Origin of the sequence: Trinickia sp. EG282A (genome assembly GCF_040965455.1) — a bacterium.
GTDB lineage: Bacteria > Pseudomonadota > Gammaproteobacteria > Burkholderiales > Burkholderiaceae > Trinickia > Trinickia symbiotica.
Genome location: NZ_JBFRCC010000007.1, coordinates 111,220 through 167,552, shown reverse-complemented (window position 1 = coordinate 167,552; position 56,333 = coordinate 111,220). Strand labels below are relative to the sequence as shown.

General features: G+C 63.9%; 54 protein-coding genes and 1 tRNA gene (2 of these 55 only partly in view). 25 read left to right on the top strand and 30 right to left on the bottom strand.

The window, feature by feature from the left end; translation table 11 throughout:
- Together AB4Y31_RS28525 and AB4Y31_RS28520 are read right to left on the bottom strand one after the other, a co-directional pair.
- Window positions 1-1,288 carry the 5' portion of an aminopeptidase P family protein gene (locus tag AB4Y31_RS28525; protein WP_368676918.1) on the bottom strand. 560 nt of this gene lie to the left of the window's left edge, so 1,288 of the gene's 1,848 nt are visible here — the first part of the coding sequence; it begins with the start codon at window positions 1,286-1,288; the stop codon falls past the left edge of the window.
- Between the two features lie 16 nt (window positions 1,289-1,304).
- Entirely contained in the window at window positions 1,305-1,559 is a 255-nt protein-coding gene (locus AB4Y31_RS28520; RefSeq protein ID WP_368676917.1) for a hypothetical protein, read from the bottom strand.
- A gap of 302 nt (window positions 1,560-1,861) precedes the next feature.
- Here AB4Y31_RS28520 and hemA point away from each other — a divergent pair, with 302 nt between their 5' ends.
- The 6 genes from hemA to AB4Y31_RS28490 all read left to right on the top strand — a co-directional run bounded on the left by hemA (window position 1,862) and on the right by AB4Y31_RS28490 (window position 7,318).
- The gene (gene hemA / locus AB4Y31_RS28515; RefSeq protein ID WP_368676916.1) at window positions 1,862-3,151 is read left to right on the top strand and encodes a glutamyl-tRNA reductase; all 1,290 of its coding nucleotides are present in this window, start codon (window positions 1,862-1,864) and stop codon (window positions 3,149-3,151) included.
- A 93-nt stretch (window positions 3,152-3,244) separates the two neighbouring features.
- Window positions 3,245-4,327, top strand: coding sequence for a peptide chain release factor 1 (gene prfA, locus AB4Y31_RS28510; RefSeq protein ID WP_368676915.1), 1,083 nt, complete (start codon window positions 3,245-3,247; stop codon window positions 4,325-4,327).
- Between the two features lie 50 nt (window positions 4,328-4,377).
- Complete coding sequence (gene prmC, locus AB4Y31_RS28505) at window positions 4,378-5,262, top strand: peptide chain release factor N(5)-glutamine methyltransferase (protein ID WP_368676914.1); 885 nt, start codon at window positions 4,378-4,380, stop codon at window positions 5,260-5,262.
- A gap of 168 nt (window positions 5,263-5,430) precedes the next feature.
- Window positions 5,431-5,742: a Grx4 family monothiol glutaredoxin gene (grxD, locus tag AB4Y31_RS28500; protein WP_107153142.1), complete on the top strand. Its 312-nt coding sequence runs from the start codon at window positions 5,431-5,433 to the stop codon at window positions 5,740-5,742.
- Window positions 5,743-5,788: 46 nt separating this feature from the next.
- Window positions 5,789-6,400, top strand: a complete 612-nt coding sequence (locus AB4Y31_RS28495) for a UbiX family flavin prenyltransferase (protein ID WP_368676913.1) — start codon at window positions 5,789-5,791, stop codon at window positions 6,398-6,400.
- Between the two features lie 126 nt (window positions 6,401-6,526).
- Window positions 6,527-7,318 (top strand): class III extradiol ring-cleavage dioxygenase, encoded by a 792-nt coding sequence (locus tag AB4Y31_RS28490; protein ID WP_368676912.1) that lies wholly within the window; start codon window positions 6,527-6,529, stop codon window positions 7,316-7,318.
- Window positions 7,319-7,447: 129 nt separating this feature from the next.
- Here the strand turns inward: AB4Y31_RS28490 and AB4Y31_RS28485 are convergent, their stop codons facing one another.
- Window positions 7,448-9,040, bottom strand: coding sequence for an APC family permease (locus AB4Y31_RS28485; RefSeq protein WP_368676911.1), 1,593 nt, complete (start codon window positions 9,038-9,040; stop codon window positions 7,448-7,450).
- A 443-nt stretch (window positions 9,041-9,483) separates the two neighbouring features.
- Between AB4Y31_RS28485 and AB4Y31_RS28480 the strand changes: the two genes are divergently transcribed.
- A complete protein-coding gene (locus AB4Y31_RS28480) occupies window positions 9,484-9,687 on the top strand; it encodes a cold-shock protein (RefSeq protein ID WP_018440349.1) in 204 nt (67 codons plus the stop codon).
- A 47-nt stretch (window positions 9,688-9,734) separates the two neighbouring features.
- On the opposite strand, the gene AB4Y31_RS28475 is transcribed toward AB4Y31_RS28480, so the two are convergent.
- Window positions 9,735-10,991 (bottom strand): Hsp70 family protein, encoded by a 1,257-nt coding sequence (locus AB4Y31_RS28475; protein ID WP_368676944.1) that lies wholly within the window; start codon window positions 10,989-10,991, stop codon window positions 9,735-9,737.
- A gap of 227 nt (window positions 10,992-11,218) precedes the next feature.
- On the opposite strand from AB4Y31_RS28475, the gene AB4Y31_RS28470 reads away from it, so the two are divergent.
- The gene (locus AB4Y31_RS28470) at window positions 11,219-12,688 is read left to right on the top strand and encodes an MFS transporter (RefSeq protein ID WP_368676910.1); all 1,470 of its coding nucleotides are present in this window, start codon (window positions 11,219-11,221) and stop codon (window positions 12,686-12,688) included.
- A 52-nt stretch (window positions 12,689-12,740) separates the two neighbouring features.
- Here AB4Y31_RS28470 and AB4Y31_RS28465 read toward each other — a convergent pair whose 3' ends face one another.
- On the bottom strand, window positions 12,741-14,036 hold the full coding sequence (locus tag AB4Y31_RS28465; RefSeq protein WP_368676909.1) for an MFS transporter: 1,296 nt from the start codon (window positions 14,034-14,036) through the stop codon (window positions 12,741-12,743).
- 172 nt (window positions 14,037-14,208) lie between these two features.
- Between AB4Y31_RS28465 and AB4Y31_RS28460 the strand changes: the two genes are divergently transcribed.
- Both AB4Y31_RS28460 and AB4Y31_RS28455 read left to right on the top strand, forming a co-directional pair.
- A complete protein-coding gene (locus AB4Y31_RS28460; protein WP_368676908.1) occupies window positions 14,209-14,856 on the top strand; it encodes a TetR/AcrR family transcriptional regulator in 648 nt (215 codons plus the stop codon).
- 10 nt (window positions 14,857-14,866) lie between these two features.
- Entirely contained in the window at window positions 14,867-15,469 is a 603-nt protein-coding gene (locus AB4Y31_RS28455) for a DUF1415 domain-containing protein (RefSeq protein ID WP_368676907.1), read from the top strand.
- A 9-nt stretch (window positions 15,470-15,478) separates the two neighbouring features.
- On the opposite strand, the gene AB4Y31_RS28450 is transcribed toward AB4Y31_RS28455, so the two are convergent.
- On the bottom strand, window positions 15,479-16,372 hold the full coding sequence (locus tag AB4Y31_RS28450; protein ID WP_368676906.1) for an SAM-dependent methyltransferase: 894 nt from the start codon (window positions 16,370-16,372) through the stop codon (window positions 15,479-15,481).
- 430 nt (window positions 16,373-16,802) lie between these two features.
- Between AB4Y31_RS28450 and AB4Y31_RS28445 the strand changes: the two genes are divergently transcribed.
- Entirely contained in the window at window positions 16,803-17,129 is a 327-nt protein-coding gene (locus AB4Y31_RS28445) for a hypothetical protein (protein ID WP_018440357.1), read from the top strand.
- On the opposite strand, the gene AB4Y31_RS28440 is transcribed toward AB4Y31_RS28445, so the two are convergent.
- The 5 genes from AB4Y31_RS28440 to AB4Y31_RS28420 form a co-directional block, all read right to left on the bottom strand.
- Window positions 17,117-18,253, bottom strand: a complete 1,137-nt coding sequence (locus tag AB4Y31_RS28440) for a methyltransferase (protein WP_368676905.1) — start codon at window positions 18,251-18,253, stop codon at window positions 17,117-17,119. The two genes, AB4Y31_RS28445 and AB4Y31_RS28440, sit on opposite strands and share 13 nt — an antisense overlap.
- Window positions 18,254-18,310: 57 nt before the next feature.
- Window positions 18,311-20,200, bottom strand: coding sequence for an EAL domain-containing protein (locus AB4Y31_RS28435; RefSeq protein ID WP_368676904.1), 1,890 nt, complete (start codon window positions 20,198-20,200; stop codon window positions 18,311-18,313).
- Window positions 20,201-20,344: 144 nt separating this feature from the next.
- Window positions 20,345-21,850: an efflux transporter outer membrane subunit gene (locus AB4Y31_RS28430; RefSeq protein WP_368676903.1), complete on the bottom strand. Its 1,506-nt coding sequence runs from the start codon at window positions 21,848-21,850 to the stop codon at window positions 20,345-20,347.
- Between the two features lie 23 nt (window positions 21,851-21,873).
- Entirely contained in the window at window positions 21,874-23,481 is a 1,608-nt protein-coding gene (locus tag AB4Y31_RS28425) for an MDR family MFS transporter (protein WP_368676902.1), read from the bottom strand.
- Window positions 23,474-24,649 (bottom strand): HlyD family secretion protein, encoded by a 1,176-nt coding sequence (locus tag AB4Y31_RS28420; protein ID WP_368676901.1) that lies wholly within the window; start codon window positions 24,647-24,649, stop codon window positions 23,474-23,476. The genes AB4Y31_RS28425 and AB4Y31_RS28420 overlap by 8 nt, the downstream gene beginning before the upstream one ends.
- A 99-nt stretch (window positions 24,650-24,748) precedes the next feature.
- Here AB4Y31_RS28420 and AB4Y31_RS28415 point away from each other — a divergent pair, with 99 nt between their 5' ends.
- On the top strand, window positions 24,749-25,537 hold the full coding sequence (locus AB4Y31_RS28415; RefSeq protein ID WP_368676900.1) for a CerR family C-terminal domain-containing protein: 789 nt from the start codon (window positions 24,749-24,751) through the stop codon (window positions 25,535-25,537).
- A gap of 27 nt (window positions 25,538-25,564) precedes the next feature.
- Here AB4Y31_RS28415 and AB4Y31_RS28410 read toward each other — a convergent pair whose 3' ends face one another.
- Window positions 25,565-26,875, bottom strand: a complete 1,311-nt coding sequence (locus tag AB4Y31_RS28410; protein WP_368676899.1) for an MFS transporter — start codon at window positions 26,873-26,875, stop codon at window positions 25,565-25,567.
- Between the two features lie 59 nt (window positions 26,876-26,934).
- Window positions 26,935-27,957, bottom strand: a complete 1,023-nt coding sequence (locus AB4Y31_RS28405) for an ABC transporter substrate-binding protein (RefSeq protein WP_368676898.1) — start codon at window positions 27,955-27,957, stop codon at window positions 26,935-26,937.
- A 192-nt stretch (window positions 27,958-28,149) separates the two neighbouring features.
- On the opposite strand from AB4Y31_RS28405, the gene AB4Y31_RS28400 reads away from it, so the two are divergent.
- Window positions 28,150-28,815, top strand: coding sequence for a response regulator transcription factor (locus AB4Y31_RS28400; RefSeq protein WP_368676897.1), 666 nt, complete (start codon window positions 28,150-28,152; stop codon window positions 28,813-28,815).
- Window positions 28,802-30,199, top strand: a complete 1,398-nt coding sequence (locus AB4Y31_RS28395) for a sensor histidine kinase (RefSeq protein ID WP_368676896.1) — start codon at window positions 28,802-28,804, stop codon at window positions 30,197-30,199. The genes AB4Y31_RS28400 and AB4Y31_RS28395 overlap by 14 nt, the downstream gene beginning before the upstream one ends.
- Here the strand turns inward: AB4Y31_RS28395 and AB4Y31_RS28390 are convergent.
- On the bottom strand, window positions 30,183-31,079 hold the full coding sequence (locus AB4Y31_RS28390; RefSeq protein ID WP_368676895.1) for a LysR family transcriptional regulator: 897 nt from the start codon (window positions 31,077-31,079) through the stop codon (window positions 30,183-30,185). The two genes, AB4Y31_RS28395 and AB4Y31_RS28390, sit on opposite strands and share 17 nt — an antisense overlap.
- 99 nt (window positions 31,080-31,178) lie before the next feature.
- Here AB4Y31_RS28390 and AB4Y31_RS28385 point away from each other — a divergent pair, with 99 nt between their 5' ends.
- The 3 genes from AB4Y31_RS28385 to AB4Y31_RS28375 are packed head-to-tail and all read left to right on the top strand — an operon-like array spanning window position 31,179 to window position 34,174.
- Entirely contained in the window at window positions 31,179-32,486 is a 1,308-nt protein-coding gene (locus AB4Y31_RS28385; RefSeq protein ID WP_368676894.1) for a CitMHS family transporter, read from the top strand.
- A 14-nt stretch (window positions 32,487-32,500) separates the two neighbouring features.
- Complete coding sequence (locus AB4Y31_RS28380) at window positions 32,501-33,865, top strand: acyclic terpene utilization AtuA family protein (RefSeq protein WP_368676893.1); 1,365 nt, start codon at window positions 32,501-32,503, stop codon at window positions 33,863-33,865.
- Window positions 33,866-34,174 carry a hypothetical protein gene (locus AB4Y31_RS28375; RefSeq protein ID WP_368676892.1) on the top strand — a complete coding sequence of 103 codons (309 nt, stop codon included), beginning with the start codon at window positions 33,866-33,868 and terminating at the stop codon, window positions 34,172-34,174.
- Window positions 34,175-34,316: 142 nt separating this feature from the next.
- Here AB4Y31_RS28375 and AB4Y31_RS28370 read toward each other — a convergent pair whose 3' ends face one another.
- Both AB4Y31_RS28370 and AB4Y31_RS28365 read right to left on the bottom strand, forming a co-directional pair.
- Window positions 34,317-35,333: a hypothetical protein gene (locus AB4Y31_RS28370; protein ID WP_368676891.1), complete on the bottom strand. Its 1,017-nt coding sequence runs from the start codon at window positions 35,331-35,333 to the stop codon at window positions 34,317-34,319.
- Window positions 35,334-36,015: 682 nt separating this feature from the next.
- Complete coding sequence (locus AB4Y31_RS28365; RefSeq protein WP_368676890.1) at window positions 36,016-36,972, bottom strand: aldo/keto reductase; 957 nt, start codon at window positions 36,970-36,972, stop codon at window positions 36,016-36,018.
- A 396-nt stretch (window positions 36,973-37,368) separates the two neighbouring features.
- Here AB4Y31_RS28365 and AB4Y31_RS28360 point away from each other — a divergent pair, with 396 nt between their 5' ends.
- From AB4Y31_RS28360 to AB4Y31_RS28335, 6 genes are all read left to right on the top strand, one after another.
- Window positions 37,369-37,872 carry a spore coat U domain-containing protein gene (locus tag AB4Y31_RS28360; RefSeq protein WP_368676889.1) on the top strand — a complete coding sequence of 168 codons (504 nt, stop codon included), beginning with the start codon at window positions 37,369-37,371 and terminating at the stop codon, window positions 37,870-37,872.
- A gap of 74 nt (window positions 37,873-37,946) precedes the next feature.
- Window positions 37,947-38,690, top strand: coding sequence for a molecular chaperone (locus tag AB4Y31_RS28355; protein WP_368676888.1), 744 nt, complete (start codon window positions 37,947-37,949; stop codon window positions 38,688-38,690).
- 49 nt (window positions 38,691-38,739) lie between these two features.
- Window positions 38,740-41,013, top strand: a complete 2,274-nt coding sequence (locus AB4Y31_RS28350) for a fimbria/pilus outer membrane usher protein (RefSeq protein WP_368676887.1) — start codon at window positions 38,740-38,742, stop codon at window positions 41,011-41,013.
- Window positions 41,010-41,525, top strand: coding sequence for a spore coat protein U domain-containing protein (locus AB4Y31_RS28345; protein WP_368676886.1), 516 nt, complete (start codon window positions 41,010-41,012; stop codon window positions 41,523-41,525). The genes AB4Y31_RS28350 and AB4Y31_RS28345 overlap by 4 nt, the downstream gene beginning before the upstream one ends.
- Window positions 41,526-41,600: 75 nt before the next feature.
- On the top strand, window positions 41,601-42,134 hold the full coding sequence (locus AB4Y31_RS28340) for a hypothetical protein (protein WP_368676885.1): 534 nt from the start codon (window positions 41,601-41,603) through the stop codon (window positions 42,132-42,134).
- Between the two features lie 281 nt (window positions 42,135-42,415).
- Entirely contained in the window at window positions 42,416-43,459 is a 1,044-nt protein-coding gene (locus tag AB4Y31_RS28335) for an alpha/beta fold hydrolase (RefSeq protein WP_368676884.1), read from the top strand.
- A 77-nt stretch (window positions 43,460-43,536) separates the two neighbouring features.
- Here the strand turns inward: AB4Y31_RS28335 and AB4Y31_RS28330 are convergent, their stop codons facing one another.
- The 5 genes from AB4Y31_RS28330 to AB4Y31_RS28310 all read right to left on the bottom strand — a co-directional run bounded on the left by AB4Y31_RS28330 (window position 43,537) and on the right by AB4Y31_RS28310 (window position 48,734).
- Entirely contained in the window at window positions 43,537-44,571 is a 1,035-nt protein-coding gene (locus AB4Y31_RS28330) for a diguanylate cyclase (protein WP_368676883.1), read from the bottom strand.
- Between the two features lie 70 nt (window positions 44,572-44,641).
- The gene (locus tag AB4Y31_RS28325) at window positions 44,642-45,208 is read right to left on the bottom strand and encodes a hypothetical protein (RefSeq protein WP_368676882.1); all 567 of its coding nucleotides are present in this window, start codon (window positions 45,206-45,208) and stop codon (window positions 44,642-44,644) included.
- Window positions 45,209-45,490: 282 nt separating this feature from the next.
- Window positions 45,491-46,987, bottom strand: a complete 1,497-nt coding sequence (mctP, locus tag AB4Y31_RS28320) for a monocarboxylate uptake permease MctP (protein ID WP_368676881.1) — start codon at window positions 46,985-46,987, stop codon at window positions 45,491-45,493.
- Window positions 46,984-47,184 carry a DUF3311 domain-containing protein gene (locus AB4Y31_RS28315; RefSeq protein WP_018440375.1) on the bottom strand — a complete coding sequence of 67 codons (201 nt, stop codon included), beginning with the start codon at window positions 47,182-47,184 and terminating at the stop codon, window positions 46,984-46,986. Before AB4Y31_RS28315 ends, mctP begins: the two co-directional genes overlap by 4 nt.
- A 356-nt stretch (window positions 47,185-47,540) precedes the next feature.
- Entirely contained in the window at window positions 47,541-48,734 is a 1,194-nt protein-coding gene (locus AB4Y31_RS28310) for an AAA family ATPase (RefSeq protein WP_368676880.1), read from the bottom strand.
- A gap of 258 nt (window positions 48,735-48,992) precedes the next feature.
- On the opposite strand from AB4Y31_RS28310, the gene AB4Y31_RS28305 reads away from it, so the two are divergent.
- Complete coding sequence (locus AB4Y31_RS28305; protein WP_368676879.1) at window positions 48,993-49,994, top strand: alpha/beta hydrolase family protein; 1,002 nt, start codon at window positions 48,993-48,995, stop codon at window positions 49,992-49,994.
- A gap of 121 nt (window positions 49,995-50,115) precedes the next feature.
- On the opposite strand, the gene AB4Y31_RS28300 is transcribed toward AB4Y31_RS28305, so the two are convergent.
- The 9 genes from AB4Y31_RS28300 to AB4Y31_RS28260 all read right to left on the bottom strand — a co-directional run bounded on the left by AB4Y31_RS28300 (window position 50,116) and on the right by AB4Y31_RS28260 (window position 56,305).
- Window positions 50,116-50,502 carry a type II toxin-antitoxin system death-on-curing family toxin gene (locus AB4Y31_RS28300; protein WP_368676878.1) on the bottom strand — a complete coding sequence of 129 codons (387 nt, stop codon included), beginning with the start codon at window positions 50,500-50,502 and terminating at the stop codon, window positions 50,116-50,118.
- Window positions 50,499-50,726: an AbrB/MazE/SpoVT family DNA-binding domain-containing protein gene (locus AB4Y31_RS28295; RefSeq protein WP_018440379.1), complete on the bottom strand. Its 228-nt coding sequence runs from the start codon at window positions 50,724-50,726 to the stop codon at window positions 50,499-50,501. The genes AB4Y31_RS28300 and AB4Y31_RS28295 overlap by 4 nt, the downstream gene beginning before the upstream one ends.
- A gap of 383 nt (window positions 50,727-51,109) precedes the next feature.
- Window positions 51,110-51,185 (bottom strand) — tRNA-Thr (locus AB4Y31_RS28290).
- A gap of 19 nt (window positions 51,186-51,204) precedes the next feature.
- Window positions 51,205-51,687, bottom strand: a complete 483-nt coding sequence (locus AB4Y31_RS28285; protein ID WP_018440380.1) for a ClpXP protease specificity-enhancing factor — start codon at window positions 51,685-51,687, stop codon at window positions 51,205-51,207.
- A gap of 129 nt (window positions 51,688-51,816) precedes the next feature.
- The gene (locus AB4Y31_RS28280) at window positions 51,817-52,428 is read right to left on the bottom strand and encodes a glutathione S-transferase N-terminal domain-containing protein (RefSeq protein ID WP_026229613.1); all 612 of its coding nucleotides are present in this window, start codon (window positions 52,426-52,428) and stop codon (window positions 51,817-51,819) included.
- A 99-nt stretch (window positions 52,429-52,527) separates the two neighbouring features.
- Window positions 52,528-53,298, bottom strand: coding sequence for a cytochrome c1 (locus AB4Y31_RS28275; RefSeq protein WP_107153092.1), 771 nt, complete (start codon window positions 53,296-53,298; stop codon window positions 52,528-52,530).
- A gap of 22 nt (window positions 53,299-53,320) precedes the next feature.
- Window positions 53,321-54,712, bottom strand: a complete 1,392-nt coding sequence (locus AB4Y31_RS28270) for a cytochrome bc complex cytochrome b subunit (RefSeq protein ID WP_018440383.1) — start codon at window positions 54,710-54,712, stop codon at window positions 53,321-53,323.
- Window positions 54,712-55,332 (bottom strand): ubiquinol-cytochrome c reductase iron-sulfur subunit, encoded by a 621-nt coding sequence (gene petA, locus AB4Y31_RS28265; protein WP_107153090.1) that lies wholly within the window; start codon window positions 55,330-55,332, stop codon window positions 54,712-54,714. Before petA ends, AB4Y31_RS28270 begins: the two co-directional genes overlap by 1 nt.
- A 226-nt stretch (window positions 55,333-55,558) precedes the next feature.
- On the bottom strand, window positions 55,559-56,305 hold the full coding sequence (locus AB4Y31_RS28260) for a Nif3-like dinuclear metal center hexameric protein (RefSeq protein WP_368676877.1): 747 nt from the start codon (window positions 56,303-56,305) through the stop codon (window positions 55,559-55,561).
- Window positions 56,306-56,324: 19 nt separating this feature from the next.
- On the opposite strand from AB4Y31_RS28260, the gene AB4Y31_RS28255 reads away from it, so the two are divergent.
- Window positions 56,325-56,333, top strand: partial view of a Do family serine endopeptidase gene (locus AB4Y31_RS28255; protein ID WP_018440386.1) — the start only. 1,197 nt of this gene lie beyond the right edge of the window; the window shows 9 of its 1,206 coding nt (coding positions 1-9); it begins with the start codon at window positions 56,325-56,327; the stop codon falls past the right edge of the window.

Sequence of the window (56,333 nt, the reverse complement as noted above, 5' to 3'; positions counted from 1 at the left end):
GCGTGATATCGGTCGTGCCGCCGACATACTGCCCGCCCGAGTCGATGAGCAGCAATCCGTCGCCGGTGACGGTGGCATGCGAGGCCTCCGTCGCGCGGTAATGCGGCATCGCACCGTTCGCATTGAAGCCGGCGATCGTCGCGAAACTGCGGCAGACGAAGCCTGGCCGGCGCGCCCGCGCCGCGGTGAGCTTTTCATCGATCATGAGCTCCGTGACCGTCTCGCGGCCAAGCGCCCCCTCGAACCATGCAAAAAATTCGGCAAGCGCCGCGCCGTCCTGCTCCATCGTCGCGCGTACGTGCGCGGCCTCGCCGGACGTTTTGCGCGATTTTGCGAACGTCGACGGATTGACGGCCTCGACGACTTTCACGGTGGAGGGCACTGCCTGCCTCGCGCCATATGTGATGCGGCGCGGATCGACGAGCAGCGTCGACCCTTCCGGCAGCGCCGCGAGCGCCGCGGGCGCTCGCTCATAGTCTTCGACCCGGAAACCGTCGCGCAGTAGCGCGTTCGCCACGTCATTCGGCACTTTGCCGGCGGCAATGAAAAGCGTCGCCGAGTCGAGCCCGATCAGCGCATGCCCGACGAAAACGGGATTGAAATTGACGTCCGCGCCGCGCAGGTTCGCGAGCCACGCGAGATCGTCGAGCGTCGAGACGAAATGCCATTGGGCGCCCTGCTCACGCATCGTTCGGCGGATCGCCTCTAGTTTCTCCGCGCGCGTCACGCTGGCGTAAGGCATCGCATGCTCGAAGACGGCATCCCTTGGCAGGGCGGGCCGGCCGCTCCAGACCGAATCGAGCAGATCGAGATCCGTGCGCAGCGACATGCCGCGTGCGTCCAGGGCGTCGCTGAGCGTACGCGCAGCGGCGAGCGCGAGCACGGCGCCGTCGACGCCGACACAAGCGCCGGCCGTCAGATGTGCGGTGAGCCATTCGACATGCTGGGCCTGTTGTACTCCCAGGATCTTCATCAGTGCAATGCCGCTGCCGGCGAGCTGAACTTCCGCCTGCGACCAATAGCGGCTGTCGGTCCACAGGCCCGCGAAATCGGCCGTTACGACGAGCGTGCCGGCCGATCCCGTGAAACCCGACAGCCACCGCCGTCCTTCCCACCGCTCGGGCGGATATTCGGACAAGTGCGGATCGGATGATGGCACGATGTAGGCGGCGAGCCCTTCGCGCGCCATCGCCTCGCGCAGGCGCGCAAGCCGGGCCGAAACCGCCTGGTGCGAGGTTTCGGGGCCGGAGTTCGCCGGCGCGGGAGTTTCGGAGAGTCGGACGTTCATGATTTTTCCCGGAATTTCAACGACGAGAGGCCAAAGCGGCTGCCACTGCGACGGCGGAAAGCGCGACAGCGGTACAGAGCGGCCATTCGAGCACGCCACCATCGTAAAAGAGGCCCGATACGCTGCCCGCCATCTTGGCGGCGCCTGCCGCAACGACGCTGATCGGCAAGGCGACGAACCAGCGGATGCGGGTGGCGCGGTAAAGCGGATGCAAGCGCCAGCCGGCGAGGCCGATGACGGCGCCGAGCACGACGATCCCCGGCCAGCCCATCAGTGCCGGCCCGCCGCGATCGTTGTCGGAGTGATGTCTGGAAGACGGAACGAACGGCGCAATGGCATAGATAGTCGACTCTGTCGATCTGAGAAGGATTGGCTTCCGGCGCCGTGGCGACGTCGCAAGCTGCATTGCTGCATTGCGACAATCGCCCGCTCCCCAAGCGGCGCGGGCGCCCGGTAGGGTCGGCGGCCCGCGGCCGCCTGCCGCGCTCAAAGAGCCGAAAGCATGGAACCGCTATAATAACCGCCTGAAATCGAGCTGCCGCCTATCTACCCGAGCGGCGATATTCCCCGCGTATGCAACTGCTCACGATCGGAATCAATCACCACACGGCGCCCGTCGCGTTGCGCGAGCGCGTGGCCTTTCCGCTCGAGCAGATCAAACCGGCGCTTGCCGCGTTCAAGTCGCTTTGGGTCACGGGCGGCTCGAGTGCCGAGCCCGAGGCGGCGATCCTGTCCACCTGCAACCGCACGGAGCTCTATTGCGCGGCGGATGACCTGTCGACGCGCGAGGCCGCGATCGACTGGCTTTCGAGCTACCACGGGATGGATGCGGGCGAGCTCGCGCCGCACGTCTATACGCTTCCGCAATCGGAGGCGGTGCGGCATGCATTTCGCGTCGCGTCGGGCCTCGATTCGATGGTCCTCGGCGAAACGCAGATCCTCGGACAAATGAAGACGGCCGTGCGCACGGCGTCGGAAGCGGGCGCGCTCGGCACTTATCTGAATCAGCTCTTTCAGCGCACGTTCTCCGTCGCTAAAGAAGTACGCGGCACCACGGCCGTCGGCGCTCAATCGGTCTCGATGGCGGCCGCCGCCGTACGGCTCGCGCAGCGAATCTTCGACAAGGTCTCGAACCAGCGCGTCCTATTTATCGGCGCGGGCGAGATGATCGAGCTTTGCGCGACGCATTTCGCGGCGCAGGAGCCGCGCGAGCTCGTCGTCGCTAACCGGACGGCCGAGCGCGGCGCCAAGCTCGCGGAGCGCTTTCGCGGTCATGCGATGCCGCTCTCGGAGCTGCCCGCGCGCATGCACGAGTTCGACATCATCGTCTCGTGCACGGCGTCGACGCTGCCGATCATCGGTCTCGGTGCGGTCGAGCGTGCCGTCAAGGCGCGCCGGCACCGGCCGATCTTCATGGTCGATCTGGCGGTGCCGCGCGACATCGAGCCCGAAGTCGCGAAGCTTCAAGACGTGTTTCTCTACACCGTCGACGACCTGGGCGCGGTCGTGCGCGAAGGTCATGCGTCGCGACAGGCCGCAGTCGCGCAGGCCGAGACCATCATCGAGACGCGCGTGCAGAGTTTCATGCAATGGCTCGACGCGCGCAGCGTCGTGCCAGTGATTCGCCACATGCATACGCAGGCGGACGCACTGCGTCGGGCCGAAGTCGAGCGCGCGCTGAAAATGCTCGCGCGCGGCGACGATCCCGCCGCCGTGCTCGAAGCGATGTCGCAATCGCTGACCAACAAGCTGATTCACGGCCCGACGCATGCGCTCAACCGCGCCAGCAGCAGCGAGCGCTCGACGCTCATCGAGCTGCTCGGCGGCGTCTACCGGCACGACAAACCGTCGTCGGATCATTAGCGCCGGTCTCGACCCGCCGCCGCAAACAGCGGCTCGCCAACGCGCCGCCCTTTTTTTCGAATCTTCTTGCCCCTGGAGCCGAGCTCCGAATTCATGAAAACGAGCATGCAACAAAAGCTCGACCAGCTGACGACAAGGCTGGCCGAACTCAACGACCTGCTGAGCCGCGGGGACGTCACCGCGAATCTCGATCAGTATCGCAAGCTCTCGCGCGAGCACGCCGAGATCAGTCCCGTCGTCGAGCATTACGCGCACTGGCGCCAGGCGCGCAGCGATGCCGCGACGGCGCAGGAGCTGTCGGCCGACGCGTCGATGCGCGAGTTCGCCGAAGAAGAGGCGCGTTCGGCGCGCGACCGGATGGGGCGGCTCGAGCACGAGCTGCGGGCCATGCTGCTGCCGAAGGACCCGAACGACGAACGCAATATCTTCCTCGAAATTCGCGCGGGCACGGGAGGCGACGAGTCGGCGCTCTTCGCCGGCGACTTGTTGCGCATGTATCTGCGCTATGCGGAGCGGCAGCGCTGGCAAGTCGAAATGATCTCGGAGAGCCTGTCCGATCTCGGCGGCTACAAGGAAGTCATCGTCCGCGTCGCGGGCCAGGGCGCCTACTCGAAGCTCAAGTTCGAATCCGGCGGCCATCGCGTGCAGCGCGTGCCGGCCACCGAAACTCAGGGCCGCATCCACACGTCGGCCTGCACCGTCGCCGTGATGCCCGAAGCGGACGAGATCGGCGAGGTCGAGATCAATCCGGCCGAGTTGCGCATCGATACCTTCCGCGCCTCGGGCGCGGGGGGGCAGCACATCAACAAAACCGATTCGGCGGTTCGCATCACGCACCTGCCGACCGGCATCGTCGTCGAGTGTCAGGACGATCGCTCGCAGCACAAGAACAAGGACCGCGCGCTGAAGGTGCTCGCCGCGCGCATCAAGGACAAGCAGTATCACGAGCAACATGCGAAGGAGGCCGCCACGCGCAAGAGTCTGATCGGCTCGGGCGACCGCTCGGAGCGGATCCGCACTTACAACTTTCCGCAGGGACGACTCACGGATCACCGGATCAATCTGACGCTCTACAAGCTCGAAACGATCATGGACGGCGAGCTCGACGATCTCATCGCGGCGCTCGTCAGCGAACATCAGGCCGAGCAGCTCGCCTCGCTCGGCGAAGCGGACTGACGCCCGCACCGACGCGCCGCCCGCTGCGCCTTCCTCGGGATCCGCAATCCATGCCCGCCTCCCCACCGCCATCTCGGACGGCTACCGATCTGCTGCGCGCGTCGCCGCTCGCGGCCCTCGAAGCCCGCATTCTGCTCGCGCATGCGCTCGGCTGGCGCCGCACGGAGCTGATCACGCGCGGCGACGAGCCGCTCGACGAAGCGCAAGTCGCCGTCTACCGCAGCCTGGAAACGCGGCGTGCGGCCGGCGAGCCGATTGCGCAAATCGTCGGTGCGCGCGAGTTCTACGGACTTGAATTCGAAGTCACGCCGCATGTGCTGATTCCTCGTCCCGAGACGGAGCTGCTCGTCGAGACAGCGCTCGCCGCGATCGCGCCGCTCACGCGTCCGCGCGTGCTCGATCTCGGCACGGGCAGCGGCGCCATTGCGGTCGCGATCGCGTCGGCGCGGCCCGACGCGCGCGTCTGGGCGCTCGACCGATCGCCGGAGGCGCTCGCCGTCGCGACGCGTAACGCCGCGCGGCTCGTCGGCGAGCGCCGGCCCGGCGGCGCGATGATGCTGTTGCAAAGCGATTGGTACGCGGCGCTCAATCCCGCCCTCTCATTCGACGTGATCGTCAGCAATCCGCCTTATATCGCCTCGGGCGATCCACATCTCGGCGTCGGCGACCTGCGCTTCGAGCCGCGCGGCGCACTCACGGACGAAGCGGACGGGCTCTCGGCGATTCGCGCGATCGTTGCCGGCGCCCGCGCCTTCATGGCGCCGGGCGGGCAACTGTGGCTCGAGCACGGCTACGATCAAGCGGCGGCAGTGCGCGCGCTGATCGCGGTGCAGGGGTTCGTCGACGTTCGCTCGCTCGGCGATCTCGCGGGCATCGAGCGGGCAAGCGGCGGCATCGCGCCGGGCGCCGTCGACGGTGAAATGGGAACAGCCTAGGGCTGGAGCGGGGGCCGGACGCAAGGCGCGTACCGCACGACCCGCTCGCCGCTTCCGACCCACGCACGCTGCGCTGCCGCCCGCGTCGGCCGGCCGGCACTCACGAAATCCGCTATCATTTGCGTCTATCTACCACGCTCCGTGTCCGTCACGGAATCAAGGTCAGTCATGGATACGCAACAACGCATCAAGCAAATCGTCGACGAAAATGCTGTCGTACTGTTCATGAAGGGTACTGCCCAGTTCCCGATGTGCGGCTTCTCGGGGCGCGCCGTGCAGATCCTCAACGCATGCGGCGTCAACGAGTTCAAGACGGTCAACGTGCTCGAAGACGACGAGATCCGCCAGGGCATCAAAGCGTTCTCGAACTGGCCGACCATCCCTCAGCTCTATGTGAAGGGGGAGTTCGTCGGCGGCTCGGACATCATGATGGAGATGTACCAGAACGGCGAGCTGCAGCAGCTGTTCGCGTCGGCCTGATTCTGCGGCCCGGCAGGCTGGCCCGTTTCCCGCGGCACCGCACGCAATGCAAGCGCCGCTAAGCGCGCCGCCGCGCCGGCTTATCGTCGCGATCACGGGCGCCACGGGCGCCATCTACGGCGTGCGCCTGCTCGCGACGCTGCGGCGCCTCGGCGGCATCGAGACGCATCTGCTGATCTCGAGCGCGGGCTGGCTCAACATCCGGCACGAGCTCGAGCTGACGAAAGACGACGTCCATCCGCTGGCCGACGTTGTCCACTCGGTCCGTGACGTCGGCGCCAGCATCGCGTCGGGGTCGTTCTCGACCGCGGGCATGGTCGTCGCGCCGTGTTCGATGAAAACGCTCGCGAGCATCGCGCATGGGCTCTCCGACAATCTGATCGCGCGCGCCGCGGACGTCACGCTGAAAGAGCGCCGCCGGCTCGTGCTGCTCGTGCGCGAAACGCCGCTCAACCTCGCGCATCTGCGCAACATGACGGCCGTGACCGAGATGGGCGCGATCGTCTTTCCGCCGCTTCCCGCCTTCTACAATCGGCCCGCCTCGATCGACGAGATGGTCGACGAAACGATCGCGCGCGTGCTGGACATGTTCTCGCTCGGCCCCGCACTGGCCACTTCGTGGAAAGGCCTGGGCGGCCCGCGCGACACAGACTCGTGAAGCGCGATTCTTAACGCGCGCGACACGATGCGTTTCACGATCACGGCTTTCTGGCGCAGCCGTGAGCGCTTATAGTCGATTCAATACGATCACTTTTTGGTTCGCCTCAGTGCGACGCCTGTTGCCATGTCTCGCCTACCTTCGCTTTTTCTGTCCCACGGCGCACCGACGCTGCCGATCGATCCGTCGCTTCCCTCCGGCGCTTTCGGCACGCTGGCGGCCGGGCTACCGCGCCCGCGGGCGATTCTGATGCTATCGGCGCACTGGGAGACGCCGGACCCGGTTGCAAGCACGGCGGTGAAGCCGGAGACGATCCACGATTTCTACGGCTTTCCGCGCGCGCTCTACGAGATCCGCTATCCCGCACCGGGCGCGCCGGACCTCGCGCGCCAGGCGATTACCCTGCTCGCTCAGGACGATATCGCCGCGACGACGGAAGAGCACGGTCTCGATCACGGCGCATGGGTGCCGCTTTTGTTGATGTTTCCCGATGCCGGCGTGCCCGTCGCGCAGCTTTCGATTCAGCCGCATCGCGACCCGGCGCACCACTATCGCGTCGGCCGCGCGCTGCGGCCGCTCGCCGACGATGGTGTGATGATCGTGGGTTCGGGGCAGATCACGCACAACCTGCGCGCCGCGGATTTTGGCGCGGGCCCGGAGGATGCCGACCCGCGCGTCGCCGAGTTCACCGACTGGTTCGAGGCGCGGCTAGCCTCACATGACGTCGACGCGTTGCTCGACTACCGCCGCCTCGCGCCGCATGCGGCGCTCATGCATCCGCGCGACGAGCACCTGCTGCCCGTCTTCGCGGCGCTCGGCGCGGCCCCTGACGACTATCGACTGGAGATTCAGTCGCTCGGCACCTATCAGCGCGCGCTTGCGATGACGAACTATGTGTTCGAGAGCGCCGGCAAGTGAGCTCGCCGAGCCCGGCCGAGCCTGGCCGGGCGCGTCACGGGCAGTCGCCTGGAGAAGCGGTTCTCGAGCGATGCCCCGGACATGCTCAGAGAGCGTCCCGTGCGGAACAGCTTGTGGGAAACGCCGATCTCAAACGCCGACACCCTCGAGGATGTCGTCTTCCGTTTCGCGTTCGTCGAGGTAGCGCGTGCGATAGCCGGACCGGACGCCCCAGAAGTAGAAGACGAGCGAGACGACGGCCACCGTCAGCATGTCCCATCCGTACGGCAGCCACCCGGCACCGCCGAACTGCTTGCTGCCGATGAGCGAGAGGAAGGCCATGACGGGCAGATAGCAGACGAGCCACCACGCCGCTTTCAGATCGCGGCCCCAGCCGCCCCAGCCCGACTTGCCCTGATAGTAGAAATAGACGGGCAGCGCGACGATCATGAGCAGGATGATTTCGCCCGTGAGCGGCCACTTCGCCCAATAGAGCACGAGCGACGCGCAAACGAACGCGAACGGCGCGATGACGCCCATGAGCGGCAAATGCAGCGGCCGCGCGAGATCCGTCGCGAAACGGCGCAGCGCCATGAGGCTGATCGGCCCAGTGAGATACGAAATGACGGTCGCCACCGAGATCACGGCGGCGAGCGAGCTCCATCCGCGGAAGAAGAAGAGGAAGACGAACGAGATCAGCAGATTGAACCACATCGCGTTGCGCGGCACGCCGTAAAGCGGATGCACGCTGCCGAAGAACTTCGGCATCGTGTTGTTGCGCTCCATCGCGTAGATCATCCGCGTCGTCGTCGCCATGTAGGTCGTGCCCGTGCCGCTCGGGCTCACGAAGGCGTCGACGTAAAGCAGGAACGCGAGCCAGTTCAGGTTCAGCGCCAGCGCGAGCTCGGCGAACGGCGAGGCGAAGTTGAAGTGGCTCCAGCCCTTCGCGACATCGGCCGGATTCACGGCACCGATATAGGCGATCTGCAGCAGCACATAAATGACGAGCGCGAGCAAAATCGAGCCGAGCACGGCGAACGGCACGCTCTTCGACGGATTGCGCGCTTCGCCCGCCAGGTTCACCGGGCTCTGGAAGCCGTTGAAGGCGAAGACGATGCCGCTCGTCGCGACGGCGGTGAAGACGGCGGACCACCCATAGGGAGCGAAGCCGCCGGCGGCCTCGAGATTGTCCGAATGAAAGCCGGAGGCGAGCAACCCGAGGATCGTGAGGCCCGGAATGATGAACTTGAAGACGGTGATCGTCGTGTTCGCGCGCGCGAAAACCTTCACACCCCAGTAGTTGAGCAGGAAATAGACGATGACGAGCAGCGCCGACAGCAAGAGCCCCGTCGTCGACAGCTCTCCATGAACGAACAACGCGTGCGCCCATTCGTAGGGCCAAGTGCTCATGTACTGAATCGACGCCTCGGCCTCGATCGGAATCACCGAAACGATGGCGATCCAGTTCGCCCACGCGCTGATGAATCCGACCAGCGCGCCATGCGAATAACGCGCGTAGCGGACCATGCCGCCCGACTCGGGAAACATGGCGCCGAGCTCGGCATAGGTGAGCGCGATCGCGAGAATGACGACGGCGCCGATGATCCAGGCGCAGATCGCCGCGGGACCGGCAATCTTGGCCGCCTTCCAGGCGCCGAAGAGCCACCCGGACCCGATGATCGAGCCCAAGCCGGTCAGCATCAGCGCGAATGGGCCGATGTTCCGTTGAATCGAACTTTTCACAACCTCTCCTAGGGGATATGGGGAACGCGCGAGCGCACGCTTGCAAGTGCGTCCGCCGACGCTTGCAACTCGTGCCTCGCCCCGCGGCCGATACCGGGCCGCAACCAGGCGCAACCGCGCTGTGTGGCGCGTAGTTTACCGGTTGCGCCGCCCCAGAAGTGTGCGTTTTGATCTGGCACCCAAAAATTCGCAGGCGTGGGGAAAGACTTCCATAGCAAAGCCCGTTCCCATGCATCGAATGTCCCTGCAAATTGGAGGATACAGGTTGACCTTTGCGCGATTTCGCCGTATAACGAGCAGGCAGGATTTCAAGCGGCGAGTGTGAATTGGTCTTTCGTGGTTCGCCCCTCAGGTACCTTCGGTTGTTCCATTACCCTTCCTTGATTTTCGTGCACCCCGGGCTTCGGCCTAGTTTTTATAGTCTCTTTTAGGAAATACGTAATATGGAAACCGGTACCGTCAAGTGGTTCAATGACGCGAAGGGCTTTGGCTTCATCACTCCCGACAGCGGCGGCGAAGATCTCTTCGCGCACTTCTCGGAAATCCGCATCGATGGTTTCAAGACGCTGCAAGAAAACCAAAAGGTGCAGTTCGAAGTGAAGACGGGCCCGAAGGGCAAGCAGGCCGCGAACATCAAGCCGGTCTAAGCCCCGTCCGACCGGATGAAAAAAAACCCCGCTAAGGCGGGGTTTTTTCATTCTAAGCGGAAGATTCGACGGGCGTGGATGCCGAGCCCCGTCGCCACGCTGGCGAGCCGGTCGCCGAAAACGGGCTGCGCGGCCGGAAACGCCTCGGTGAGCGAGCGCGTCAAAAATGCAAGCCCTGTCGAGCCGCCCGTGAAATAAAGCGCTCCAACGTCGCGCGGCGCGACACCGGCCGCCCGCACCGTTTCTCTGGCGGCGTCCACGATGCGATGCAGCTCGTCGACGCCCGCTTCGACGAGCTGCGCTTCGTCGAAGGCCAGCCGCAAGTCGGTCTCGACATCGTCGAGATCGATCGACGTCTGCCCGCCGGCCGCCACGCCGATTTTCGCCTCCTCGGCGCGCGCGACCATCGCATGGCCGAGCCGCTGCTCGACGACACGCATGAGCCGATCATGGTGCCGCGAGTCGCGGTAAAGGTGCCGCATCAAGCGCAGCTCGCCGACACGCTTGCCGGTGTAGACGGTATTGACGAGATGCCAGGTCGAAAGGTCGAAGTAGATTCGGTTGGGGACCTCGCGCCCCTCGGGATCGATCGCCTTGTAGCCGAGCTCTGGAAGGATCGTCGCCAGCTCGACGCGGCGATCGAAGTCGGTGCCCGCCACGTGGACACCGTGATGGGCGAGCACATCGTCTTTGCGCTCGAGGCGGCGCATCCGCTCGGGGCCCACCCGCACGAGCGAGAAATCCGACGTGCCACCGCCGATGTCGGCCACGAGTACGAGTGCCTCGCGATCGAGGCGCGACTCGTAGTCGAACGCGGCCGCGATCGGCTCATACTGGAACTGAATCTCGCGCAACCCCGCCGCGTGCGCCGCCGCTTCGAGCTGCCGGGCGGCCAGCAGGTCGGCGCGCGGATCGTCGTCGACGAAAAACACCGGTCGGCCGAGCACGGCCCGTTCGATCGGCGCGTGCGCGCACGCTTCTCCCCGCTTCTTCAGATAGACGAGGAACGTCGAAATGACATCGGTGTACTTGACGGCGGAGCCGTCGCCGAGCTCGGTGACGCCCTCGGCCAGCGCGGAACCGAGGATGCTTTTGAGCGAGCGCATGAGCCGGCCGTCGAATCCGTCGATGTACGCGGCCACGGCCGCGCGGCCGTACACGATCGCATCCTCGTCAGTATTGAAGAAGATGGCCGTCGGCAGCGTCGTATGATCGCCCTCGACGGGCGCGAGCCGCACGACATCGCCGGCGGGCAGCGCGAGCGCCGAATTCGACGTGCCGAAGTCGATCGCGCAGTAAGTCATCGCTTGGGATTCCATCGCTTGCATTCCGGTGCGCGGGCCAGGGCCGATCGCGGAGCGCGGTTTTACCACGAACGGCCGGGGCAGCGCAACCTGCGCGAACGAACATTAGTGAACTTGGTCGGTCGGGAACGGGGATTGCTCAGCGTTGCTCGCTCCCCACGGCGCGACACGCCTTATCGCGCGCATGCCCGATCCGCCGCCCACATTCATCAGGAGACCGCCCCCGCGTGAACCGGCCCACCGATACTCCTGTTGCCGCTCGTCCGGCTGGTGTAATCGAGACCGATCTGCCATCGCGGCTCGATCGCTTGCCCTGGGGGCGTTTCCATACACTGATCGTCGTCGCGCTCGGCGTGACCTGGCTCCTCGACGGGCTCGAGGTGACGCTCGCCGGGGCCGTGGCGAGCGCGCTGAAAGCGAGCCCTGTGCTTCGCTTCTCGAACGCGGACGTCGGCTTCGCGAGCAGCGCCTACATCGCCGGTGCGGTGCTCGGGGCGCTCGTCTTCGGCTGGCTCACGGATCGGCTCGGACGGCGCAAGCTCTTCTTCGTCACGCTTGCGCTCTATCTCGCCGCAACCGCCGCGACGGGGCTCTCGTGGAACCTCGCGAGCTTCGTACTGTTCCGCTTTTTGACCGGCGCCGGCATCGGCGGCGAATATGCCGCGATCAACTCCACGATTCAGGAGTTCACCCCCGCGCGCGTGCGCGGATGGACCGATCTCGGCATCAATGGCACGTTCTGGGTCGGCGCCGCGCTTGGCGCCGGCAGCTCGATCGTGCTGCTCGATCCGGCGCTCATACCCGGCGACTACGGCTGGCGCGCGTGCTTTCTCATCGGCGCAACGCTCGCCCTCGTCATCGTGCTGATGCGCATGTGGATACCGGAAAGCCCCCGCTGGCTGCTGACGCACAATCGGCCTCGTCCGGCCCGCGAGATCGTCGAGGCGATCGAGGCGCGCTTCGAACAGCGCGCGGGGGCACCGCTCGGAGGCGAGATCCACACCCTGCGGCTCGCCGAACGCGATCACACGCCGCTTCGCGAAGTCTTCGCCGCGCTTTTCGTCCTGCACCGACGGCGGTCGCTCGTCGGACTTTCGCTCATGACCGCGCAGGCGTTCTTCTACAACGCCATTTTCTTCACCTACGCGCTGGTGCTCACCGACTTCTATCACGTACCCGGCGCGCACGTGGGGTGGTATCTGTTGCCGTTCGCGCTCGGCAATTTTATGGGACCGCTCGTGCTCGGCCGCGCATTCGACGTCGTCGGCCGCCGCAAGATGATCGCCTTCACCTACGCGATTTCAGGCGTGCTCCTCACGGCAAGCGGATATCTTTTCGAACGGCAATGGATGACGGTGGTCGAGCAGACTATCGCCTGGATGATCATCTTTTTCTTTGCGTCGGCGGCCGCGAGCTCGGCCTATCTCACGGTGAGCGAATCGTTTCCGCTCGAAATCCGCGCCCTCGCCATCGCGATCTTCTATGCGTTCGGCACGGCGCTCGGCGGGATCGCCGGACCGGCGCTCTTCGGTAGTCTCATCGACACGCACGAACGCTCCGCCGTATTCGAGGGCTACCTCGTCGGCTCGGCCCTGATGCTCCTCGCCGCACTCATTGCTGCCATATGGGGCGTCGACGCCGAACGCAAGCCGCTCGAGCACGTCGCTTTGCCGCTTTCAGCGCTGCGCGACAACTGAGGCCCGGTCAGGCCAAGCTCAGCGCCAGGCCCTTTCGGTTGCAGCGCGAAGGTCACGCACGCTCGACCAACGCGCCCACCGTGCGCACGGTGCCGCGCCGATGAATGCGAAGCACGACGAGCGCCGCGACAAGGCACAGGCCGCCCGAGATCGTCGACGCCACAGTGTAAGTGCCGAGATCGGCTCGCAGCACGCCGGCGCCGAATGCCGCGAAAGCCGCGCCGAGCTGATGGCCGGCGACGATCCAGCCGAACACGACGGGCGCCGCCTCCTTGCCGAAGACGTCGGTGGTGAGGCGCACCGTTGGCGGCACCGTAGCGATCCAATCGAGTCCGTAGAACATCGCGAACAGCGGCAGGCCGAAGAAATCGATGCCGAATGCGTGGGGCAGATAGATCAGCGACAGCCCGCGCAGCCCGTAATACCAAAAGAGCAGCACGCGGCTGTTGAAACGATCCGAGAGCCAACCTGAGAGCGTCGTTCCGAAAAGGTCGAAAATGCCCATCGCCGCGAGCACGGAAGCCCCCTGCACCTCGCTCATCCCATAGTCGCCGCACATCGCGATGAAGTGGGTGCCGATATAGCCGTTGGTGCTCGCGCCGCAGACGAAAAAGCTGAAGAAAAGCAGCCAGAAATCGCGCTTTTTGCTCGCCGACAAGAGCATGCCGAAAGCAAGCGCCAGCGGGTTTTGCTTCGTGGCTGCAGCGGCCGGCGGGGCATCGGGCGCTTCGCCGTACGGGCGCAGGGCGACGTCGGCCGGACGCTCGGGCAGGAACAGCGCGACGAGCGGCAGCACGATAGCGGCGGCAACGGCGACGATGAGCACGACAGGGCGCCATCCGTGATGCTCGGCCACCGTGGCGAGCATCGGCAGAAAGACGAGCTGGCCCGTAGCCGAGCTCGCGGTCAGGATGCCCATCACGAGCCCGCGCCGCTCGACGAACCAACGATTGACGACGGTTGCCGAGAGTGTCAGCGCCGCGACGCCTGTCGCACTGCCGACCATCACTCCCCAAACGAGGATCATTTGCCAAGGCGCCGTCATCATCGACGACAGCGCCACGCCGGCCGCCATCGTGCCGAGCGCCGCGTAGAGCGTCGGCCGCACGCCGAAGCGCTGCATGGCCGCCGCCGCGAACGGCCCCGTCAGACCATAGAGCGCGATGTTGACCGATATCGCGAGCGAGATCGTGGCCCGGCTCCAGCCGAGATCGTGCTCGAGCGGCACCATGAGAACGCTCGGCGTTGCCCGCGTGCCCGCAGCCGCCAGCAGCACGAGGAAGACGACGGCCGCCACGAGCCATCCATAGTGAAACCGCGTTCCAATCCGTTTCGCCAGCCAGTTCATTGGTTTTCCTTATCGCGTTCGGCGCCACAGTGGCGCGGAAGTCATCTCGTGCTCGTCGTCGTTCGCCGCTCGTGTCCGTGCTCGGTTGTGACAAGTCGGTCACAAATAGAGTTGCCATCGTAGTTACCGGTCAGTAACATGTCAAGCGAGATAAATCTGAAGTCGAGTGAACATGACCCGGACCGCAGTAGAGAAGCCCGCAGGCCAAAAATCCGACCGCGTGCAACCGCGTCCTCACACGGCGGGGCCTGCCGCGCAGCAATTGCTGCTTCACGCCGCGGCAGAGCTGTTCTACCGTGAGGGAGTGCGGGCCGTCGGCGTCGATGCCGTCGTCGAGCGCGCGGGCGTAAACAAGATGAGTCTTTATCGGCAGTTTTCGTCGAAAGACGAACTTGTCGTCGCGTATCTCGAGCGATCGAGCGAGCGCTTCTTCCAGCGCTTTCAGCGAAGCCTCGACAAGCACGCCGGCGATCCTGTCCGGCAGATTGCCCAGTATTTCGTGGACCTGGCGGAGCGCGCTTCGGTCGAAGGTTACCGCGGCTGCCCGTTCGTCAACGTCTCGGCCGAGTTTCCGGATGCAAGCCACCCGGCGCGACAGTGCGTGCTGCGCAACAAGACTGAGCTCATGGAGCGGTTGACGGCGCTCGCCGCGAGCGCCGGAGCGGACGATCCCGAAGCGTTGGCGAGCGCGCTCGCGCTGCTGGTCGAGGGCGTCTACGCGGCGAGCCAAACCTACGGCCCCGGATGCGCCCCGATCAAGGCGGCGCCGCGCGTGGCGGCGCAACTCGTCGCCGCCGCCTGCTCCCGTTCACCGACGTAATCGCGCCCCGATGCCGCCCAATCCAGTAGCCGCCGATGCGGCAAACGCCACTGCCGCCGCCATCATCGCCGCCACGCAGCACTGGCTGACGCGGGCCGTGATCGGGCTCAACTTGTGTCCGTTCGCCAAGGCCGTCCACGTCAAAGACCAGATCCGCTATGCGGTCAGCGAAGCGCACGATCTCGAAGGCGTGTTGACCGATCTCGAAGCCGAACTCAAAAAGCTGGAGGCGGCGGATCCACAACGGATCGATACGACGCTCGTGATCTTTCCGCACGCGCTTGCCGACTTCGTCGAATTCAACGATTGCCTGTTCTTCGCGGAACGACTCGTGGCCCAGATGCGTTTGGATGGCGTACTTCAGGTCGCGAGCTTCCATCCGCATTACCAGTTCGAGGGCAGCGACTGGGACGATATCGAGAACTACACGAACCGGGCGCCCTACCCGATCCTGCATCTGCTGCGAGAATCGAGCATCACGCGCGCGGTCGACGCGTACCCTGACGCCGCCGGGATCTACGAACGCAATATGGAAACGCTGCGCCGCCTGGGCCACGATGGCTGGCGGAAGTTGATGAGCGAAACCCGCGACAACCACGAAGACAACGATTAAACGCCGGTGCTACCCGGCGCTCTCGCTCGAGGGTTCCGCGGCGCCGCCAGCGTGCGATTGCTCGTCTACCTCCGGCGCGAAAAACCGCTCGCGCAGTTCGTCGAGGCCGAGGGTGTCGAGCACTTGCGCGAGCCGCTCGGCCGCCCGCCGACGCGGCAGATTCTTATATTGCGCGATGATGAGCTCGTTTTTCATCGAGTGTTCCCATCCGACGAGCTCCGTCACGCTGACCTGATACCCGTGCGCTTCGAGTTGCAGGCAGCGGAGCACGTTCGTCGCCTGGCTGCCGAACTCGCGTGTATGGAGCGGGTGGCGCCAGATCTCGGTGAGCGCGTTGCCGAGCGATTTCCCCTTATTGCGGCGCAGCACGCCGGCCACTTCCGCCTGGCAGCACGGCACGACCACGATGCGGCTCGCGTGCTTGTTCAATGCGAAGCGAATCGCGTCGTCCGTGGCGGTATCGCAGGCATGGAGCGCCGTCACGATATCGACGACAGGCGGCAGCCGGTCCGAGTCGATCGATGCGGCCACCGACAGGTTCAAAAACGACATCCGCTCGAAGCCGAGCCGCGCTGCCAGCGCCGTGGATTTGTCGACGAGCTCCGCCCGCGTTTCGATGCCGTAGATCCGCGAGCCGTCGCCGGGCGGCAGCGCCTTGAAGAACAGGTCGTAAAGAATGAAACCGAGATACGACTTGCCCGCGCCGTGGTCGACGAGCGAGACGCACCCCTTTTCCCGGTGCACTTCTTCGAGCAGCGGCTCGATGAACTGATAAAAGTGATAGACCTGCTTGAGCTTGCGGCGGCTATCCTGGTTCATCTTGCCGTCGCGAGTGAGGATATGCAGCTCCTTCAGCAGCTCGACGGACTGATTTGGACGGATTTCGTAGGTTTTTGCGGACATCGAGGGCAGAACCTGCGGCCAAGTCGCGTCAAACGTGCGACAGCCTACAGAACAGCGGGAATGATCGCGTCAGTTTACCGAAAACGGCGCGGGGCGTTGCCGTCCGCCCACGCGCACCGATGGAACGGATTATGCATCGCCGGCCCCCGTTGCGCCGTCAGGGCAAGAAGCGGCAACGCCGGCACAGCCGGGGCGGACCACCCGGCGCGCCCGGCGCCATCGGCCTGGAAAGCGCTAATGAGCGATGCGTTGCCCGCATGCATGCCGCGAATGTCGTACAGGGGACCGGTCGAGGCGCGCTAAATGCGCGCATCGTGTTACGTGACAGCCGTAACCACAGAGTAACCGGCCGACGTAACGTCCGTGCATGCGGTTCTAGCGCAGTCGGCGGCATCTGGTGCAGGACCCAAGTTGAGGAAGGACGACAGGGATGGCTACGATACCTAACGGAGACGCTGAGCAAAAGTTTCAGGCGATGCTCGCCACGCTCCTCGCGGCGCCAACCGGCTGGTCGGAAAAACAGCAGTTGGAGCTCGAGATGGCGCGCGACATTTCGGTGGAAATGCTGCGCCTCGCGGAATCGATGCGCGACACGACCGACGCCGGGCTGGAGACACTGCTCACGCTGCTCAAGTACGCGAAAGTGATCGACTTCATTCTCACGACGCTCGCATCGCGGCGCGACATTCGCCCGCAGACGCTTCGCGTCATCTTCAAGCTCGCCGGGCTGAAGGTCGACGAGGCCTATCCGGGCTGACGAACGGCGAGGCGCCAGAGCGACGTCACCTCGGCCACCCTCGCGCGATAGAGCGGATCGCTTGCATCCGAGGCTTTCGGATGCTGGGGTCGTATGTCGTCGCGCCCGACGACCTCCAATCCCGCCTCGTCGAACATCGCCATCAGCGCATCGCGTGGGCGCAGACCCAAGTGCTCGGCAAAATCCGACAGAATCAGCCACCCTTCGCCGCTGGGCTCGAGATGCGCCGAGAGTCCGCCGAGAAACCCGCGCAGCATCTGGCTTCCGGGATCGTAGACGGCGCGCTCGATGGGTGAGCTCGGGCGCGCGGGCAGCCACGGGGGATTGCAGACGACGAGCGGTGCGCGACCCGGCGGAAACAGGTCCGTCTTAACGATCTCGATGCGATCGGCATAGCCGAGGCGCGCCGTGTTCTCGCGTGCGCACTCGAGCGCGCGCTCGTCGTTGTCGGTCGCGACGATGCGAGCGACGCCGCGCTTCGCGAGCACGGCCGCGAGCACGCCGGTCCCGGTGCCGATATCGAATGCGAGCGCGGTCGTCGGCAGCGGCGCACGCGCGACGAGTTCGACATACTCGCCACGCACGGGCGAGAAGACACCATAGTGCGGATGAACGTGCGCTCCGCCTAACGCCGCGATCGCCACCCCTTTCTTGCGCCATTCGTGCGCGCCGATCAAGCCCTGCAGCTCTCTCAGCGATACGACCGAGGGCGCATCGGGTTCACCGTACGTTTCGAGACAGGCGGCGCGTACGTCGGGGGCACGTCGCAACGGAATCGCGTAGTCGGCATCGAGCGGTATCAACAGCATGCCGAGCGTACGCGCGCGCTGCGCCTGGGCCTGCCGGTGCAGGTTGAACGCATCGAGCGGCGCGTCGGCGGTCTTTCGCGGCTTGCGGTCGATACGGCGCGCCATCGCCTGCAGCAGTTGGCGCGCGTTCTGAAAGTCGCCGCGCCAAAGGAGCGCCACGCCTTCGCAGGCTTGAGCGTAGGCCGCGTCGGCCGTGATGCGGTCGTCGACGACAGCCACGCGCTTCGGCACGGGTACACCGGCTTCCGAGCGCCAAAGCGCGTTATGCGAAACGCCGCCTTCCGTCCAGCCGATCGAGTTTTGAGAGGGATGCATGTCGCATTGTCGCATCCCGCGACCTTGCAAGAGAAACTGGACACCCCGTTCGCGGGCTCAAACGATCAAGGCGTTGCCTTCCGTCGCGAGCGCCGGGTTCGGCAGCGGGCCGCCCTCGCGCATGAGTCGCGTGATGCTTTCGGCATCGAGTGCCTTGCTGTAGAGAAAGCCCTGTGCTTCGAAGCAGCCGAGCGCCAGCAGGAAATCCTGCTGCGCGGACGTCTCGACACCCTCGGCGATCACGCCGAGGCCCAGCGCCTTCGCGAGCTTCACGATCGCGGTTGCGATGGCGCCGGTCTCGCGCCCCCCCTGCCCTATGCCCTCCACGAAGGCCCGGTCGATCTTGATGCGATCCACGGGCAGCGTGCGCAACTGGTTGAGGCTCGAGTAACCGATGCCGAAATCGTCGATTGCGACTGTGACGCCGGCGCGGCGAAAGTCGTAAAGCCGGCGCACCGCCAACTCGGGCTGCTTCATGAGTGCCGTCTCGGTGACCTCGAGCTCGATCGTGGCCGGGTCGACGCCTGTTTCCCGCACGATCGCTTGGAACGCCTCGACGACATTCCCGCGCTGCAACTGCAGCGCCGAGAGATTGATCGACAGGCGCTTCGGCCGCACGCCGGCACTGCGCCAAAGGGCCGACTGACGGCATGCCTCGCGCAGCACCCATTCCCCGAGGTCCGATACCAGTCCGGAGGCCTCCGCGACCGGAACGAACAGCGCGGGCTCGACGTCGCCGTATAGCTCATCGCGCCAACGCACGAGCGCCTCGACGCCGACGAGCTTTCCGTCACGCATATCGACCTGGGGCTGGTAGTGCAGACGCAGCGCGCCCGACTCGATCGCCTTTCTGAGCCGACTCGACAGCTTGAGCCTCGCGTCGGCCGCCTCGCTCATTTCCGCGCGGTAGTAGGCGCAGCAATTGCGGCCGCGGCTTTTGGCGACGTACATCGCCATGTCGGCCGAACGAATGAGCGCTTCGGCGTCGCTGCCGTGGACCGGAAACACACTGATGCCGATGCTCGCGCCGATGTGCAGCTCATGTCCGCCGGCATGAATCGGCTGCGCCATCGCCGCGAGGACGACGTCGGGCAGTTCGCGTCGATGCGCCCCGTCCGCGCCCGTCGTCACGATAAGAAACTCGTCGCCGCCGTAGCGGGCGACCAGGTCGCCGCCAAGCGCGCAGCCCGAAAGACGCCGCGCCACCTCCACGAGCACCTGATCCCCGATGCCGTGTCCGAGCACATCGTTGACCGTCTTGAAGCCGTCGAGATCGATGAAGAGCACGAGGATCCGCCCGTCGGCCCGATCCGGATCGGCAAGCAGCGCCTGCAACCTCGTGCCGACCGTGACGCGATTCGCCAGTCCGGTCAGTGTGTCGCGCTCGCTGAGCTCGCGCAGCCGGCGCGAGCGGTCGAGCAGCTTGACCGAGACGTCGTGCGTCACCTTGGCGTACACGAGCGGGTAGACGAAGATGACGGGAAGCCATGCGGGCGCAATCCGCACCGAGAGCGGATCTATTCGAATGCCCAGGCCGATTATTCCTGACAGGACGCCCACGACGCTCGCCGCCATCCCGCCGAGAAAGATGGGCCAGCCGCCGACCGCCATGCTGTCGAGGGCGAACATCAAGAGGATGACCACAGTCGCGAGCGGCTCGAAATGGACCGCCGCGACGAGCCATCCGCCGAACGCGCAGTCGAAAATCAGATTCCACTGCTCGCGCTTTGGCGCGTCGCCTCCCGAGCGCACGCGCTGGTAGGCGATGTGTGGCCAGACGCAGCAGACGAAGAGCACGATGCCGAAGAGCCACGCTGGCGCCCGCTGCGCACGCAGCAGCAATAGCACCGGCGCCGCACCCATCGTGTAGCCGAGCACGCGTAGCTGATAGATGCGCCGCACAAGACTGGTCGTCCAGCCCGCATCGCCCCTTCCGGACGTAAGCACAGAGGTTTTCCCGACGGGTTTGTAGGATCTGACGAGAGTAGACCAGATCCCGCGAGTCAGCGAGCATTCAGGCGTCGATGCTACCCTCCCGGACGTATTAACGGCCAAGCAGCGCAAACATTGAGGAGGCAGGCCAAACCGGCGTCAGTCTGGTCGCCCACGCCAACCCAGGCCGAGGCTCTTCTGAACCAGCGCGTAATCCTTGAGCAGCTCGGCCTGGCCCGCCACGACGTCCTGTTGTGCCGAGAACTGCGTGCGCTGGGTATCGAGCAGATCGATGAGCGTAGATACGCCCGCCCGGTAGCGCTGCTGCATGAGGACCGAGGCGCGATCGGCCGAACGCTGCACCGCGTCCAGCCGCACGAGGTGCTCGCGCTGATGGCCGTAGCGCGAAAGGGCCGCATTGGCGTCTTGCAGGGCCGCGAGCACCGTCTTCTCGTACTTCGCGCTCGCCTCGTCGCGCGACGCTTCGGCGCTTCGGACGTTGGCCGCCGTGCGGCCGAAATCGAACGCGTTCCATTGCAGGAATGGCGCGCCGAACCACGAGAAGTTGTTCTTGTGAAAGAGGTGCCCCGGATTGGCGGCCGTGAAGCCGAGGTCTCCATAAAGCGTCAGCTTTGGAAAATAGTCGGCAATATGCTCGCCGATTTGCGCATTGCTCGCCGCCAATCGCCGCTCCGCGGCGCGCACGTCGGGGCGCTGCCGCATCAGCAGGGCCGGATCGCCCACGGGCACGGCCGCCGGCAATGACGGCAGCGGCCGTGCCGATGCGAGCTCGGCATCGAGCGCGCCGGGCGCGCGTCCCGTCAACACGGAGAGTCGGTCGAGCGATTCGGCAATCTGCTCATCCAGCGGGGCGATGGTCGCGCGCGTGGTTTCGACCTGGCTCGTGAGCCGCTCGACGTCGACGTCGGCCGCCGTGCCGCCCGCACGGCGCTGCTCGGTCAGCGTCAGCATGCGCTGCTGCAGTTCCGCCATATCGCGCGCCAATGCGAGGCGTTGCTGCTCGTCGCGCAGATCGAAGTAGGCCTGCGCCACTTCGGCCGCGAGCGCGACTTGCGTGTCGGCGAGATCGGCGTCGACGGCCTCGGCCTGAGCCGAGGCGGCCTCGACGGCACGCCGCGTACCGCCGAAGAGGTCGATCTCCCACGATGCCTGGAGCGTCGCCGCGTAGAACTGCACCGGGCCGCCCCCGCTCGACGAGCCTTGTCCCGAGCCATTGCCGCCCGACGAGAACAGGTTGCCGAGATCGGGCTGACGCATGCGCAGCGCGGCGGCATCGGCGCTGACCTTCGGCAGTTGATCGGCATGCTGCAGGTTCAGCTGCGCACGGGCTTCGCGAAGACGCGCCTCGGCTGCGTGGACATCAGGATTGTGCGCGAGCGCCGCATCGATGAGCGCATCGAGCTGCGCATCGCCAAGTGCGTGCCACCAATCGTTCGGAGCTGGACCGCTCGAGACGCCGGCCGATGGCGTGCGTACGAAGGCCGGTGCGTGGACAGCATCGTTGGCCACCGGCGGCGCACCGCGGTAGTCCCGGCCGACGGTGCATGCGGCGAGCGCAACCGTGACTGTCACTGTGAGGCCGCTCGAGCGCAGAACAGTCGGCAACGAAACGAAGGGCAAAGAACGGCGGATCTGCGTCGTCATGACATTGTTGGTCGTACTGATCGTTAGTGGCCCGAAGCCTGCGACGCGCCAGTCGTCGATTGCGATTGCACAGGAGTCCTCAGCAATAGTGCAAGCGGAATGCAGACCAGGAGCGCGATAGCGAGCGCATAGAACGTTTCCGCGTACGTCATGACCGACGCCTGCACCTGAATCTGCACCGCAAGCTGACCGAGCGCGCGCATCTTCGCGTAGGCCATGTCGCCCGTCTGCACGAACCAATTGGCGCCGTTGGCCGCAATGCGCTCTTGGCCGATCACCGAGTTGGCCGTCAGCGACTCACGGATGGCCTCGGTATGGAAGGTCGTGCGCCGATCGATGATGACGCCGATGATCGCAAGACCGATCGAGCCGCCGAGATTGCGCGCCATGTTGTAAAGCCCCGCCGCATCGCCCGAGTCTTCGCGCGAGACGGCCGCCATCGACGCCTGGTTGAGCGGCATCATTGCGAGCATCTGCCCGGCGCCGCGCAAAAGCTGCGACCAGACGAAGTCGCCGCCGGCACTTTGCGCGGTGAGGGTCGTATCGAGCAGGCAACTGCCGGCAAAACAGAGGAGCCCCGTCACCACGAGAATCCGGAAATCGACGGTCGAGAGCAGGCGCGGCAACAGCGGCATCATCAGGAACGAAGGTAGCCCCGAAAGGAGCATGATCGCGCCCGACTGCTCGGCGTTGTAGCCCGAGATGATGCCGAGGAACTGCGGCACGAGGTAGGAGACGCCATAGAGCCCGGCACCGACGGCGGTCACGATGACGATGACGCTCGCGTAGCGGGCATTGCTCATCAATGCGAGCCGCATGATCGGCTTCTTCGCGACGAACTGCGAGATACCGATGAGTATGAATCCCAGACCGCTCAAGCAGGAGCAAAACACGATCTGCTGCGACTCGAACCACTGATGCCGCTGCCCTTCTTCGAGCACGACAGTCAGCGAGGAAAGACCGATCGACAGGCCCACTATGCCGATCCAATCGGCATTGACGAACTCATGCCAATGCGGCCGATCTGCGGGAAGCCCCACGATCAGCAGCGTCACCAGCGCAACGCACACGGGCAGATTGATGAAGAAGCACCATCGCCATGAAATGTTCTCGGCGAGCCATCCGCCGACGACGGGGCCGAGCAGAGGCCCGAGCAGCACGATCAGGCCGAAGATCGTCATGCCGATCGACATCTGCGAGCGCGGCAGCCGGGTGCGAACGATCGTTTGCGCCGTCGGTATCATCGCGCCGCCCGTGAAACCCTGCCCGATGCGTCCGACGATCATCCACTCGAGCGAGCTCGAGAGCCCGCACATCATCGAAAAGATCGTGAAGAGCGCCGCGTTGACGAGCAGGAAATTGCGCAGCCCGAACACGCGCGTGAGCCAGGCGGCGAGCGGGATCATGACGATCTCGGACATCAGGTAGCCCGTGGAGATCCAGGTCCCCTCGGTGCCCGTCGCGCCGACGGCGCCCTGAATCTGCGGCAACGCGGAGTTCGTGATCGAAATGTCGAGCGTCGCCATCAAGGCGCCGAGCGCGCCCGCGGCAACCGCGATCCAGTCGACGGGGCTCGCGCGCTCAACTTGCGCGGGAGCGCGCGAGGACGAGATCGGCGACGCGTCAGCCATGTCGATTTTCGCCGGCGATCCGCTTGTCGTCTTCGCGCGCCGAGCGCGTATCGACATCGACGGTCACCGAAAGGCCCGGCAGCAAGACGCGACGCGTCTCGGGCCCCGTATCGATACGGATGCGCACGGGCACGCGCTGCACGATCTTCGTGAAGTTGCCCGTCGCATTCTCGGGCGGAAGCAGCGCGAACTGCGCGCCGGTGCCGGGCGCGAAGCTCTCGACGACACCATGGAGGTCGACGCCGTGCAGCGCGTCGACGTGAAGCGTCGCCGGCTGGCCGACGCGCATGCGTCCTACCTGCGTCTCCTTGAAGTTCGCTTCGAGGTAGACGTTCTGGACCGGGACGATCGTCAGAAGACGCGTGCCCGGCTGCACGTACTGGCCCACGCGCACCGTGCGGTCGCCGACCCGGCCTTTGATCGGGCTGTAGAGCGTCGTGTCGCGCAGATCGAGCCGCACCTGCTTCACGTTGGCCTGCGCCGCTTCGAGCTGCGCGCGCGCCTGGGCAATCTGCGCCGTCGTGGCCGCGATTTGCGTCTCGGCCGAGTGGACCGCCGCGGCGTTCGACGCCAACGTCGCACGCGCCTGGTCGCGCGTGCTGACCATATCGGCCAGGCGCTCCGCCGTCTCGGCGCCCGTTGCCGTGAGCGGCGCATAGCGGCGCACGTTGTCTTCGGCGTGCGCAAGCGCGACGCGCGCCACTTGCTCGTCCGCTTGCGCCTGCGCCACCTTGGCGCGCTCTTGCAACAGATCCGCCTGGGCGCGCTCGAGATCGGCCGCGCGTGCGTCGACGGTAGCCTGGGCCTGATCGACCGATGCCTGATACTGTCGCGCGTCTAGCCGCGCGAGCGGTGCGCCGGCCTCGACCGTCTGATTGTCCGCGACCAGTACCTCGGTGACGTACCCGCTCACTTTCGGTGCGATCGTGACGCCGTCGGCCTGAAGATAGGCGTCGTCCGTGCTTTCGATAAAACGACCGACCGTCCACCAGTGGACGAGCCAGACCGCCGCGCCAAGGCCGAGCGCAACGGCGAGTAGGATGAGCAAACCGCGCCTCTTTGGGCGCGCCGGAGCGGCGCCACGCGAGGTATCCTCGGCCGGTTTGCCTTCGGCGACGGCATTGCGGGCCGGGCCGGCGCGCCTTGGGGCATCGACGGTTTCGGACATGAGGGATTCTCCTGAGGAAGCGCAGGCAATTATTCCAGTTGGAAAAAATGTGTCAAGTGATATATTTTTGGCCGCCATACGGGAAAGGAGTGAGAAGTCATGAGCGACGTGAAGCGGCTTCGCCGTCCGCCGGAAGGGGGTTATGCGCGCGGCGATGAAACGCGGCACCGCATCATCCACGCGGCAATCGAGCTTTTCGGGGAGCGCGGCTTCGCTGCGGCCTCGACGCGCGACATCGCGGCGCGCGCGGGCGTCAACGCGCCGGCGCTGCAGTACTACTTTGAAAACAAGGAAGGGGTCTACCGCGCCTGCGCCGAGCACATCGTCGAGACCGTGTGGGAGCGTTTCGAGCCGGTCGTGCAGCAGGCGACCGACGTGCTCGCCGGTTCGGCTGGGGCGGCGGCGCTCATCGACGCGTTCGTCTCCATCCACGAAGCGATGGCCAGCAAAATCTTTTACGGGCCGCAGACGCCGGGGCTGCGGCTTTTCATGGTGCGGGAGCAGGCGGGGCAAGAGCCGCCGATCGCGTCACAAGTCCTGCAAGAGAAGTTGCGCATGCCGCTGAACCGGGTGTGCGCGTCGCTCGTCGCCAGAATCGGCGGGACCGCGTTCGACGATCCCGTGACACAGATCCGCACGCTAAGCCTGATGGGACAGTTGACCATTTTCCATCACGCGCCGCGCGCGATGCTGGCGGCCCTCGGCTGGACGGAAATGGATGAGGAGAAGCTCGAGTTCGTCAAGACGGTCGTACGTGCCCAGACGCGCGCATTGCTCGAAATGTGGAACGCCGAGCGCGAAGCGCGGCAGGCGTCGCAGGCAAGCGACGCGGCCGCGCCGTCAACAAGAGCTGGCGAGCGCAAGCGGCGCGGCGCGGCCGCCGCGTAAGACGAGGCGCGCCGCCGGCCGGCTGCCTCATGCCTCGGCGGCAACGAGCCGGCGCTCGCTCCTCAATCGCGCGACAGTCGTGCCTATCGTAAGGACTGCCAAACATGCGATCGGCACGATCATCGGCCCGAACGCGCTGCCGCTGACCTTGCCCGCATAGGGCATCAAGTTCTGGCCGAAGAACCCGCCGAGATTGCCGATTGAATTAATTGCGGCGACACTCGCCGCGGCGCGCGCCCCGCTGAAATAACGCGGCGGCATCGACCAGAAGCACGGATAGAGCAGCGGGATGCAGGCACCGCCCAACACCAGTGCGATGAAGCGCAAAGGCGTAGTCGGCAATAAAAGACTGAGCGTAAAACCGACCACGCCGAGGCCGGCAACACACGCAACGGCCTTGAGAATGCTTTTGGCCCGCCGAAGCTTGCCCGGCAAATAAAGCAACAGCACGACGGCGAGCGCCCATGGAAGCATGCTGAGGAATCCATTGGTCGTGCTCGATACGCCGAACGTCTTGACGAGCGTCGGCAGCCAATAGGTCACGCCATAAAGCGAAGTCGACATCAACATGTAGGTCGCCGCGAACAGCATCACGCGCGGATCGGACAATGCCTTCCACGGGCGCTCGTGCACGGCGTCGACGGGCTTCTCGCGTTCGAGGGCCGCGAGGGCCACCTGCCTTTCGCGGTCGTCGAGAAAGCGCGCTTCAGCGAGTGATGCGGGCAGCAGCCTGAAGACGGTTAGGGCGACGAGGACGGCCGGAATGCCCGTGGCAATGAATACCCATTGCCAGCCCGCGAGCCCCATGACGCCGCTCAGGCTCAGCAGCCAGCCGCCCACGAGCGACCCGAGCATGTTGGCGAGCGCGCTGCCGAGCGTGAAGATGCCGAGCACACGGGCACGGTAGCTCTGGGGAAACCAGAGCGTGAGGTAATAGATCACGCCCGGATAAAAGCCCGCTTCCGCGACGCCCAACGCGAAACGCAAGGCGCAAAACACGGCAGTCGACGTCGTGAAGCCCATCAGCACGGTGATCACGCCCCACGTCAGCATGATGCGCGCGAGCCATAAGCGCGCGCCGAAACGATGCAGCGCGAGCGTGCTCGGTACTTCGAAAAGCAGGTAGCCGATAAAAAAGAGCGACGAGGCGAAGCCGAACGCCGCTTCGGTCATCCCGAGGCTATGAATCATTTGCAGCTTCGCAAAGCCTACGTTCTGCCGGTCGATGAACGAGATCAGAAACATGACGACGAGGATCGGCATGAGGCGCCAGGTCATCTTCGTCATGACATGTCGTTCTTCGCTCGATATTGGACTGTTCGTGCCGCTTTCGCTCACTATGGACTCCTCTTTTGTCTCGACTTCAAATTGAATCAACTTGGGGTACTTGCGGTCGCTCACACCGATCGATGGCGACCGAGCGCTGGAGTGAACATCTCTTCCCACGTTCGGGGCTTCGCTTTGATCGTGCCGGCCACGAACAGGAAGTCGACGAATTCGAGCAACTGTTTCGGTTCGAGCGAGAACGCCGTCTGTGGATCGGCGAGCATTTGCATGACATCAGCGCGCGACACGCTCACGCCCGACCCCGCGACGTAGATGTCCGCTGCCGCGCGCGGATTGTCGGCGATGAACCGATTCGCCTCGTCGAGCGCATCGAGGAATGTGTCGACGAGCGCCGGCTCCCCGTCCGCGAGCCTTTTAGGTGCGAAGACGACATCCAGTGAGAGCGGCCCCAGCACGTCCATCGAGCTGATCACGCGATGGATGCCGCGCTGCCGCAGCTCCAGCGTCGAAAACGGCGGCGACGTGAAATGCGCCGTTACGCCTTTCTCGCGGCGAATCAGCGCATCCATCGCGACGGGATGAGGCAGATTGACCGTCATCGCGTCGAGCCGTGCGAACTGGCGAGCGCCGAGCTCGCGCGCGACGACCATCTGCAACACGACAGCTGACAACGATGTCCGGATGCCGGGCACGGCGATCCTGTCCACGGCGGAAAAATCGCGCAGCGCCGTGATCGACGGCTTGTTCGTATTGAGCGAAAGCGACGTGCTGCTCAGGCCGCTTATGCCGATGACCTCCACGTTCGGAATGCCGCGCGCTCGCGCCCAGAGCTCGATGAAGCCGGGCGCGCCGGTGCCGGCGAAGTCTAGCGTGCCGGCCATCATTGCATCGTTGATGGAATTGCCGCCGTCGAGCAGCACCCAGTTGACGGCGATCGATCCGATCCCTCGGCGCGCAGCGTGCTGCTCGAAGAGGCGCTGCGCTTCCATCACGAGCAGCGGCAGGTAGAGGATTCCGTAGCCCTTGGAGATGCGCACTTCGCGCGTGCGCGGCAAGACGATGGATGGCGCGAACGCCGCGCCAAGCGCGGCGACGGTGATTGCCCGCCGCCTGCGGTCAGGCTTCGCCGGCACGGCTCGCATCTCCTCTTTTCTCACAGTCTCGTCGTCTTCTTCGGTTTCGTCTTCATGAAAGCAGCCGCGGCGGAAGAAAGCTCGAAGCCGTCGCCGCCGATGCACGCGTGACGTCAGATTAGCGGCCGAGTCTGAGAAAATGCTGACAAGCCGCCCCCGGGAAAACCCGCGATCAGCAAGACGACCTTCATCATGCGCATTCTCGTAGTGGAAGACGATGCCGAAATCGGCGCGGCGATTCGAAGCCGCCTGACGAGGCTCGGCCACGCCGTCGACCTCGAGGCCGACGGGGCCTCGGCCAACGCGTTGCTTGCGATCGAGCGCTTCGACCTCGTCGTGCTCGACGTCATGCTCCCGTCGATGGATGGTTTCGCGATCTTGCGCAGAGTGCGCGCCGCAGGCGGCGCGACGCCCGTGCTGCTGCTGACGGCGCGCTCGACGATCGACGACCGGGTGAGCGGGCTCGGACTGGGCGCTGACGATTACCTCGTGAAGCCGTTCGACTATCGTGAGCTCGAGGCGCGCGTGCAAGCCCTCTTGCGCCGTGGCAGCGGGCACGCCAACGACGTGTTGACCGTGGGCTCCCTCGTCGTCGATCGCAGCAGCCGCCTCGCCGAACTCGAAGGGAAACCGCTCTCGCTGTCTCGGCAGGAGTTCGCGTTGCTCGAGATCCTCGCCAGCCGGCCGCAGCGAATCTTTCCCAAAGAAGAATTGCTGAGCCAGCTTTTCAGTTTCGGCAACGAGCCGAGCACCAACGCCGTCGAGCAATACGTGACGCGCCTGCGTAAGAAATTGCTCGGCAGCGCCGTCGAAATTCGCACGGTGCGCGGCATGGGATACCAAATTGCGTCGGCTTAGATGGTTTCCGAGCACGCTCTTCGGGCGCACGCTGCTCTTCATCGCGCTCGTCGTCGCCGCGGGGGCCGCGACACTGGCGGCAGTGGCGCGCTATTACGCCGGCGTGGCAGCCGAGCGGGCCTACGATCAGTTGCTGTCGGGCGCCGTGATCCAGGTAGCCGAGAACCTGTACGTGCAAGGCGGCGTGCTGGCGCTCAACCCGCCCGTGGCGGCATTTTCCACGCTGTCGCGCTACGACGTCGTCTACTACAAGGTCGTCGATTCGCGCGGCATCGTCGTGGCGGGCGACCCCAAGCTCGATAGCGGCACCACGCTCGCTTCGGCTCGTCAGGGGCCGGTGTTCGCGAACGGTACGTACCAGGATCAGCCAGTCCGCATCGCGACCGTCGCGCGCTATATGCCCGAGGAAACCGTTCCGGGCTGGGCGCTCATCACGCTCGCTCAGACGACGCATTCACGGCAGCAGCTCGCGAACGAAATGAGCTTCAAGGTCTGGACGCTGATCGCGCTGATGAGCCTCCTCGCCGTCGGCGCGAGCGGCCTTGCGATCAAGCGTGGATTGCGTCCGCTCGCTGAAATCGAAACGATCATCGCGGCGCGCGATCCCGCCGATCTGAGGCCCGTCGCGGTCGATACGCCAAGCGAAATCAACGCGATCATCGGCGCGATCAACGTGCTGATGCGGCGACTCGCCAACCGCATCGCGTCGATGCAGCGCTTCATCGCGGACGCCGCGCATCAGATGCGCACGCCGATCGCGCGGCTCGACGCACAAATCGAGCTGCTCAGCAGCGAAACGGATGCGGGTCGCTATCGCGCACGGCTGTCTTCGCTACGAGACACCTGCATCGACGTCGGGCGCTTGACGGGGCAGCTGCTCAACCACGCGATGGTGATTCATCGATCGGAAGCCTTCGCGCCGCAACGCGTCGAATTGAACGCGCTCGCAAAGGAAGTACTGGGGCGGACAATTCCGCTCGCCGACGAGCGCGATGTGACCGTCGCATTCGAAAGCGATGCCGCGCAGACTTACATCCTCGGCGATGCGGTGAGTCTGCAGGAGGCCTTGTCCAATCTGCTCCATAACGCCCTGTTGCACGGTCACGCCGACGAGATCACCGTTTCGGTGTCCTCAGCGAATCGCTCCGTTGAACTGAGCGTACACGACAACGGCCCCGGTATCGCGCGCGAATATTGGGAGTCGGTTCTGCTTCCGTTCGTGAGCGTCGCCCCCGATCGAAGCGGCCGCGGCGCGGGCTCCGGGTTGGGGCTTGCGATCGTGCGGGAAGTCATGAAGGCTCACGGCGGCGAGGTTGCGTTCGACTTCCCTTCATGCGGAGGCTTCGCCGTGAGATTGATCTTTCCGCTCAGCTCCCCTGCTTGAGCGCGTCGACCACGATTTCGGCGAATGCCTCGGCTGCGCGCGGCAATCCGCGGCCGCGCTTCTTGACGAGCATGATCGGGCGCAAGAAGCGCTCGTCGTCGATCGGGCGCGCAACCAAACTGCGTTCGGCGCGAATCTCGCGCGCCGACGCGGGCAGGATCGTGACGCCAAGTCGCGCACGTACCATGGCGACGGCGGTCATCATGTACGTCGGCTCGCAATTGATCACCGGCGCACGGGCGGCCTCCGCGAGCGCCGCGTCGACGACGGCTCGCACGCTCGTTCCCGTCGCCGTCAGGACGAGCGGATGCGCGACGATGTCGTCGACGCCGATCTTGCGCTTCGTTGCCAGCGGATGGCTGCTCGGGCATACCACGCAAAGACGATCGTTGGCCGCATGGATCACCTCGATCGAAGGATCCGCGATCTCGCCGCCCGTCACGCCGAGATCCGCGTCCTCATTGCGAACGAGCTGATTGACGACGCTCGCCACCACATCGCGAATTTCGAACGAAATACTCGGCATGGCCTGCGATAGCGAGCGAATGCAGTCGGGCAGCACGCTCGATGCAAACGACGGCAAAGCGGCCACACGTACTCGCCCGCGCGCGCAATCGCTGAGCGCTCGAGCATCGTGCAGGACGCGCTCCATGTCATGCAGCGATTTCTGCATGAGCGGCAACAGCTCACGCCCGACCTCGGTCAACGCCACACTGCGGCTGTTGCGGTCGAAGAGTCGCGTGCCGACGATCTCTTCGAGCCGACGGATTTGCACCGTTAGCGCGGGCTGCGACAGGTGCAGCCTCGCGGCCGCGCGCGTGAAGCTACCCGTCTGCGCCACGGCGATAAAGGCGCGGATGTCCCGTAAGTTCAGATCCATCACATTTTGTAATCACTGCTATCAAATCGTTTCAATTGTTTTATCAACGGCAAAAAACTACGCTTGTCGCCACCAAAAGACAAGACCGGAGACATTCGCATGCTGGCGTTGCTGGGAGTCCTGACTATTGCCGTGCTGCTCGCGGCGATCCTCACTAAACGGATGTCGCCGCTCGTCGCGCTGATCATCGTGCCGATCGTCGCCTCGCTGATCGGCGGTTTCGGCTTGCAAACGGGCAAGTTCGTGCTCGACGGGCTGAAGAGCCTCGCTCCGGTCGTCGGCATGTTCGTGTTCGCGATTCTCTACTTTGGCGTGATCACGGATGCCGGCACGCTCGATCCGATCATCGAGCGCATCGTGCGGACAGTCGGCACGCGCCCGACCCGCATCGTCATGGGCACCACCTTGCTCGCGCTGCTGATTCATCTGGACGGCTCGGGAGCCGTCTGCTTTCTCGTGACGATTCCCGCGATGCTGCCGCTGTACGACCGTCTCGGCATGGATCGACGCATGCTGGCGGCGGCCGCCTCGATGGCTGCGGGCGTGAACTTTCTGCCCTGGACGGGGCCGATGATCCGGGCCTCCGCGTCGCTGCATCTGCCGGTAGCGGCGCTCTTCAATCCGCTGGTGCCCGTGCAGATCGTCGGGCTCGCATTCGTATTCGGCGCCGCTTATTGGCTCGGCCGACGCGAAGAAAAGCGCCTCGGGCTCGATGCCGGGTCCGGCAGTGGCGTCCCCCTGCCCCAGTTCGCGATCACCGATGAACAGAAGGCGCTGCGACGGCCGCGCAACTTCTGGTTCAACATCGTGCTGACGGTCTTCGTGCTCGGTTCGATGATCGCAATGGGAGAGAAGATGCCGCCGGCCATCATGTTCATGGTGGGCCTTTGCATTGCGCTGCTCGTGAACTACCCCGACGTCGAGATGCAGCGTCAGCGCATCGACGCGCATGCGCGGGCCGCGCTGATGATGGCCGGCATCCTGCTCGCCGCCGGCGCATTCACCGGCATCATGCAAGGCAGCGGCATGCTGAAGGCGATGGCGGGCGTCGCCGTCGGGTTCGTGCCCGCCGATATGGCCGCGCATATTCCGGTCGTGCTCGGTCTCCTGTCGATGCCGCTCAGCCTTCTGTTCGATCCCGATTCGTTTTACTTCGGAGTCCTGCCGGTTGTTGCCGAAGTCGCCGCCCAGCTCGGCGTGCCTGCCGTCAAGATTGGGCAGGCGGCCCTGCTCGGCCAAATGACGACCGGCTTTCCGATCAGTCCGCTCACGCCCGCGACGTTTCTCGTTTGCGGGCTGACGCGCGTCGATCTTGCCGACCATCAGAAGTTCACGTTTCCGCTGCTGTTCGGCGCGTCGATCGTCATGACGATCGCTTGCGTCGCGCTCGGCATCTTTTCTCTTTGACGCAATCGACGACGATGACAGCAGCCCAAGCCCAATCCAAGCGCATCGTGCGGCTCGGCGCAGGCGCCGGTTACTCGGGCGACAGAATCGAGCCTGCGGTCGAGCTCGCCGAACGCGGTGCCCTCGATTACCTGGTGTTCGAGTGCCTCGCCGAGCGAACCATCGCCCTCGCGCAGCAAGCGCGGCGGCATAACCCTCAGCGCGGCTACGATCCGCTGCTCGAAGCCCGTATGCGTGAGGTGCTGCCGCACGCCGTGCGCAATGGCGTGCGCATCGTCTCGAACATGGGCGCGGCCAACCCGCATGCGGCTGCGCGCGCGACTGCCGAAATCGCACGATCGCTCGGGTTGTCGGGCTTGAAGATCGCCGCTGTCGTCGGCGACGACGTACTCGATATCGTGAAGCAAGGCGATTATCGTTTCGAGGAAACCGGCCAGCCGGTTGGCACGCTCGGCGACAGGATCGTGTCGGCGAACGCCTATCTCGGTGCCGAACCGATCGTTGCGGCGCTCGCGGCCGGAGCCGATATCGTGCTGACGGGTCGCGTGTCCGATCCGTCGCTCTTCGTGGCACCGCTCGCTTACGAGTTCGGGTGGGCCTTCGACGATTGGCGGCGGCTCGGGCAAGCGACCGTCGTCGGGCATTTGCTCGAGTGCGCGGGACAGGTCACGGGCGGCTATTTCGCCGATCCCGGCATCAAGGACGTTCCCGCCTTGGCGAGGCTCGGGTTTCCGATCGGCGAGGTGACGGAAGACGGCACCGTCGTCGTGACGAAGATCCCTTCCGCGGGCGGCTGCGTGACGGCGGCGACTTGCAAGGAGCAATTGCTCTACGAGATACACGATCCCAAGCGCTATCTACAGCCTGATGTCGTTGCCGATTTCACTGGTGTGCGCATTGAAGAGCAAAGCCCTGATCGCGTGCGCGTGACAGGAGGAACGGGAACGCCGCGGCCGTCTACATTGAAGGCAAGCGTGGCGTTTACCGATGGGTTCATCGGCGAGGGGCAATTTTCATATGGCGGCCCGGGTGCCGTCGATCGAGGACGGTTGGCGCTCGACATCGTCCGCGAGCGGCTGGCGCTCGCGGGCGTCGATGTTGGCGAGTTGCGCTTCGATCTCATTGGGGTCGACGCGCTCTATGGGCCCTCGTTGAGCATGAGTCACCCCGCACCGTATGAAGTTCGTGCCCGCGTGGCTGGGCGCGCGCCGACGCTCGAAGAGGCGACGCGGATTGGCAACGAGGTCGAAACGCTCTATACGAACGGACCGGCCGGCGGCGGCGGTGCGACGAAGAGCGCGCGCGAGGTGATTGCCGTGCAGTCGGTGTTGGTTCCGCGCGAACTGGTCCAGCCATCATTCGAAATCGTGGAGGTTTGATTGAAGCTGCGAGACCTGGCCCATTCGAGGACCGGCGACAAAGGCAATACGCTCAACGTATCGGTCATTTGTCGGGATCCGCGTGCCTACGCGCATGTGCTCGCGCACGTGACGCCCGAGCGCGTGAAAGCGCATTTGGCCGATCTGGTGCGCGGCGATGTCGTCCGCTACGAACTGCCTTTGATCGGCGCACTCAACTTCGTTTTACGTGAGGCGCTGGGCGGAGGCGTGACGCGTTCGCTCGCGCTCGACGCGCATGGCAAGTCCGTCAGCTCCGCCCTGCTGGATCTCGATATTCCCGCTCCGTAGTGGGCCGCTGCATTCACTCGGCCCCGAGCTTCGCCGATCGCGAGCCCTCGAGCAAGCCATCATGCGGAACTCTGTCGAGCCGGCTACCCGTCTGGAAGACCGGTAGCCGAACCGGGAACCGGCCGTCGATCATCAATGCAGCCTAATCCGTCGGGAGCTCTTCCCCTTCTGACCAGTCGATACTCGCGACGACGCTCTCGGGGGCCGTGGCGGGCGTTCTGGCGGATGGGCCGTCATGCTGTGACGACGGGGTTTCAGTCACCGCCGAGGTACCGCCTGCCGCGTCCGACTGCGCTGCTTGCTCCGATGGAGAACCGGACGGAACATCGGCGGGTACCGACGAGGTATCAGTCGTAGCACGCGAGCCGTCGGCCGTGTCCGACTGCCCCGCCTGCTGGGATTGATCGACGGATGGCGCCTCGTGCTGCTGCGATGGACTATCGATCGCAGCCGGCGAATCGCCGGCTGCGTCCGACTGACTCAGGGGCCCGGATTGACTATCCGTCGCGGGAGGCTGCTCGTTCGTTGCCGGCGGATGGTACTGGCACGCCATCACCGCGACGCCATGGACCGTACCGGCGGTCGGTGCCTGCATCGTGTAGGCGACGGTGAGATAAGGCTTTGCTTTGTCGCTGCCGACGAGTTTAGACGTGAACGTATGCTGATCCGTCGGATCGCTCACGTACCCGATCGAGATGGCTCTCGCTGCCTTGGTTTGCGCGGCGTCGTTTCCAATCGAGTACTCCAGCGACAGATCGAAGACAGGCCTGCGCGATACGTCGCCCGATTTCAATACTTCGCGCTTTACATACACCTTCGCTGCGCCCGCGTTCACTTTGCCGGGCGGAGTATTACCATTGATTGCCACAGGCCGCGTAGCCGCCTGGAACTTGCAGTGGTACTCGGAGCCTTCATCGATAGTCAGAGCAAGTGCCTTCCCTACCGCCCATGCACGACCTTGATTTGCGTTGTACGTTCCACCGTTCGAATCGGCGCCCTGCGTCCAGCGGCCGATCGCGTACTCGCCATTGCCCGACAAATCGGTGATCGTTCCCGACGACAGCGAGGCGCGATCCCCAAATGCCCTATATGCGCCCGGTGCCGCTTCCTGAAGCACGGCGGCGTCGATTGCAGCACTGTGGAAGTTACCCCTGAGCACGCCATATTCGGAAGAAGGCACTTGAGGCAAGACTAGCTCTACCTTCCCGTCAACAGCTTGCACTGATTGCGATTTCCCTTCCACCTTGATTCCGTTCGGAGCAGAACCGGCGGCCGTTTCCTTTTGGCTAGCCGCCGGACCGGATCCTCCGCTCCCGCCTCCACAAGCACCTAACCCCATCGCTGCCAATACCGCGACGGCAGAGACAGCCAATGCCGCTCGACCGCGCGGCAGATCTATGGATTTGTGTTTCATCGTTCTCTCCTAGCTACTTGTTCGGGATCTCTCGCACCCCGTCCACAAAGAAAGTCAGTACAAGGCACTGACTCGAAACCGCAAGATCGGCAAGCGTGATGCGCGTACATGTGCGCTCTTGCATCTGCTCGAGCACGGACTTGCCGATGCATTGCCGACGATTGGCGGAGCAAGCGCGCTCGCCAAACGAAGGCCGCAATGTAGGCCACCACCGCAAGCAAATCGCTAGGAAGGGAAAACTCTCGGACGAAGAGAAGGTTGGAGCGTGAGAAAGGTCACCGCGCGCGGCCGCGCTGGTAACGATTTCCGCCGTATCCGAGTGATGGAAGAGTTCCGGGAAACGATCAATGGACCCCATCAACGGGCCCAAAGGCCGACCGATGCGGCGCGAACGAACCCCGCGCCGCATAGTCGCATTGAAACGTGGTTAGTGCTGCTCTGCGTACTCGCTGGCCCGATCGAGCAGTTCGACATCCTCTTTGTCCAGCGTCAGATCCGCGGCGGCCACCAACGCGCGCACCTGCTCGCGCGACGTCGCGCTCGCGATCGGCGCCGTCACGCTCGGCCGGGCGATCAGCCAAGCCAGCGCCACGCTCGCCTGTGTCGTGTTGTGGCGCGCGCTGACCTCGTCGAGGGCGCCAAGAATCCTTTGCCCGCGCGCGGTGAAATACTTCTCGACATTCCCGCCGCGCGCACTCTTTTTCAAATCATCGCGGCCCCGATATTTGCCGCTCAAGAAGCCGCTCGCGAGCGAGTAGTACGTCACCACGGCAAGCTGGTTCCGCGCAGCGGCAGGCTCGATATCGCGCTCGTATTCCTGCCGGTCGTAAAGGTTGTATTCGGGCTGTACGACCTGATAGGCGGGCAGGCCGTTGCGCGCACTGATCGCCGCGGCCTCGTCGAGCCGCGCGCCGGTGTAGTTCGACGCGCCGATCACCCGGACCTTCCCCGCGTCGATCAGCTTCTGATACGCGCCGAGCGTTTCCTCGAGCGGGGTGTCCGCAAGATCGCGGTGAGAAAAATAAACGTCGATGTAATCGGTCTGCAAACGGCGCAGCGAGTCGTCCGCTGCCTGCAGAATGTTCGCCTGCGACAAACCCGGCCGTGCCTCGAGCATGCCGACTTTCGTCGCCAGTACGATCCGGTTCCGTTTGCCGCTTCGCTTGAGCCACTTGCCGATGATTGTCTCCGACTCACCGCCCCGATTGCCCGGCGCCCAGCGCGAGTAGACGTCGGCCGTATCGATAAAGTCGATCCCGGCATCGACGAGCTCGTCCAACAGCGAAAACGACGTCGCCTCGTCCGCCGTCCAGCCGAACACGTTTCCGCCAAAACAGATCGGCGACACATCGAGCGCCGATCGGCCCAGTTTGCGCTTTTCCATCTTCGCCTCCGTCGTGAATGAGGCGAATCAGGATACTCGCCACGCCTCGGTTTTGCTGGCCAGCGAGCATGCGCTCGCGGTGCGTCTCATTTGTGAGGCACTTGCGTCTTTCCTGTCTCTGCCGATTTGCGCGCCAGGGCGACCTCAATCGGCGTGCCAATCGGGAGCCCGGGCCCATGACAAGCGCTCGCCGGCGTCTCATGCGCGAGACATTCTTTGCGCGCGCAGCGTCCGAGTCGCTTGCAATGGCCGCGCTCACCCTTTACTCGCGAGCCAATGGCGACCATGGCGCGGCTATTGCGGTCCGGTCGCATCGATCCGGCGCATGGCATCGCGGCCGCTCAATGACGTCCGCACCGATGTCGGATCGAACTCATTCTTTCAGGAGTGTTCGTGATGAAAAAAACCGTGATCAGAGCGGCTGTCGCAGCCGCCTGTTTTTCGATTGCCGCGGGGGCATTTGCCGGCACGACGTCCACGACGTTCGGCGTTTCGGCAACCGTCAACGCAACGTGCGTCATCAACTCGGCAAGCGCGTTGTCTTTCGGCGCCTTCGACCCGACCCAGGGGGCCCAGGCATCCACTTCATCGATCAGCGTCAATTGCACCAATACGACGCCGTTCAACATCGGCCTCGACGCCGGCGCGGGCTCGGGCGCCACGGTGGCAAGCCGCGTCATGACGAGCGGCTCCAACACGCTCTCGTACTCGCTCTATCAAGACTCCGGTCACAGCACCGTATGGGGCAACACGGTGGGCACGGACACCGTCTCCGCCACGGGCGCGGGCATGGCCTCCGGCAACGCCATCACGAAAACGGTGTTCGGCTACGTCCCGACTCAGCCCAATACCGTGCCGGGCAGCTATGCCGATACGGTGAAAGTCACCGTGACGTACTGACGGATCGCAAGTCTGTCGATAAAGCCAGCCCCCCAACGAGGGGGGCGTAAATAAAGACTACGGGGAGCCAGCCAATGATGATCCGAGCGATCCGCCTGCTAGCCCGCGCAGCGACGGGCGCCGCGCTCGTCTCGACGTGCGCGATCTCGCATGCGGCGAATTTCACCGTGACTCCCGTGAGAGTGGAGCTGTCGCCGTCTCAGACGTCGAGCGCATTGACGGTCAAGAATGAAATGACCGACGAGCCGGTCGTCGTCGAGTTGAATACCGTGGCCTGGTCGCAAAAGGACGGTGAAGACGTCTATACCCCAGCGCCCGAGCTGTTGGCCACCCCACCGATTTTCACGTTGGCGCCGGGCGCGACACAGGTCATTCGCATCGGCCTGCGCCACCCATCGGCGTCTGATCGCGAAACGACCTATCGGCTCTACCTGCGCGAGGTTCCGCCACCGCCCAAGCCCGGGTTCGCCGGCGTCCAGATCGCGCTGGAGATGCGATTGCCGATTTTCGTCAAGCCGCGCGTCGCCACGGCGCCCGCACTGCAATGGCACGTCGACAGGCAAGGCAGCGGTCCCCTCGCCCTTTCGGTGACGAATGAAGGCACGGCCCACGCGCAAGTCGCCAACCTCGTGCTGACGGCCGGCGATCGGCCGGTTGCAACGTATCCGGGGTTCGCCTACGTCTTGCCCGGACAGACGCGGCGCCTCGTCATGCAGCCAGGACGAGATGCGCCCTCCGCGCCCGGCGGCGCCTTGCGATTGAAGGCTTATTCCGATGCGGGTGACATCGATTCGCCCATTGCGCAGCAGTGGCAGTAGGACGGTCGCGGCGCTGGCGATGCTGGCGGCGTCCGTGGCGAGAGCAGGCATGACATTCCCCAATGAACTACCAGGCTCGCCGGCGGCACATCAGATGGTCGCCGAGAGCCCCGAGGAAATGCTTTTGCAATTCGACCTCAACAAGCAGGACCTGGATGAAACGGTGCTACTGCTAAGGGGCAAGGACGGTACCGTGTATGCGGCGGCGTCCGACCTCAAACGATGGCGCTTGCAAACACCGGACGTCACGCCGCTTATGCACAACAACGAGGCCTTTTTCCCGTTGAAGGCGATCCCCGATCTCTCGTATCAGATCGACGAAGCTCACCTGACGATCGCGGTGACGGCGCCTGCCCGAGCCTTTTTGCCGAGCGCCTTCGATGAAGCGAGCAAGCCGCCTGCGCTCGCGGCGAAACCCGGCCTCGGAGGCTTCTTCAACTACGACCTCTACGCGGAACGCTCGAGCGGCCTCACTCATCAATCGGGCTTGTTCGAAGCAGGCATTTTCAACAGTTTCGGCGTGGGTGTCGGCAGCTTTTTGGTCAACGGTGACGATGTCAGCCGGCGCTTCACCCGGCTCGAGACAACTTGGACGAAGGACTTTCCCGAACGCCTCACCAGTCTGCGTCTCGGGGACTCGATCAACGACGCCGGAATGTGGGGCCGCAGCGTGAGGTTCGGCGGCATCCAATACGGCACGAACTTCGGCGTTCAACCCGGCTTTGTCGCGTTGCCGTTGCAAAGCATCGGCGGCCAGGCCGCCCTGCCCTCGACGGTCGAGCTCTACGTCAACAACGTGTTGAGCGGCACCAAGGAGGTCGCCCCCGGTCCGTTCTCGATCACCAATGTGCCTGTGGTGACGGGTCAGGGCAATGTGCGCCTCGTCGTGCGCGATGTGATGGGCCGCGAGCAGGTGATCACCCAGCCGTTCTACGCGAGTGCCCGCCTGCTCGCACAAGGGCTCCACGACTATTCATACGAGCTTGGCGGCGTACGCGAAAACTATGGCATCGACAGCAACGATTACGTTCAACCGTTCATCGCCGCCACACATCGGCTCGGCCTGACTGAGCGATTCACGGGGGAAGTGCATGCGGAGGCGCAAGCCCAACGACAGACGCTCGGGGTCGGCGCCGTTCTGCTCGCGCCGTCACTGGGCACATTCAATGCCGCAATCGCCGCCAGCCATAGCCGGGAGGGGGTCGGCGGCCTGGTTCTGCTTGGGTTCGAGCGTCAGGCGAGCCCCGTGAGCTTAGGCGTGCATGCGCAGATGACCAGCAGCCGTTTTACGCAACTGGGCCTCGAATCCGGCATGCCCGCACCGCGCCTCCTGGCGAACGTCAACATGGGTGTGGCAATCCCTCACAACGGCTCGCTCGGGCTCGCCTATGTTTACCTCGACGATCGCGGCGGTCATCCGACTCAGCTGGCATCCGCAACCTACAGCACGGAGCTGGGAAATCTCGGCTTCGTCAGCTTGTCGGTTTCCAAAGCGTTGAACCAGTCCGGAAGCCTCTCGGTCGGCATGTTCTGGACTAAGCCGATGGGCCAACGAACGACCAGCTCCGTCAACGTCACTCGGCAACAAAATCGCACGGATGTCCTGACGCAACTGCAGCGCGGCCTGCCTCCAGGCGATGGCGTCGGCTACAGCATCGAGCAAGGCGACCGCCGCACGTGGGACGTCGAGCTCAATGCGCAAAACAGGATCGGCAGCTACATGCTCGAAGGCGCGAGCCACGAGGGGCAAACCGGCGTGCGCCTCGATGTCTCCGGCGGTGTCGCGATTCTTGACGGCATCCATTTCACTCGGCGCATCACGGACAGTTTCGCCGTAGTCAAAGTGCCCGACTTTCCCAATGTCCGCGTCTACGCCGATAACCAGCTCGTCGGGAAAACCGGTGCGGGCGGTGAAGCACTGGTGCCCAGGCTGCGCGCGTTCGAGAAAAACGCCATATCGATCGAACAGATGGATCTGCCGTTCGACGCCAAGGTCGGCACGCTATCGATGGATGCCGTTCCGCGGTTTCGCAGCGGAATGGTCCTCGAATTCCCCGTCAGTCACGCGCACGACGCGGTGCTCACGCTCGCGCTCGACGACGGAAGCCGCCTGCCCGTGGGCGCGACGGTGAAAGTCGATGGGCAAGCTCAGGAGTTCCCCGTTGGTCACGACGGCGTGGTCTACCTCACGGGACTGTCGGCACGAAATCGCCTTCGGGCAGGCTGGCGCGGCCAGCACTGTGACGTCGAGGTGCCTTTTCCCGCGGGCGCCGAGCCGCTTCCCGATCTCGGCACATTCGTTTGCAAGGGAGTTCGACAATGACGTACGTTCGAGAAACCGCGCGCCGGCGGCGCGCATGGCCCCGGCAGGGCGTGATCGCGCTGGCCATGACGGCGGTGGCTGCAACATGGAGCAACGATGGAGCAGCCGCGACCTGCAACGTGTCGGCCAATCCGCTCAGCTTTGGCGCCTACAGCACGACGAGCAACGCGACGAGCACGACGACGATCACCATAACGTGCGGCGGGTGGGGCAATGGCAGCAAGTCAGTCAGCTACACGTTGTCGGCAACGGCTGGCTCCGGCAGCTATGCCAACCGTCAGTTGCTCAATGGCAGCAACACCGTTTCGTACAACCTCTATACGAGCAGTGCCTATACGACCATTTGGGGGGACGGCACCGGAGACGGCACGATCACCCTCTCGGGAACGATCACCAATCAGCAGTCGTCGGTCCCGATCACCATCTACGGCGTGATACGAGCGGGACAGAATGCAGTGCCTGGAAGCTACGGGACCACCATGCCCATCACGGTCACGTTGACGTATCAGTGAGCGTGCCGCCTACCTCGCCCACGGCGGTGAAGAAAGAGCCGCCGGAGCCGATGAAGCTCTGAAAGGATCGACGAAATGAAACGGACCCAGGGGAAAGCCGCTCGCAAAGGGCGGGATGGACGGATGGTCGGCATCGCGCCGCTCTTGGCGGCACTGACAGCGACGTCCTTGGCGCTGTTCTGCTTTCAAGCGGGCGCCAAGCAATCGATGCGGCAAATCACGATCGGGGCCACGGTGCAGCCCTATGCGCAAGACGCCGCCGGTCAGCCGACCCAGCTCGTCATCACCAACAAGGACGTGAACCTCGGCTATCTCAACGTGCCCGACGGCGATAACCCCAGCGGATCGACTCTCACAGTCAAGACGAACGACCGCGCCGGTTACACGCTCGTCTTTCAGGTCGCGCCATCCGAACAGGCGCTCTTGTCGTCCATTCAGGTTTATGGACTCGGCACGAGCGTAACCCTGCCCGCCACCGGCGGCACGGTCACGATGCCCTTCACGGGATCGACCATCAATCTGTCGCTGACCTACCGCTTCAACCTGGCGAAAAAACTGAAGGACGGTACTTACGCGTGGCCGCTGACGATCATCGTTCGGCCAAACTGACCGAGAGCATCGCGGCCGCCTCGCCACGGCGCAAGTCAGCGCAAAAATACGTATCAGCCAGGACGTGATTCAACTGGAATCCAGCGATTTTGAATCGGCGTGTGTAGCAGCTCCTGGCCGATACATTGAAATACAAAACATCTGAATGGACCGGATATAAAGCGGGTGATGCGCTCCGTCCGCCATCGCGGAGAGCGCAATCGATCGAAAAAGCAGGTGATGTTTGCGGTCGCGTGGTCGGCCGCATCGATCTTCCGAACAACCAAACCGGAGCATTCGCCATGTCAGATCCCGTCAATATCCGCCGCCGCAGAATACTCGGTACGACGCTCGCCAGCATCAGCCTGTTGGACCTGAGCCTGAGCAGTCTTGCGAACGCCAAGTCGTCGCACACCGCTTCCGCGAAAAAACGCACGAGCGGCAACGCGTCGTTCGGCGAAATCCAACAGATCGACGCCGGCGTCCTCAACGTGGGTTACGCCGAAGCGGGTCCGAAGAACGGGCCGGTGGTGATACTGCTGCACGGTTGGCCTTACGACATCCATAGTTACGCAGAGGTTGCCCCACTCTTGGCGTCGGCCGGCTATCGCGTCATCGTGCCGTATTTGCGCGGCTACGGCTCGACGCGCTTTCTCTCGGCCGATACGCCTCGCAACGGTCAGCAGGCTGTTACGGCTGTCGACATCGTCGCGTTGATGGACGCGCTGAAAATCGATCAGGCGGTGTTCGGCGGCTACGACTGGGGCGGGCGCACGGCCGATACCATAGCGGCACTATGGCCCGAGCGTGTCAAAGCGCTGGTATCCGTGAGCGGCTACCTGATCGGCAGTCAGAAGGCGAATGAGAAACCGCTACCGCCGAAGGCCGAACTGCAATGGTGGTATCAGTACTACTTCGCGACGGAGCGCGGCGCGCTCGGCTACGAGGCGAACCGCGACGCCTTCAACAAGCTGATCTGGCAACTGGCCTCGCCGAAGTGGGATTTCGACGATGCGACTTACGAGCGCTCGGCCGCATCGTTTCAGAACCCGGACCACGTAGCCGTCGTCATTCACAACTATCGCTGGCGGCTCGGGCTCGCGCAGGGCGAAGCCCAATACGACAGCATCGAAAAGCGCCTGGCTACCGGCCCGACCATCTCGGTGCCGACCATCACGCTCGAAGGCGATGCCAACGGGGCGCCGCACCCTGAGCCCGCAGCGTATGCAAAGAAATTCACCGGCAAGTACCTGCATCGGACCCTCGGCGGCGGCATCGGCCACAACCTTCCGCAGGAAGCGCCGGAGGCATTCGCCGATGCGATCAAGCAAGTCGTGCAGTTGTGACCGAGCCGGTCAGACGACGCAACGCGCGCTCACGCCGGCGTTGCGTCCAGACGGTCGCTGGCGACCTAGGAAGCCCATCATCGATTCGCCGGGGCAGCGAACGCATAGCCGCTTTTCCGCGTCCGCTTGACCTGGTACATCGTTTCATCGGCGGCCGCGACGAGGCGATAGAGATCTTTGACCGAATCCGGCCAACAAGCGATGCCGATACTCGCGCTCACGCCTCGGATCCCCATTTCCTCGGCTGTCTGCGCGACGCAAGCGCTCAAGCGTCGCGCGATCGAAGCAAGCTGAGCATCGCTCGAATATTCGCGGATCAGCACGGCGAACTCGTCGCCGCCTATCCGTGCGACGACGTCGCCCACGCGAACGGCACGACGAAAGCGCCTGGAAGTGCCGATCAAAAACTCATCGCCCGCGCGATGACCTCGCGAGTCGTTGATGGCTTTGAATCCATCGAGGTCGATGTAGAGAATGGCGATTTTGCCCCGCGGATCGTTGGAAGTCGCCGCCGCCGCTTCCTCGATCACTTCGAACAGCTTGCGGCGATTCGGCAGCCCCGTCAGCGCGTCGTGCAGTGCGGCATGCTGGAACAGCGATGACTGCTCCGCCAGCTGCCGCGCCCGCTTCGAATACATCACGAGTGCGGTAATGAGCGCGCTGAATACGAATGCGGACAATACGATGAGGGCGTTGGCCACGCCCGAGATACGCATTCGCAGATCGGCAGCCGTGCGGTCGCGCTGCGCGTGCCAATACGTCGACGCTGCGTCGAGGGAGGCGTCGGTGTCGCTCGCCACCACGCCTGGGGAGAGCGCGGCTCCGGTAACGTGCGGAGACGCGAACGGGCTTGCGTCCTCCAACGCCGCGAGCGTTTTCACGCTAGCGACGAGGTTCGCTTGCGCGCGCCGATAGTCATCGGCCGCGGTCTGATCGAGATCGAACGTTCGCTTGGTTTCGCTCGCGGCGACGGCGGCGGTGTGTGCGCGCCCGACTGCATCGACGACAAGCGCGACGTATTCCTGCTTGAGCTCGTCCGAGAAGATCGCGCGGGCCTGCACGGCGAGGAAGAGCAAGCCTGTCAGCAGCGCGAGCAAGGAGGCGATGGCCATCGCCCGCGGTCCCACCCGCAGGGCGCGCGAGAGAACACGCTCGGCCCGGTCGCGCAGCGCGCGCGGCCGTCTAGGGACGTGCGTAGAGCTCTGGCCGATATCCGGTGCCATGGCGGCGGTGGCTTGCACGGTGGAAGAACCAGGCGATCCGCTCGAACGGGTTGCGGCTCGCTTTGCCTCGCGGCGGCGCCGTACTGCCGCGGGCCTGCGCAGGCGAGCGGCTAGCCCGGGCCGGACCTGTCGCCGCCACGGGCGATTGCGCGGGATCCTGCGAATTCGCCGCGGCCGGCTGAGCGGCGGAGGCGGGCTGGGCCGACGCGATATACGCCTCGGCCGCTGCCCCCCCGTCAGACGCGTGCGTTACCGTGCCCGCGCGCACGGCCACCGACGCCGCCGTCGCGGGCTCGCCGATTCCGAGCGCCTGCCTGGCACTCGCCAACGCATCGACGTAGACGCCCTGATCGTGATGAAACCAGACGCCGTACGCAACGGTGCCCGCGACCCCAAAAGCGAGGGAGCTCGCCGAGGCGATCCACAATGCGAAACGTCCATACCGAGCCTGCTTCGGAGGGGAATCGCGATCGGCATCGCCATCGAGGTTCACGTCCGTTTCCGGCATTTCGCCAAGCCAATTCATTGCAACTTCTCCGAATCCTTACGCCCGACGCGCGGCCCCGCGCAGGTCCCGCCGAACGCGGAACGCCGCGAAAAGGCTGCCGGAAAATGTAATCCCGCCGCACTTTGCTGACAACCCGCCACCAATAAGCAATTGACGGGCCGCCGGCGCGGGTCGCTCGATCGTGGATCGAGCGCGCGGGGCTGCCATCGTCAGCACGCTCGCGAGAAGCGTGCTGAAGCGATAGTGCCGGCAGCCCCGCGCCGGAACGGATTCGGATCGGAACTGCTCGCCGTGTAGTTATTACGCGGCCAGCTTCCCAGCTTCTACAGGATTGCGCGCGGGCAAAACGAGCGAGACGACGATGGCCACGATCGCATTCGCGACCAGCGCGATGAGGCCAATGTAGAGCGGATAGACATTCCCGAACACGTGTAGCGGAAACACGGGCTTGAGCTCCTGCACGGCGGCGAGCCCCGTGCCGAGCGCAATGCCGACGAGCCAGCCGAGGAAAAGGCCCGTGGAGCTGAGGCGGCGGCAATAAAGCGTGAAGACGATCGCCGGGAAAATCTGCAGAATCCAGACGCCGCCGAGCAGTTGCAAGTCGATCGCGAACTTGGTCGGCAAGGCGACGATGCAAACGAGCGCACCGAACTTCACGACGAGCGAGACGAATTTCGCCGTCGACGCTTCGCTTGCGGGCGACATATTCGGAGAAACGAGCGGACGCCACAGGTTACGCGTGAAGAGGTTCGACGCTCCGATCGACATGATCGCGGCAGGCACCAGTGCACTGATCGCGATCGCGGCGGCGGCAAAGCCGATGAACCACGACGGAAACAGCGTATTGAAGAGGGCGGGCACGACATCGCTTGCCGACTTGACCTGCACGCCGGCCGCGATCGCCATGTAGCCGAGCAATGCGATGAGGCCGAGCAGCAACGTGTAGGCGGGCAGGAAGATGGCGTTTTTGCGGACGGTGTTGGCCGATGCCGAGGAGAGCACGCCCGTCATCGTATGCGGATACATAAAAGCCGCGAGCGCGGAGCCGAGCGCGAGCGATGCGTACGCCGTGAACTGCGTCGGCGCCAGGACGATCCCGGTTGCGCCGCCCTTGGCCTTGAAATGCGCATCGGCCAATTCGAACACATGCCCGTAGCCGCCGAGCTTCGCCGGAATCAAGCAGACGGCGGCAATGACGACGATATAGATCATGATGTCCTTCACGAACGCGATCATCGCGGGTGCGCGCAATCCGCTCGTGTAGGTGTAGAGCGCGAGGATCACGAACGCCACGACGAGCGGCAACTCACCTGTCACGCCGAGTCCCTTGATGACGACTTCCATCCCGACAAGTTGCAGCGCGATGTACGGCATCGTCGCGACGATGCCGGTCACCGCGATGGCGGCCGGCAGCCATTTGCCGCCGTATTCGCCGTGGACGAAGTCAGCGGCCGTGATGTGACCTTTCGCATGCGCGATCTGCCAAAGCTTCGGCATCACGGCAAAGACGAACGGATAAACGATGATCGTGTACGGCAACGCGAAGAAGCCATACGCGCCGACGGCATAGACGAGCGCGGGCACCGCAATGACGGTATACGCCGTATAGAAGTCGCCGCCGACCAGAAACCAGGAAATGATCGTGCCGAACTGGCGACCGCCGAGCCCCCACTCGTGCAGCTGCGTCAGGTCACCGCGCTTCCAGCGTGCGGCAAAGAAGCCGAGCACCGTGACGAGCGCGAAAAATGCGATGAATACCGCCATCGCCACGGGGTTGATTGGATTCAGCGCGTTCATTTGAGCCCCCGATAGACCAGATAGATCAGTAGCGACGTAACGGGAACCCAGAGGAATTGATACCAGTAGAAGAATGGGAATCCGGCGAATGCGGGCATGCGCTCGTTGTAGAACGGCAGCCAGAGCAGCGCTACGTAGGGAATGAGCAAAATGAGCCAAAGCCATGAACGGCCGGCTGAACGCGCTTGCGTCGTCACTGTTTTCTCCTCCAAAGCTCGTGTGGAATCAGGGTTTGAGGCACGGCGGACAGCCCGGGCGGCATCGATTCACGAGGGAGACCGCGCACGGCCAGCGCACGGGTGGTAGCCGAGACCCCGATGCGGCATCGGGATCGCGGCGAGTCTCCTGTGGTTATCGTTGTTATCGGCGAGGACAAGAGTCCGTTCGCCGCGAGCCTGCTCGACTATTACAAGGCGGGATAGAGTCCGACCGGCGCTAAGTATTCACGATCGCTGGATTGCTCACAACCGCAGCACTACGGAAGCGCGTTACGTAGGACTACGTAGTCGCCGGGCGCGGCCTTAGGAGCCCTTGAGGGGTCCCTTAATCGTTCTTAGGCGCTCGCGGCGGTCAAATTCGGGATGATGCGCTTCATGAACTGGTCGAACAGCGGCACCGTGAATGCCGTATCGCCGTGTGCCGGGCTGTAGATCATTCCTTTCTTGATCAGCGCATTGCGCACCGGCGCGATCGATTGGACCTTCACGCCGAGCAAGTCGGCGATTTCACCCGAGCGTTGCGCGCCCGCGCCGAGTTCCGCGAGTGCTCGCATGTATGCCTTTTCGCGCGGAGTGAGGCGGTCGAAACGCATTCGGAAGAAGCTCTCGTCCAGCCGCGCGATGGAGCGGCGCGTCGCTTCGTTCACTGCCTCGACGTCAATCGGACTGGCTGGGGCAACGTTCCAGGCCTGGTAGCCCCACTCTTGCAGGAAATATGGATAGCCTTCGGTTACGCGTACGACTTCGGCGAGGGCGTCCTCGGTGAAACGTACGCCCTCGCTTTGTACAGGTTCAGCGAGTGCCGCCGCAGCATCCTCCGGAGCGAGCGGCCCTATAGCCGGAAAATCGAAGAGGCGCTCGGCATAGGACTTCGAGCGGCCGCTCAGGCCGACGAGCTGCGGCAGGCCCGCGCCTATGACGATCAGCGGCAACTGCTTCTGCGCGATGCGATGCGCAGCCATGATAAGGGCGCTCAGTTCGGCCTCCGTGAGGTACTGCACCTCGTCGATCAAGATCGCCACGGCAACGCCTCTGTCTTGCGCCGCCTCGGCAACGGCGGTAAGCAGGTCGGGCAGGTCCGCCTCCAGATCGCCCGAGTCGGCCGTACCTCGCTCGGGATCGATATCCAGCCCAATTTCAATATCCTGGACACGCAGTTTGACGCCGCTGACGAAGCTCTTCAGTACGCGCAGGCCTCGCTTCACCCTGGCGCTCAGGCTCGCCATGCGATCAAGCGCAAACAGCAGTTGTCGCAACGGCGCCGCGAGCAACGCCGCCAACGATTTGCCTTCATGTGCCTCGACGAAAACGGACTGGTAGCTGGCGTCTTCGGCGATTTGTTCAATGCGGTTGAGAAGCACGGTCTTGCCGACGCCGCGCAGACCGATAAGGAAAAAGCTCTTCGCCGCGCGCCCCGCTTTGACCCGAGCGAGCGAGAGTTCGGCCTGGCGCAGCAATTCGCGACGGCCAGCCAGCTCGGGCGGTGGCGTTCCCGCGCCCGGCGAGAAGGGGTTCAAGAGGGGATCCATGAATCGTCGATTCGAGCGATGTTACTGCAGTTTATCATTGTTATCGTCATTACATATAAACTCGAGTAACTTTACTATCGACGGCAGACCTTCTCGAGAAGCGAGGACGCAACGGGACGACGACGCCGCTAGCTTATGCGGGGCAGGCGGCACGTTGCGACTTGCCGGTCAGCGGATTGATTGCCCAGTTGTGTGCAAGTCGTTATAAGCTCATCGGCCGCAATTGAAAACGCCAAACTACAAGACCTGGACGGGGTAATGAAAAAACAATCTTTGCGGTCGCGGATAGCCGGTCATAAGGGATGCGTTGGTGAATTTCCATGGAAATTCGTCCGCGCAGCGGTCATCGTCGCCTTGACAAGCGGTTTCGCTACACAACCTTCGCTCGCCGACGAAGCGTCGGCATCGGCCGTTGCGCCAGTATCGGCAACGAGCGTTTCGCGCGCCGCTGTCGAGCCTGAAATCGTCTCCATCACGGTGCCCAGTGTAGGCGCGTTCGGGGGCGATGTCGCCATGCATACCGAAGTCTATAAACCCGCGGGCGACGGGCCATTTCCCACGCTGATCTTTTCGCACGGGCGCGCGGCCGACGGCTTGGACCGCGCCAAGCTCGCGCATCCCATCGGCAATGGGCATGTCAGATATTGGCTGGCGAAGGGCTTTGCTATCGTCGCGCCGGTCCGTGTGGGCTATGGCAAGACGGGCGGCCCGGATATCGAGGATTCCGGAAGCTGGTTCGACTCCTTCGGCACCTGCAGAAGCCGGCCCGATTATCGAAAATTGGCGAGAGTGACGGCTCAGGAAACTTCTGCCGCCATCAACTGGGCACGGGCGCAGACCTGGGTCGACAGCAAGCGCATCGTGCTCGAGGGCGGCTCGGTTGGCGGATTTGCGACGGTCGCGACCGCCGCGACGCATCCTTCAGGCGTGATCGCCTATATCAATTTCGCGGGCGGAGCCGGCGGCTTGCCGGATCGCTCGCCGGGCCACAGTTGCGACCCCGAACAAATGAAGGAGGTCATGGCCGAACTGGGCAAGACGACCGCCTTACCGGGTATCTGGCTATATGCCGAGAACGACCACTACTGGGGACCGGAAGCTCCTCGGCGGTGGTTCGATGCGTTCGTATCCGGAGGCAGTCCCGCGGAATTCGTCAACCCGGGCGAATTGGCTGGCCACGATGGGCACTTCCTGCTCTCCTACGGCGGGAAGATGTGGTCGGTGCCTGTGGACCGTTTCGTCAAGCAGTTCGGATTCTGAATTGGAGCCCGGCGGAATGTCGTCCAACGCGGGCAGTTGCTGCTGCGGACTGTGCCGTAATACTCATCGATCGTTGGATAGTGGCGAAGTCGGGGCTTCGCTCCGCCCCTCCCCCGACCTATCAAGCAAGCACTGTCCGCTGCCGAAACCACTCCGCGAGTTGCCCCTCGTCGATCTCGCCGGCGGCAACATCTTCCATCGTTCTAACCGCGTCAGCCGGATCAAACTGAACGCGATAGCCGTTGTCGGCGAGAAACAAGCGCGCAGCAATCCATGCGGTCCGCTTGTTGCCATCGGCGAAACCATGATTCCGAGCCAAACCATAGGCATAGGCGGCTGCCAGCGCAGCAACGTCCGCGTCCCCGTACATATCGAGATTCTGCGGTCGTGCCAATGCGGACTCAACAGCGCCTATGTCGCGCACACCGTCAGGGCCACCGTGCTCCGCCAACTGGCGGTCATGCACGGCATAAACGAGGTCCGCGCGAACCCATCGCCACACGGTCACTTGGCAAGCGCCCGCAAGATGTCGCGGTCGTCATGCATGATTTCTTCCGCCAACCTCATCTGGCGCTCGAAATCAGGGTCATAAGGCGTAATCCGGTACCCGCCCTCGGGCGCCTCCGTAAGGTACACCGTGTCCCCCTTCTTTACCTTGAGCCGCGCCATCGCCTCTTTGGTGAGGATGAAGCCGGCTGACGCCCCTACTGTCGTCACCTTGAATGTAAGCATTTGCGCCTCCGAGAGCCATATAATTTTTATTATATGGCACGCAGCCAGACGCCAACAAGCAAGGCCATGGACGGAACTGCAGGAGGCTGCAACGCCAACTCGGCGCATCTGTATTGCCACCGGCCGCGGCGCTTCACCTTCGACCGTCGCCCAGCCCATCACTCCGGGACCACAACGTTTGCCCAAAGGTACAAGGTAGAAAGCACAACGACGAACGCCGCCGTGCGCCAGACGCTCACTGCTCGTCGTTGTTTTTCAGTTCGATTGCCTGCGGCGATCACGACGATCACTCGTCTGCTACCGCCGGCGTACCGAAACTGTACTTTTTGACGCGGCAAAAGCACAAGGGATTACGTGAAACTCACGTAATCCCTTGATTTTATTGGTGCCGGCTGCAGGACTCGAACCCGCCACCTGATGATTACAAATCAACTGCTCTACCAGATGAGCTAAGCCGGCGTGAGCCCGTGATTCTACTTCATTTCACGATCTTGAGGTGCCCCTTGCCGCCGCCTTTCGAGCCGTCGTCGTCGGAGCTCGGGGAGCGACCTTCTTCCGGCTCGCTCGACTCCGCGCGGGGCGCGTCGCTCGGCGGCGCTTGCCCCTCCTCCACGGGCTCGGCCGGAGCCGTCGCCGCGGGCCCTACCGCGGGCTCGACCGGGAATGCCATGCCCTGCCCGTTCTCGCGCGCATAAATCGCGAGCACGTTCGCAACCTGCACCTCAATCTTGTGCGCCTTGCCCGAAAACCTCGCGCTGAACTCGATCCACTCATTGCCCATCTGCAACTGGCTCGTCGCCTCGAAGCTGATGTTGAGCACGATCTCGTCGTTGTGCACGAACTGGCGCGGCACGCGCGTCTGGTTATCGACCCGCACGGCGATGTGCGGCGTATACCCGTTATCCGTGCACCACTCGTAGAGCGCGCGCAGCAGATAAGGCTTAGTCGGAATCTCTTGCATCAACAATCCTCGTTCGGAAACAGCACCGCGCTACCCAATCAGCCCGAAGCGAAAGCGAAAGCGAAACGACCGCTATCGAACCGCCAAGCCGCGCGGCGGCTGCCCCCAAAACCACTTTGCGCGCGGCGCTCAGCGGCGCATCACCTTCTCGGAAGGCGTCAGCGCTTCGATGTAGGCCGGGCGGCTGAAAATACGCTCGGCATACTTCATGAGCGGCGCCGCGTTCTTCGACAACTCGATGCCATAGTGATCGAGACGCCACAAGAGCGGCGCGATCGCCACGTCGAGCATGGAGAACTCCTCGCCCAGCATGTACTTGTTCTTGAGGAAGATCGGTGCCAACTGCGTGAGCCGATCGCGGATCGCGAGACGCGCCTTCTCGTGGCTCTTTTCGGCCGCCTTGCCCTTCTCGTTCTCAAGCGTGCCGACGTGCACGAACAGCTCCTTCTCGAAGTTGAGCAGGAAGAGCCGCGCACGCGCGCGCTGCACCGGATCGGCCGGCATCAGTTGCGGATGCGGGAAGCGCTCGTCGATGTACTCGTTGATGATGTTCGATTCGTAAAGGATCAGGTCGCGCTCGACGAGAATCGGCACCTGCCCGTACGGATTCATCACCGCAATGTCTTCCGGCTTGTTGAAGAGGTCGACGTCGCGAATCTCGAAGTCCATGCCCTTTTCGAACAGAACCAGTCGGCAACGCTGGGAAAACGGGCAAGTAGTGCCGGAATACAAAACCATCATGTCTAAAGTTTCCTCAAAAAACTGAAGGGCCAGCGCGCCGAAAAGCCGCCGAAGCGTGCTCTTCCGTGCGCCGGCCCCACACCGGTATCACGGCGTGAATTACTTGACGTCCTTCCAGTACGCCGCGTTCAGCCGCCAGGCGAAAAACGTCAGGACGCCCAGGAACAGCAGCACCCACACGCCAAGCTGCTTGCGCACGTGCTGCGTCGGCTCCGACATCCAGGTCAGGTAGGCGACGAGGTCGGCCACGGCAGAATCATAATCTACCCGGGACATCGTCCCCGGTTTCACCTGCTCGAAGCTGACGAACCGATGCGACTTCTCCCCCGTCTCGGCATCCGTCACGTCCTCGTACTTCGCCGTCCGCTCGCCCTGCAACTGCCATAGAACGTTAGGCATTCCAACGTTCGGGAACACCATGTTGTTCCACCCCGTGGGCCGCGTATCGTCGAGATAGAAGCTGCGCAGGTACGTGTAGAGCCAATCGCTGCCGCGCGCTCGCGCCTCCACCGACAAATCGGGCGGCGTCACGCCGAACCACGTTTTCGCGTCGGTCGGCCGCATCGCCACGCTCATCGTATTGCCGACCTTATCGGTCGTGAACAGCAGATTCTGCTCGATCTCCTTCTGCGAAATGCCGAGCTGCGTAAGCGAACTGTAACGTACAAGGTTCGCACTGTGGCAGTTCAGGCAATAGTTTACAAACAATTGTGCACCATGCTGCAAAGAGACAAGGTTCGCCGTGTTGTCGGGCGCACGATCGAGCCGGAATCCTTCCTCCTGAGCCGATGCCGGAACCGCCGCGACGCCGGCCGCGAGCACCGCGGCCACCGCGCCGATTCGCGCAAGCTTCGAAAGCCATGTATTCATATCGTTGTTCCTCGCTCCCGATTCAATGAGGCTTGTACCGAACGCGCTCCGGCGGCGTCTTGAACTTGCCGCGCGGTGTCCAGAACGGCATGCCGAGGAAAAACGCGAAGTAGATGAGCGCGCAAACCTGAGCAATGACGGTCGCAACCGGCGATGGTGGCCGCGTCCCCAGAAATGCGAGGATCAGGAACGCCAGCACGAAGATGCCGTAGAACACCTTATGAAAGAACGGCCGGTAGCGGATCGACTTGACCGGGCTATGGTCGAGCCACGGGAGGAAGCAGAGCGAGAGCACGGCCGAGCCCATCACCACCACGCCCCAGAACTTGGACTCCGTCAACAGCATCGCGACGATGACGAGCGCGGACAGCACCGGCAAACCGATGCGCCACTTGCCGCGCGCGCGCACGAGCGCGAGTAGGCCGAGCAGCGCCACGACGATCATCAGGACGATCTTGAAAGGGTCCGTCGTCGCGCGCAGCATGGCGTAGAACGCCGTGAAATACCACACGGGCGCGATCTCGGACGGTGTTTGCAACGGATTCGCCGGAATGAAGTTGTTCTGCTCGAGGAAATATCCGCCCATCTCCGGCGAGAAGAAAATGATGGCCGCGAACACGATCAGGAACACGCAAACGCCGAAGAAGTCGTGCACGCTGTAGTAGGGATGGAACGGAATCCCGTCGAGCGGGCGGCCGTCCGGCCCTTTCTTCGCCTTGATCTCGATGCCGTCCGGATTGTTCGAGCCCACTTCGTGCAGCGCAATCAAATGCACGAACACGAGACCGACGAGTACGAGAGGAATCGCAATCACGTGCAAGGCGAAGAAGCGGTTCAGCGTCACGTCCGATACGACGTAATCGCCGCGAATCCAGAGCGACAGATCGGGGCCGATAAACGGAATCGCCGAAAAGAGGTTCACGATCACCTGCGCGCCCCAGTACGACATCTGCCCCCACGGGAGCAGGTAACCGAAGAACGCCTCGGCCATGAGACACAGGAAAATCGCGCAGCCGAAGAGCCATACGAGCTCGCGCGGCTTGCGATACGACCCGTACATCAGGCCGCGGAACATGTGCAAGTAGACGACGACGAAGAACATCGACGCGCCCGTCGAATGCATGTAGCGGATGAGCCACCCCCAAGGCACCTCGCGCATGATGTATTCGACCGACGCGAATGCGAGCGTCGAATCGGGCTTGTAGTTCATCGTCAGGAAAATGCCCGTGACGATCTGGTTCACGAGCACGAGCAGCGCAAGCGAGCCGAAGAAGTACCAAAAGTTGAAGTTCTTCGGTGCGTAGTACTCGGAAACGTGTGCCTTCCAAGTCGCCGTCATCGGAAAGCGTCGGTCGATCCAGCCGGTGAGGCCCGTCGTCTCGACTGCTTTCTCTGCCTTCTCTGTCGTAGCCATTACGCTTCTCCTTTCTCGTCCTTGCCGACCACGAGCGTGGTTGCGGACGTGAACTGGTAGGGCGGAACATCGAGGTTTTGCGGCGCGGGCTTGTTCTTGAAGACACGGCCAGCAAGATCGTAGGTCGAGCCGTGGCACGGGCACAGGAATCCGCCGGGCCAGTCGCTCGGCAAATTCGGCTGCGGGCCGGGCGTGAAGCGCTGCGTCGGAGTGCAGCCGAGATGGGTACAGACGGCAACGGCAACAAAAATGTTCTTGTGATCGGCACGGGACCGGTATTCGTTGTTGCAATACTCGGGCAGCGGCATCGAGAAGGGGTTCTTGCTCTGCGGATCGGCAAGCTCGGGGTCGGCCTTCTTGACGTCGGCCAGCATCTCGTCGGTGCGATTGATGATCCAGACAGGCTTGCCGCGCCACGAGACCGTCTTCATCTCCCCGGGCTTCAGATCGCTGATGTCGACCTCGACCGGCGCGCCGCCGGCCTTGGCTTTCTCGGATGGTGCTAAAGAGCTCGCAAACGGTACGACAGCGGCCACGCCTCCAAAGCCGCCTGCTACGGACGTCGCAATCAGCCAGGTACGGCGGCTGCCGTCGACGCGTTCCTCTTCTTTGTCTCGCATCACACGCCCCACTTCTGAGTTGGATTTTCCGTCACGCTTTTTCCACCGCCGCTAGTTTGCGGGAATGGAGTCGTCATTTACAAGACCCGACCGACAGAAACCATGCGAAGCGATTGATCCGTAAGGGTTTCCCCCCAGCGCGCGGCCGTTCGCCGCACCCCATTTTTCTTTATTCTTTAAACACTTTGCACAATAGATCGTATTGCAGCGCAACCAAATAGCAATCTCAAACGGGATTATCGATATCGATGAAGAGATGCTCGAGATCGAAACGCTCGGACAGATGGGCTCCGACCGCCTGCACGCCGTAGCGCTCGGTCGCATGGTGCCCCGCCGCAAGAAAGGCTACGCCGCTCTCGGCCGAGATGTGAGTGGTCGGCTCGGACACCTCGCCGGTCAGGAAAACATCGGCGCCCGCGTCGATCGCCGCCTCGAAGTAACTTTGCGCGGCGCCCGTGCACCAGGCGACGCGCCGCAGTTCGCTGTCCGGATCGCCGAGCGCGAGCGGCGTGCGGCCAAGCGTCTGTTCGACCTGCGCGACGAAGTGCGCGAGCGTGATCGGCATCGGCAGCGTCGCCATCCAGCCGAGATCGTCGGGGCCGAAGTGCGACTCGCCGATGAGACCCATGCGCGCGCCGAGCTGCGCGTTGTTGCCGAGTTCGGGATGGGCGTCGAGCGGCAAATGAAAGGCGAAAAGATTGATGTCGTTGGCGAGCAGGAGCTTCAGGCGCCGGTATTTGCGGCCCGTAACTTGCGGCGTTTCGTTGCGCCAGAAATAACCGTGATGCACGAGGACGGCGTCCGCCCCCCATTCGAGCGCCGCTTCCAGAAAGGCCAGCGAAGCGGTGACGCCGGTGGCGATCTTGTCGACGCGTCGACGTCCCTCCACCTGAAGCCCATTAGGGCTGTAATCCTTGAACCGGCCCGTATCGAGCAACCCATTCAAGTACAATTCAAGTTCTATGCGATCCATATAAACCTCGATTCTTCAAATGCTTAGA

Coding starts and splice junctions, on each gene's coding strand:
- AB4Y31_RS28520 (WP_368676917.1), bottom strand. CDS start 1,559: ATGGGCTGGCCGGGGATCGTCGTGCTCGGCGCCGTCATCGGCCTCGCC.
- hemA (WP_368676916.1), top strand. CDS start 1,862: ATGCAACTGCTCACGATCGGAATCAATCACCACACGGCGCCCGTCGCG.
- prfA (WP_368676915.1), top strand. CDS start 3,245: ATGAAAACGAGCATGCAACAAAAGCTCGACCAGCTGACGACAAGGCTG.
- prmC (WP_368676914.1), top strand. CDS start 4,378: ATGCCCGCCTCCCCACCGCCATCTCGGACGGCTACCGATCTGCTGCGC.
- grxD (WP_107153142.1), top strand. CDS start 5,431: ATGGATACGCAACAACGCATCAAGCAAATCGTCGACGAAAATGCTGTC.
- AB4Y31_RS28495 (WP_368676913.1), top strand. CDS start 5,789: ATGCAAGCGCCGCTAAGCGCGCCGCCGCGCCGGCTTATCGTCGCGATC.
- AB4Y31_RS28490 (WP_368676912.1), top strand. CDS start 6,527: ATGTCTCGCCTACCTTCGCTTTTTCTGTCCCACGGCGCACCGACGCTG.
- AB4Y31_RS28480 (WP_018440349.1), top strand. CDS start 9,484: ATGGAAACCGGTACCGTCAAGTGGTTCAATGACGCGAAGGGCTTTGGC.
- AB4Y31_RS28475 (WP_368676944.1), bottom strand. CDS start 10,991: ATGACTTACTGCGCGATCGACTTCGGCACGTCGAATTCGGCGCTCGCG.
- AB4Y31_RS28465 (WP_368676909.1), bottom strand. CDS start 14,036: ATGAACTGGCTGGCGAAACGGATTGGAACGCGGTTTCACTATGGATGG.
- AB4Y31_RS28460 (WP_368676908.1), top strand. CDS start 14,209: ATGACCCGGACCGCAGTAGAGAAGCCCGCAGGCCAAAAATCCGACCGC.
- AB4Y31_RS28455 (WP_368676907.1), top strand. CDS start 14,867: ATGCCGCCCAATCCAGTAGCCGCCGATGCGGCAAACGCCACTGCCGCC.
- AB4Y31_RS28450 (WP_368676906.1), bottom strand. CDS start 16,372: ATGTCCGCAAAAACCTACGAAATCCGTCCAAATCAGTCCGTCGAGCTG.
- AB4Y31_RS28445 (WP_018440357.1), top strand. CDS start 16,803: ATGGCTACGATACCTAACGGAGACGCTGAGCAAAAGTTTCAGGCGATG.
- AB4Y31_RS28440 (WP_368676905.1), bottom strand. CDS start 18,253: ATGCATCCCTCTCAAAACTCGATCGGCTGGACGGAAGGCGGCGTTTCG.
- AB4Y31_RS28430 (WP_368676903.1), bottom strand. CDS start 21,850: ATGACGACGCAGATCCGCCGTTCTTTGCCCTTCGTTTCGTTGCCGACT.
- AB4Y31_RS28425 (WP_368676902.1), bottom strand. CDS start 23,481: ATGGCTGACGCGTCGCCGATCTCGTCCTCGCGCGCTCCCGCGCAAGTT.
- AB4Y31_RS28420 (WP_368676901.1), bottom strand. CDS start 24,649: ATGTCCGAAACCGTCGATGCCCCAAGGCGCGCCGGCCCGGCCCGCAAT.
- AB4Y31_RS28415 (WP_368676900.1), top strand. CDS start 24,749: ATGAGCGACGTGAAGCGGCTTCGCCGTCCGCCGGAAGGGGGTTATGCG.
- AB4Y31_RS28400 (WP_368676897.1), top strand. CDS start 28,150: ATGCGCATTCTCGTAGTGGAAGACGATGCCGAAATCGGCGCGGCGATT.
- AB4Y31_RS28390 (WP_368676895.1), bottom strand. CDS start 31,079: ATGGATCTGAACTTACGGGACATCCGCGCCTTTATCGCCGTGGCGCAG.
- AB4Y31_RS28385 (WP_368676894.1), top strand. CDS start 31,179: ATGCTGGCGTTGCTGGGAGTCCTGACTATTGCCGTGCTGCTCGCGGCG.
- AB4Y31_RS28380 (WP_368676893.1), top strand. CDS start 32,501: ATGACAGCAGCCCAAGCCCAATCCAAGCGCATCGTGCGGCTCGGCGCA.
- AB4Y31_RS28365 (WP_368676890.1), bottom strand. CDS start 36,972: ATGGAAAAGCGCAAACTGGGCCGATCGGCGCTCGATGTGTCGCCGATC.
- AB4Y31_RS28360 (WP_368676889.1), top strand. CDS start 37,369: ATGAAAAAAACCGTGATCAGAGCGGCTGTCGCAGCCGCCTGTTTTTCG.
- AB4Y31_RS28355 (WP_368676888.1), top strand. CDS start 37,947: ATGATGATCCGAGCGATCCGCCTGCTAGCCCGCGCAGCGACGGGCGCC.
- AB4Y31_RS28350 (WP_368676887.1), top strand. CDS start 38,740: ATGACATTCCCCAATGAACTACCAGGCTCGCCGGCGGCACATCAGATG.
- AB4Y31_RS28345 (WP_368676886.1), top strand. CDS start 41,010: ATGACGTACGTTCGAGAAACCGCGCGCCGGCGGCGCGCATGGCCCCGG.
- AB4Y31_RS28340 (WP_368676885.1), top strand. CDS start 41,601: ATGAAACGGACCCAGGGGAAAGCCGCTCGCAAAGGGCGGGATGGACGG.
- AB4Y31_RS28335 (WP_368676884.1), top strand. CDS start 42,416: ATGTCAGATCCCGTCAATATCCGCCGCCGCAGAATACTCGGTACGACG.
- AB4Y31_RS28330 (WP_368676883.1), bottom strand. CDS start 44,571: ATGGCCATCGCCTCCTTGCTCGCGCTGCTGACAGGCTTGCTCTTCCTC.
- AB4Y31_RS28325 (WP_368676882.1), bottom strand. CDS start 45,208: ATGAATTGGCTTGGCGAAATGCCGGAAACGGACGTGAACCTCGATGGC.
- mctP (WP_368676881.1), bottom strand. CDS start 46,987: ATGAACGCGCTGAATCCAATCAACCCCGTGGCGATGGCGGTATTCATC.
- AB4Y31_RS28310 (WP_368676880.1), bottom strand. CDS start 48,734: ATGGATCCCCTCTTGAACCCCTTCTCGCCGGGCGCGGGAACGCCACCG.
- AB4Y31_RS28305 (WP_368676879.1), top strand. CDS start 48,993: ATGAAAAAACAATCTTTGCGGTCGCGGATAGCCGGTCATAAGGGATGC.
- AB4Y31_RS28295 (WP_018440379.1), bottom strand. CDS start 50,726: ATGCTTACATTCAAGGTGACGACAGTAGGGGCGTCAGCCGGCTTCATC.
- AB4Y31_RS28285 (WP_018440380.1), bottom strand. CDS start 51,687: ATGCAAGAGATTCCGACTAAGCCTTATCTGCTGCGCGCGCTCTACGAG.
- AB4Y31_RS28280 (WP_026229613.1), bottom strand. CDS start 52,428: ATGATGGTTTTGTATTCCGGCACTACTTGCCCGTTTTCCCAGCGTTGC.
- AB4Y31_RS28275 (WP_107153092.1), bottom strand. CDS start 53,298: ATGAATACATGGCTTTCGAAGCTTGCGCGAATCGGCGCGGTGGCCGCG.
- AB4Y31_RS28270 (WP_018440383.1), bottom strand. CDS start 54,712: ATGGCTACGACAGAGAAGGCAGAGAAAGCAGTCGAGACGACGGGCCTC.
- petA (WP_107153090.1), bottom strand. CDS start 55,332: ATGCGAGACAAAGAAGAGGAACGCGTCGACGGCAGCCGCCGTACCTGG.
- AB4Y31_RS28260 (WP_368676877.1), bottom strand. CDS start 56,305: ATGGATCGCATAGAACTTGAATTGTACTTGAATGGGTTGCTCGATACG.